The sequence below is a fragment of the Nonomuraea sp. NPDC049309 genome (assembly GCF_043196965.1).
Classification (GTDB): Bacteria; Actinomycetota; Actinomycetes; order Streptosporangiales; family Streptosporangiaceae; genus Nonomuraea; species Nonomuraea fastidiosa.
In genome coordinates, this window is the sequence record NZ_JBICSH010000001.1 from 1,519,952 (window position 1) to 1,577,622 (window position 57,671).

The window sequence follows — 57,671 nt, forward strand, 5'->3', positions numbered from 1 at the left end:
AAGCTGCTGCTGCTGGCCGACGAGAGCAACGGGCGGCGGCCCAACGGGCGCTACGACAACAGCTTCGAGGCCCTCATGGCCATCAACTGCGTCGACCACCCGGAGAGCCCGTGCCCGTTCTGGCCGGTCAAGGGCAGCCGCATGCCGAAGAAGGTGCAGGCCAAGGGCGCGCCGCCGATCGTGGTGGTGGGCACGACGCGTGACCCGGCGACGCCGTACAAGGAGGCTCAGGCGCTCGCGCGGCAGCTGGAGCACGGCGTGCTGCTGACCAACGACGCCGACGGCCACACCGGCTACCGCAGGGGCTCGTCCTGCCTGGACAGCAAGATCGACGCGTACCTGCTGACGGCGAAGGCGCCCCGGCCGGCCACCTGCAAGCCGGACAAGAAGCCGGGCAAGACGCATGAGGCGGACACCGCCACGAGGGTGAGCGCCTGAGACGGCCTCAGGGCCACCCACAGGATCCCTTGCCGAGGCCTCCTGGCACTTCCGATGCCAGGAGGCCTCGGCCGTGTCTGAGGGCCGTGCAGGAGGTCGCCCGGCTCATCCTCCCGGCCGATCGCCGCCGCCACCGGCCTGGGCGCAGGCCGAGGTGTCTAGGCGCAGGCCGAGGCACCAGGCCTCTGGTGGTTGCGGGGGTCAACGTGGCTGCAAGCGTCAGAGCGGTTCCAGGCGTCGGTTCCAGGTGTCCGAGTGGTTCCAGGTGGCGGTGTCATTTCAGGCGTCGTCCGGGGTGACACCACACCTCGGTGTGGGAGTGGTGACGTTCGGGTCAACCCTGGCCGCGCCTGCGCGATGGTGCCACCGGCGTGGGAGAGATTGGGCGGACGTAGCCGGAAATTCCCTCCCGAGGAGCCCATGGAGTCGCTGCTGATCCTGCACGCGGTGGCGGCCGTCTGCGCTCCCTGGCTGGTGGCCCGCCTGGGACGGGCCTCGTTCGCCGTGCTGGCCGTGCCTCCGGCGGCCGGGCTGGTGTACACGGGGTGGCTGGCGCTGCGCGGCCTGCCGGTGCGGGAGAGCAGGTCGTGGGTGCCGGTGCTGGGCCTGGAGCTGTCGTTCCGCGCCGACCCGCTGACGGTGCTGATGATGGCGCTGGTCACCGGGGTCGGCGTGCTCGTGCTGTGCTACAGCGCCCGCTACTTCGCGGCGGGCGAGGAGGGGCTGGGCCGCTACGGCGGGGTGATGGTGGCCTTCGCCGGTTCGATGCTGGGCCTGGTCGCGACCGACGACCTGCTCCTGCTGTACGTGTTCTGGGAGCTGACGACGGTCTTCTCCTACCTGCTCATCGGCCACGACCCGGCCAGCCGGACGAGCCGGCAGGCGGCGATGAAGGCGCTGTCGGTGACGACGTTCGGCGGGCTGGCGATGCTGGCGGGGTTCGTGCTGCTGGGGCAGGCGGCGGGCACGTACCAGATCTCGCAGATCGTCGCGCGCCCGCCCGACGCGGCGCCGGTCGCGCTGGTGCTGGTGCTGGCGGGGGCGCTGTCGAAGTCGGCGATCTTCCCGTTCAGCACGTGGCTGCCGGCCGCGATGGCCGCGCCGACCCCGGTCTCGGCCTACCTGCACGCGGCGGCGATGGTGAAGGCCGGGGTGTACCTGCTGGCCAGGCTGGGGCCGGCGTTCGGGGAGCTGGCGCTGTGGCGGTCGGTGGCGGTGCCGCTGGGCGTGGTGACGATGCTGCTGGGCGGCTGGCGGGCGCTGCGGGAGACGGATCTGAAGCGGCTGCTCGCGTACGGGACGGTGAGCCAGCTCGGCCTGCTCGCGCTGCTGTTCGGCACCGGCACCGAGGGGGCGGCGGTGGCGGGCGTGGGCATGCTGCTCGCGCACGCGCTGTTCAAGGCCGCCCTGTTCCTGGTGGTGGGCATCCTCGACCGGGTGACGGGCTCGCGGGACCTGCGCAGGCTGAGCGGGCTGGCCGGGACGATGCCGTGGACGTGCTGGCCGGCGGTGCTGGCCGGGGCGTCGATGGCGGGGCTGCCGCCGCTGGCGGGGTTCGCGGGCAAGGAGGCGGCGCTGGAGTCGCTGCTGGACTCGCCGCCCGTGCTGGCGGGGGTGGTGGCGGGCTCGGCGCTGACGGCGGCGTACACGCTGCGCTTCCTGTGGGGTGCGTTCGCCTCCAAGCCGGGGCTCGACCCGACCCCTGCGCGGCCGGCGCCGCCGGTGATGGCCGTCCCCGTGGTGCTGCTGGCCGCCCTGGGCCTGGCGATGGGGCTGCTGGCCCCCTGGTACGAGGGCGCGATGTCCGGCTACACCGGCACGTACGCCGACCTTGGACACGATGCGCACCTGGCGCCGTGGAGCGGCGTCTCGACGCCGCTGCTGCTGTCGGCGGCGGCGCTGGCGGCCGGGCTGGTGCTGTTCCTGGCCCGCGGCCCCATGGCCAAGGCGGGTGCGGCGCTGCACGTGGTGGACTCCGGGCAGGTCTTCTGGACGGCGATCCGCCGCCTCGACCGGTTCGCGATCCAGTTCACCGGCCTCATCCAGCGCGGCTCGGTGCCGGATTACCTGCTGCTGACGCTGCTGGCGACGGTGGGTGTGGGCGTGTGCTCCCTCGCGTACGGCGGCCCGCCGCACCTGGACGTGCCGGTCGTGCCCTGGCAGCGGCCCGAGCAGCCGGTGATCGCGGTGCTGCTCGCGGCGGCGGCCGCGCTGGCGATGTTCGCCCGCGCCTACATTCTGGTGGCCGTCGTCATCGGCCTGACCGGGTACGGCACGGCGCTGCTGTTCCTCGTGCACGGCTCCCCCGACCTGGCGCTGACCCAGTTCCTCGCCGAGACGCTGAGCCTGGTGATCTTCGCGTTGGTGCTGCGGCGGCTGCCGGTGGAGCCGGCGGGCGGGCGGCTGCCGATGCCGTTCCGGCTGGCGGTGGGCCTCGCGGTGGGCGTGGTGGCGACGGGCGCGGGCATGCTGGCGATGGCGGCGCGCGGCACCGAGCCGGTGGGCGCGTCGATGCCCGAGGCCGCCGCGGAGGCGGGGGCGGGCAACGTGGTCAGCGCCATCATCCTCGACGTGCGCGCCTGGGACACGCTGGGCGAGAGCGCGGTGCTCATCGTGCTGACGCTGGGCGTGACCAGCCTGGTGTTCCTGCGGCGCAGGTCGTACGCCATCGAGCGGGCCACGACCGAGCACCGCCCGACGGCGGGCACGCACTGGCTGGCCTCGACGCTGCCGCGCGGCCAGCGGGCGCTGGCGTTCGAGGTGGCGGCCAGGCTGACGTTCCACACGGTGCTGGTGCTCTCGGTGTACCTGCTGTTCGTCGGGCACAGCGGGGTCGGAGGCGGGTTCGCGGGCGGCATCGTGGCCGGCCTGGCGATCACCGTGCGCTATCTGGCAGGCGGCAGGAACGAGCTGGCGGCCGCGGTGCCGGTGCACGCGGGCGTGCTGATGGGCGTGGGGCTGACGCTGTCGGCGGGCACGGCGCTGATCGGGCTGCTGTTCGGCGATGCGGCGATGGACATGCTGGCGACGGACGTGAGCGTGCCGCTGGTGGGCCACCTGCACCTGTCCACGGGCCTGCTGTTCGACCTCGGCGTGTACGTCTCGGTCATCGGCATGGTGCAGGACCTGCTGCGCGCGCTGGGCGCGGAGCTGGACCGGCAGATCGACGCCGGGGAGACCCCGTGAACAGCGTCTCCCTGGTGCCGTTCGCCGCCTGCTGCGTGATGATCACGGCGGGCGTGACGCTGCTGCTCGAACGGAGCCTGGTCCGGGTGCTGGCCGGCGTCATCGTGCTGGGCAACGGCGTCAACCTGCTCATCGTCACCTCGGGCGGGGACGCGGGCGGCCCGCCGTTCACCGGCACGACGGGCATGGCGGACCCGCTGCCGCAGGCGATGGTGCTCACCGCGATCGTCATCACGCTGGGCGTGACCGGGTTCCTGCTGGCCATGGTGCACCGCTCGTGGCAGCTCACCGGCAGCGACGAGGTGCAGGACGACACCGAGGACCGGCGGGTGCGGCTGCGCGCGCGGCGCGGCGAGCTGGGCGATGCCGTGCGGGCCAAGCGGGACGCGTACCGGCGGCTGATCGTCGAGCAGCGGGCGGAGCTTGCGAACCTGGAGGCGGAGCGGGCCGAGCGGGAGCGGCTTGAGGAGGCCGACCTGGAGCGGCGCATCGCCCGCGTGCACAGCGAGCTGGAGCAGTGGATACGGATGCTGCGCGCGCAGGGCCTGTCGGAGGAGGAGCTGCAGCGCCGCTTCGAGGACGTGGGGCTGCGCGAGGACACCGGCACGATCAGCAACGCCGAGCGCATCGAGCAGCTGCGCGAGGAGTTCGAGCGCAGGAGGCAGCGGCAGGAGGCGAGGGAGCGCGAGCTGCGCAAGCAGCTCAAGGCCCGCCAGCGGGAGGCGCGCAAGCAGATGCGCGCGGCCATCAGGCGGGAGCGCGCCAGGCAGGCCCTGGCGGAGGACCCGGAGCTGGAGGGCGACGACTGAGCCATGGGCGGTGAGCGGTGATCGGCGGCCTGAACGGCCTCGCCTGCGCGCCCGTGCCGCCGCCGAGGGGCGGTGGGCGGTGAGCGGCGGGCTGAGCAGCCTCGTCTGCGTGCCCGTGCTGCTGCCGCTGCTGGCCGCCGGGGTGAAGCTGGCGATCGGCGGGCGGCTGCGCCGGCTGCAGTCGCTGATCAGTGTGATCACGTTGGGCGTGTCGCTGGGCGTGTCGGTGGTGCTGCTGGTCGCGGCCGACACGCATGGGCCGCTGGTGACGGAGCTGGGCGGCTGGCCGGCCCCGGTCGGCATCACGCTGGTCGCCGACCGCCTGTCCACGCTGGTGCTGGTGGTGTCGTCGGCGGTGACGCTCTGCGTGATGGTGTACTCGGTCGCCAACGCCTACGCCGAGCAGGAGCACGACGCCCCGATGGCGATCTTCCATCCGGCGTTCCTGGTGATGGTGGCGGGGGTGGCCGACGCGTTTCTCAGCGGCGACCTGTTCAACCTGTTCGTGGCGTTCGAGCTGCTGCTGAGCGGCTCGTACGTGCTGCTGACCTTCGGCGGCACCGAGTTCCGGATCAGGGCGGGCGCGACGTACACGCTGATGGCGCTGGCCTCGTCGATGCTGTTCCTGATCGCGCTCGCCGTCACGTACGGCGCCACGGGCACGCTGTCGCTCGCGCAGCTCGCCGAGCGCTTCGCCGCGCTGCCCGGGCAGGTGCAGCTGCTGGTGGAGCTGACGCTGCTGCTGGCCTTCGCGATCAAGGCGGCGATCTTCCCGATGTCGGCGTGGCTGCCCGACTCCTACCCGACGGCGCCCGCCCCCGCCACGGCCGTGTTCGCCGGGCTGCTGACGAAGGTCGGCGTGTACTCGATCATCCGGCTGGAGGCGCTGCTGTTCCCGGTGGGGCCGGTCTCGACGCTGCTGATGTGGGTGGCGCTGGCGACGATGGTGGCCGGGGTGCTGGGCGCGGTGGCGCAGACCGACATGAAGCGGATGCTCTCCTTCACGCTGGTCAGCCACATCGGCTACATGGTGTTCGGGGTGGCGCTGTCGACGGCGGCGGGCATGGCGGGCGCGGTGTTCTACGTGGTGCACCACATCACCGTGCAGACGAGCCTGTTCCTGGTGGCGGGGCTGGTGGAGCGGCGCACCGGCACGACGTCGGTGACCAGGCTCGGCGGGCTCATGCGGGCGACGCCGCTGATCGCGGTGCTGTTCTTCGTGCCGGCCATGAACCTGTCGGGCATCCCGCCGCTGTCGGGGTTCCTGGGCAAGCTGATGCTGGTGCAGGCCGGTCTGGAGGCGGGCGGCTGGCTGCCGGCGACGCTGGTGACGACCGGTCTGGCGACGAGCCTGCTCACCCTGTACGCGGTGGCGAAGGCCTGGGGCAAGGCGTTCTGGCGCACGCCGCGCGCCGCGGCGGTGGGCCAGGTGCTGGAGAGCGAGGAGCAGACCGGCGAGGACCCGACCGTGACCACGACCTCGCTGCCCGCGGCGCTGCCGCTGTCGGTGGCGGCGCTGGTCGTGCTGGGGCTGTCGTTCACGGTGCTGGCGGGGCCGCTGACGGCGCTGGCCGAGCGGGCGGCGCACGAGCTGCTGGCGCGGGAGCCGTACGTGTCGGCGGTGCTGGAGCGTCCCCGATGAGAGGCGGCAAGGGGAGGTGGCGATGAGACGGGAGGCGCTGCGGCCGCGGCTGTTCGGCCGGCGGGTGTCGCTGCCGCTGGTGGCCTGGCTGGCGCTGGCGTGGACGGCGCTGTGGGGCGAGGTGGGCGTGGGCACCGTGCTGGGCGGGCTGGCGACCGGGCTGGTGGTGACGTGGCTGCTGCCGATGCCGCCCATCGAGCGTGGCGTCCGGCTGCGGCCGGTCCCGCTGGTGCGGTTCCTCGCGTATTTCGCCTTCGACCTGGTGATCTCGACGGGGCGGGTGGTGTTCTACGTGCTGCGTCCCGGGGATCCGCCGGCCCGGTTCGTGCGGGTGCCGCTGCGCACGACGTCCGAGCCGATCACAGTGCTGGTCATGGTGGCGATCTCGACGGTGCCGGGCAGCCTGGTCGTGGAGCGCTATCCCGGCGAGCTGCTGCTGCACGTGCTGGGCCGTCCCGGAGACATCACGGAGGCCGTGCGCCGGGACGTGGCCGGTCTCGAGGAGCGCATCGTGGCCGCCTTCGGCACTGCGCGCGATGCGGAGGAGCTGGTGTGAACGCGGTGTACCTGGTGACGCTCGCCCTCCTGGGCTGCGGCGCGGCGGCGGCGCTGTACCGGGTGGGGCGCGGGCCGTCGATGCTGGACCGGGCGATGGCCCTGGATGTGTTCACGTCACTGTCGATGTGCGCGGCCGGCGCGTACGCGGTGGCCAGGGACGACTACTCGGACCTGCCGATCCTGATGGTGCTGTCGCTGCTGGGGTTCGTCGGGTCGGTGTCGCTGGCCCGCTTCTTCTCCGGCAAGGAGGAGAGACGGGAAGGAGAGGAGCCGCGATGAGCGTCCTCGACATGATCGCGGCCGGCTGCCTGCTGGCGGGCGCGCTGCTCGCGCTGTCGGCCGGCATCGGGCTGGTGCGCTTCCGCGGCACGCTGGAGCGCATGCACGCCGGTACGAAGCCGCAGGTGCTCGGCGTGCTGCTGGTGCTGCTCGCGCTGTGGCTGCACCGGCCGTCGCTCGCGTACGTGGGGCCGCTGCTGCTCGTGGCGCTCTCCCAGGTGATCACCGTGTCGGTCGCCGCGTACATGGTGGCGCGGGCGGCCAACGCCCGTCAGTCCTCCCGCGACGACACGGGGCTGCCGCCAGGGCACTGAGCGTGCGGCGCCGGTGTCTCCTTGCGCTCCCAGGCGGCGTCACTCCGTGTTCCGCAGCACCTTCGCGGGCGTGATCGGCAGGTCGCGCACGCGGTGGCCGGTGGCGTGGAAGACGGCGTTGCCGATGGCGGCCGCGGTGCCGACGATGCCGATCTCGCCGATGCCCTTGGCGCCCATCGGGTTGAGCGCGTCGTCCTGCTCGTCCAGCCAGTACGCCTCCACGTCGCGGACGTCGGCGCAGACCGGGATGTGGTACTGCGCGAGGTCGCGGTGCAGGAACCCGCCGAACTCCTCGTCGGTCAGTGTCTCCTCCATCAGCGCCATGCCGATCCCCATCGTCATGCCGCCGATGAACTGCGACCTGGCCAGCTTGGCGTCCACGATGTGCCCGCAGGCGAAGACGCCGAGCAGCCGCGAGACCCGCACCTCGCCGGTCACCGCGCTCACCCGCACCTCGGCGAACTGGGCGCCGAAGGCGTGCCTGGCCAGCTCGGCCTCCTTCCTGACCTCGTCGGTGGTGTCGGCGCGGCCCTCCTTGCCGTCCTTGACCAGCTCCTCGCAGGCGCGTACGACGGCCGAGCCCCACGAGGCGGTGCCCATGGAACCGCCGGCGACCGGGCCGTCCGGCAGGTCGCTGTCGCCCAGCTCGACGTGCACGCGTTCCGGCGCGACGTTCAACGCGGTGGCGGCGATCCTGGTCAGCGCGGTGCGCGCGCCGGTGCCGATGTCGGCGGCGCCCACCTGGACGAGGATGTCGCCGTCGTCGAGCACCTTCGCCAGCGCCTTGGACGGCGCCCGCCGCGCCGGGTAGGTGGAGGCAGCCACGCCGGTGCCGATCAGCCACTCCCCCTCGCGCCTGACGCCGGGCCTCGGGTCGCGGTGCTCCCAGCCGAAGCGGCGGGCGCCCTCGCGCAGGCAGCCCACGAGATGGCGGGAGCTGAACGGCAGGCCGCTGTCCGGCTCGGTCTCGGGCTCGTTGCGGATCCGCAGCTCGACGGGGTCGAGGCCGGCGGCGCAGGCCAGCTCGTCCATGGCGGACTCCAGCGCGTACATGCCGGGGCACTCGCCGGGCGCGCGCATCCACGAGGGGGTGGCGACGTCCAGCCGGACCACCCGGTGCGCGGTGCGCAGCGCGGGGGTGGCGTACATGACCCTGGCGGGGACGGCGGTCTGCTCGGCGAACTCCACCAGCGTCGATGTCTGCACGTACGCCACGTGCTCCAGCGCCGTGAGGCGGCCGCCCGCGTCCGCGCCGAGCCGCAGCCGCTGGATGGTGGGCGTGCGGTGGCCGGTGACGTCGAACATCTGCTGCCGGGTCAGCACGATCTTCACCGGGCGGCCCACCGCCCTGGCGGCCAGCGCGGCCAGGATGGCCTGCGGCCTGGTCGTGCCCTTCGAGCCGAACCCGCCGCCGACGTGCCTGGACACCACCCTGACCTGCTCGCGCGGCAGGCCGAGGGTGCGGGCGATCATGTTCCGGCTGGTGGAGCTGCCCTGCGCGGTGTCGTACACCATGAGGCGGCCATCGGCGTCCCAATAGGCCAGCGCCGCGTGCGGTTCCATCGGGTTGTTGTGCAGGACGGGCGTCTCGTAGACGACGTCCACGGTGGTCGCGGCGGCGGCCAGCCCGGCTTCGACGTCGCCCTTCTCGGTGTCGGCCGGATAGCCGGGGTTGACCACCTCGGGCCGGTAGAGTCCGGGGTGGTCCATGCGCAGGGTGACGTCGTGGTCTCCGGGGTCGTAGTCCACGCGGACGGCGCCGGCGGCGGCGCGGGCGCGCTCGTAGGTGTCGGCGACGACGGCGGCGACGATCTGGCCGCGGTAGGCCACCTCGCGGCTCTGGAACAGGGCCAGCTCGGGGTCGGCGTCCTCGGCCAGCGGCGGCGGGTCCTCGCACGACAGCACAGCGAGCACGCCGGGCAGCTCCAGGGCCGGTCCGGCGTCCACCCGCTTGACGCGACCCCTGGCGATGCGCGACTGCACGGCGCAGGCGTAGGTGACGCCCTCGACCGGGTACTCCGCCGCGTACGTGGCCAGTCCCGTGACCTTGACGCGGCCCTCGATGCGGTTCACGGCGCGAGCTCCTCCAGCGTGGCGACGATGAGGTTGCGGGCCAGCGGCACCTTGTAGGCGTTGCGCGGCAGCGGCCTGGCCTGCTCCAGCTCGGCCTCGGCGGCCTGGAGGAACGCCTCCCCCGTCGCCGGGCCGCCGATCAGCGCCTGCTCGGCGCGTTCGGCCCGCCACGGCACGTGGGCCACCCCGCCGAGCGCGATGCGGCAGCCGGCCACCGTGCCGTCGCGCACGTCGAGCGCGGCGGCGATGGACACCAGCGCGAACGCGAACGACGAACGCTCGCGCACCTTGCGGTACATCTGGGCGCCCGGAGGCGGCGCTGGCAGCTCGACCGCGGTGATGAGGTCGCCCGGCTCCAGCACGGTGTCCCGCTCCGGCCGGTCGCCGGGCAGCCGGTGCAGCCCAGGGATGGGCACGATGCGGTCGCCTCCGGGGCCGGTGACGTGCACCTCGGCCTCCAGCGCGGCCAGCGCGACCGCCATGTCGGAGGGGTGGGTGGCCACGCACGCGTCCGACGTGCCGAGCACGGCCAGGCCTGCGTGGTCGCCGGCGATGGCCGGGCAGCCGGAGCCCGGCCTGCGCTTGTTGCACGGCCTGGAGACGTCCTGGAAGTACGGGCAGCGGGTGCGCTGCAGCAGGTTGCCCGCCACGGTGGCGACGTTGCGCACCTGCCCGGACGCGCCGGACAGCAGCGCCCTGGCCAGCATGGGGTAGCGGGTGCGGATCAGCGGATGCACGGCCAGGTCGGTGTTGCGCACGGTGGCGCCGACGCGGACGCGGTCGCGTACCTGCTCGATCTCATCCAGCGGCAGGTGGCTGACGTCCACCAGGCGCTCGGGCTCGGCCACGCCCAGCCGCATGAGGTCCACCAGGTTCGTGCCGCCGCCCAGGTACATGGTGCCGGGGGTGAACTCGCGTACGGCCTCGGCCGCGGTGGCGGCGCGGGCGTACTCGAAGGGTTTCACGACGTCACCTCGCGGATGGCGCTGACGATGTTGACGTACGCGCCGCACCGGCACAGGTTGCCGCTCATCCGCTCCCTGATCTCCTCGGGCGTGAGCTCGGGGTCGGTGGCGAGGTCCTCGGTGACGGCGCTCGGGCCAGGCTCGCCCAGCATCCCCGCCGCCGAGCAGAGCTGTCCCGGGGTGCAGTAGCCGCACTGGAACGCGTCGTGCTCGATGAACGCCGCCTGCAGCGGGTGCAGCTCGTCGCCGTTCGCCAGGCCCTCGACGGTGGTGATCTCCCTGCCGTCCACCGCCACGGCGAGCGCCAGGCAGGCGTTGGCCCGCCGCCCGTCGATGAGCACCGTGCAGGCGCCGCACTGGCCGTGGTCGCAGCCCTTCTTCGCGCCGATGAGCCCGAGGCGTTCGCGGAGCAGGTCCAGCAGCGACGTTCGCGGGTCTGCGTCCACCGTGCGCGGTACGCCGTTGACCTGCAGGGTGATGTTCATTTCGCACGACTACCCGAGCGCTGTGAGCGGCAACCCCTGAGAGCGGTAAAGCGCGGCCGCCTTACATCCCTGTAAGTCCGGTTTTGCCGGGGTTGTGGCGGGTAGCCGGGCGGGCATGGGGCTGGCCTTGGACGAGCAGGCGGACCGGCAGGCGGCGATACTCACCGTGAACGCGGGCTCGTCGAGCCTGCGGCTCGACCTCGTCCAGGGCGGCTGCGTGATCGACGGCCACCACGCCGACCTCGCCGCGAGCCCGGACGGCTCGCCCGCGTCCGGCGGGGGCGCGGACGGGGAGGCGGGCGCCGCGACCTCGGCTTCCAAGGCGCTGGCCGACTTCCTGGGCGGGCACTTCGACCGCGACATCAGGGCCGTGGCACACCGGCTGGTGCACGGCGGCGACGTGCTGCGCGCCCCCGCCGTCGCCGACGACGAGACCGTGGCCGCGTTGCGCGGGCTGACCGGCCTGGCCCCGCTGCACCTGCCGCCCGCGCTCGACCTGCTGGACGCCGCCCGCGAGCAGCTTCCCGCCGTGCCGCACGTGCTCTGCCCCGACACCGCCTTCCACGCCGGCCTGCCCGACGAGGCCGCCGTGTACGCGCTGCCGCCCGAGTGGCGCGAGCGCCACGGCCTGCGCCGCTACGGCTTCCACGGCCTGTCCTACGCCTGGGCCGCCGACCGGGTGGCCGAGCTGCTCGGGCGGCCGGTGACCGAGCTCGAGCTGGTGCTTGCGCACCTGGGCGGCGGCGCGTCGGTGTGCGCGCTGTCCGGCGGGCGCAGCGTGTTCACCTCGATGGGCTTCACGCCGCTCGACGGCCTGCCGATGAGCAGGAGGTCCGGCAGCGTGGACCCCGGCATGCTGGTGTGGCTGCTGGAGCAGGGCCACCTGACGGTCGCCGAGCTGGGCGAGGGCCTGCAGCGCCGCTCCGGTCTGCTCGGCCTGTCGGGCGGGCGCTCCGGCGACACGCGCGAGCTGGTGGCGGCCGGACGCGACGGCGACGCGGCGGCCGAGCTGGCGCTGCGGGTGTTCGCCCGCCGGGTGGCCGAGGAGGTCGCCGCCGCGGCCACCTCGCTGCCGCGCGTGGACGCGCTGGTCTTCACCGGGGAGATCGGCTGGGACCAGCCGGAGGTGCGCGAGGCGGTCTGCCGCCGGCTCGGCCCGCTCGGCATCGAGGCGCCGCAGCTGCGGGAGCGGTCCGACGACGGGCCGGTCAGCGCGTACGGGGCCGGCATCCCCGTCCTGGTCGTACAGGTGCGCGAGGAGCTGCAGCTGGCCCGCGAGTGCCTGCTGCTCCTGGACGGCCCTGAGGCGGACCCCACGCTGTGACCGGCCGCCTCCGCCGCCCCGCGGGAATGCCCTGGGCGCTCCATCCGCGACCGAACCGCGCACTGCGCCGTGCCGCGCGGTTGTCGGTGACGTTTGGTTGGATCGGCTGTGTGGAGGCCTCCGTCGAGCAGCTCGTCTACGTCCGCGACGACGAGTACACCGTCGCGCGCATGAGCGCCGACGGCGAGCCCGACTTCATCGCCACCGGCCGGGCGCTCGCCGGGGTGCAGCCGGGCGAGACGCTGCGGCTGTTCGGCGAGTGGGGCAGGCACGCCCGTCACGGGCGGCGCTTCGCGGTCAGCGGGTGCGAGCGGGTGACGCCGTCGTCGGTCCGCGCCATCCGCGCCTACCTGGGGTCGGGGCTGATCAGGGGCATCGGGCCGAAGCTCGCGTACGCGATCGTCGACCACTTCGGCGAGGAGACGCTCAAGGTCATCGACGGCGAGCCCGAGCGGCTCACCGAGGTCGTCAACATCGGGCCGCAGCGGCAGGGCCAGATCGTCCAGGCGTGGCAGGAGCAGAAGGCCATCGCCGCGCTCATGGTCACCCTGCAGGGCCTCGGGGTCAGCCCGCTGCTCGCCGCCAAGATCCACCAGGTGTTCGGCAAAGACGCGGAAGAGGTCCTGGCCACCGACCCCTACCAGCTCATCGGCCGGGTCAGGGGCATCGCGTTCCGCATCGCCGACCGCATCGCGCTGCGCGCGGGTGTGCCCGAGCGCAGCCCGCAGCGGATCAAGGCGGCGCTGCTCGACCGGCTGGAGGCCGCGGGCAGCCGTGACGGCCACTGCTTCGTGCCGGTGGCGGCCCTGGTCAGGGAGACGGCCCAGCTCATCGAGCAGGATCAGGAGCTCGTACGCCCGATGGTCGACGCGCTCGCGGCCGAGCGGCGGCTGGTCGTCGAGACGCACCCGCACCGGCCCGACGTCCACGTCGCCTATCTCCAACACGTCCACAGCCGCGAGGTGGCGCTGGCCGCGCAGCTCGCCGCGCTCATGCGGGCCCGCTCCACGCTGCCGCTGCGCTCGTTCCACGAGGATCCGTCGCTCCACGACGACCAGCGCGCGGCCGTCACCATGGCGCTGACCAGCACCGTCTCGATCATCACCGGCGGCCCGGGGTGCGGCAAGAGCCACACGGTCAAGGCCATCGCCGCCGTCGTCCGGGCATCGGGCGGCACGGTCACGCTCACCGCGCCCACCGGCAAGGCCGCCAAGCGGCTGTCGGAGCTGACCGGCATGCCCGCGATGACCGTCCACCGCATGCTCGCCCAGCAGCCCGACCCCGATCCCGAGACGCTGTTCGACGAGCGGCCGTCGCAGGCCGACCTCATCGTGGTCGACGAGGCGTCCATGCTCGACCTCCACCTCGCCACCCGGCTCACCGCCGCGGTGCGGCCCGGCAGCCACCTGCTCTTCGTCGGCGACGCCGACCAGCTGCCCAGCATCGGCGCCGGCGACGTCCTGGCCGACCTGCTGCGGGTCGAGGCGATCCCCCGCGTCGAGCTGACCCACGTCTTCCGCCAGGCCGGCGGCAGCGGCATCATCGAGGCCGCCCACCGCATCCGCGCGGGCCGGCTGCCCGCGACGCCGGGCGGCGGCGGGTTCTGGTTCGAGGAGCTCGGCGACCCCGCGCAGGTGGCACGGCGGGTGGCGCACCTCGCAATGGTGGCGATCCCCCGCAAGCAGGGCGTCGATCCCGGCCAGGTGCAGGTGCTGTGCCCGATGCGCAAGGGCGAGACGGGCGCCACCGCGCTCGCCCGGCTCATCCAGGACCACCTCAATCCCGCCGCCGGCGACAAGCCCGAGCACTGGTCGGGCTCCACGGTGTTCCGGGTGGGCGACCGGGTCATGCCGATCCGCAACAACTACGACAAGGGCGTCTTCAACGGCGAGACCGGCACGGTGACGGCGGTGGTGCGGGAGGAGCGCACCGTCGAGATCCGCACCGACGACGGAGAGCGGGTGACGTACGGGTTCGACGAGCTCGACGACCTCACCCACGCCTACGCCATCAGCGTCCACCGCTCGCAGGGCAGCGAATACCCGTTCGTGGTCGCGCCCATCGTGGCCGAGTCCGGCGGCATCATGCTGCGCCGCAAACTGCTCTACACGCTGGTCACCCGGGCCAAGGCATGGGTGGTGCTGGTGGGGCAGCGCGAGGCGCTGGAGCTGGCCGTCCACCGCGTCGGGCGGCGCCGCGACACGGGCCTGGCCAGGCGTCTCGCGCTGGCGCTCGGCGGCTGAGCGGCCACCCGGCAGGAGCGCCCGCCGGGCCTGTTACGGTAGTGCGCGGTACGCCGGAAGTCTGGTTCGGCATGGACTGCCGGCCGGACGGTCGGGGGAGGCGTTCACGAATGCGTGATCGTAGCCGTGCTCGTCGTGTCGGGGCGCGTGCATGAATCGTGTGCTCGCCTGGCTGACGTCCCGATTCGAGCAGCCGGCCCAGGTCGTGGTCTTCGGGTTCGGCCTCGCCATCGCGGTCGGCACGGCGCTGCTGTCGCTGCCCGCCGCCACCGCGTCCGGCGAGCCCGCCGGGCTGGTCGAGGCGCTGTTCACGGCCACCTCCGCGGTGTGCGTGACCGGGCTCACGGTGGTCGACACCGCCTCCCACTGGTCGGTCTTCGGCGAGCTGGTGATCGCGGGGCTGTTCCAGGCGGGCGGGCTCGGCATCATGACCATCGCCACCGTGTTCACGCTGCTGATCTCGGGGCGGTTAGGCCTGCGGGCCAAGATCGTGGCACAGGCCGAGAGCAAGGCGCTCAGCGCCAGCGACATCCGCCGGGTGGTCCGCAAGGTGGTGCTGTTCACGCTGCTGTGCGAGTCCATCGCCGCCGCCGTCCTGACCGGCCGTTTCCTCATCGCGTACGGCGAGCCGTTCGGCCGGGCGCTCTACCTGGGCGGCTTCCACGCGGTGTCGGCATTCAACAACGCCGGGTTCGTCCTGTGGCCCGACAACCTCGCGCGGTTCGTGACCGACCCGTGGATCTGCCTGACCATCGCCGCCGCCTGCATCGTCGGCGGGCTCGGCTTCCCCGTGGTGTTCGAGCTGGCCCGCACCTGGCGGCACCCGCACCGGTGGAGCGTGCTGACCAGGATCACCCTCGGCGTCACCGTCACCCTGCTGGTGTTCGGCACCCTCGTCTTCCTCATGACCGAGTGGCGCAACCCGCACACGCTCGGCGTCCTCGACGACGCCGACAAGCCGCTCGCCGCGTTCTTCACCGCCGTCATGCCGCGCTCGGCCGGGTTCAACACCCTCGACGTCTCCGCCATGTACCCGTCGAGCTGGCTGCTGACCGACCTGCTCATGTTCATCGGCGGCGGCAGCAGCGGCACCGCGGGCGGGATCAAGGTGACCACGGTCGGCCTGCTCGCCTTCGTCGTCTGGGCCGAGCTGCGCGGCGAGAACCGGGTGAACGTCGGCCACCGCCGCCTGCCCGACACCACCCAGCGGCAGGCCGTCACCGTCACCGCGCTGGGGGTGGCGCTGGTGGGCGCGGCCACGTACGTGCTGCTCGCCCTTACCCCCCACAGCCTCGACCAGGTCATGCTGGAAGTGGTGTCGGCGTTCAGCACCGCAGGGCTGTCCACCGGCATCACCGCGGAGGTCGGCACGGCCGGGCAGGTGCTGCTCGTCATGCTCATGTTCGTGGGCCGCATCGGCCCGCTCACACTGGGCTCCGCGCTGGCCCTGAACAAGCGCGCCCGGCATTACGAACTACCCGAGGAGCGAGTCATCGTTGGCTGAGTACAGAGGCGACCCGGTCGTCGTCATCGGCCTGGGCAGGTTCGGCACGTCGCTGGCGCTGGAGCTCACCCGGCGCGGCACCGAGGTCCTGGCCATCGACAACCGGCCCAAGATCACACAGAGCCTGGCCGGTCGCATCACCCAGATCGCGACCGCCGACGCCACCGACATGGAGGCGCTGCGCCAGCTCGGCGTGCCCGACTTCTACCAGGCCGTGGTGGCGGTCGGCAGCGACATCGAGGCCAGCATCCTCACCACGTCGCTCCTGGTCGAGCTGGAGATCAACGACATCTGGGCCAAGGCCGTCAGCACCCAGCACGGCCGCATCCTGAGCCGCATCGGCGCCCACCACGTCGTCTTCCCGGAACACGACATGGGCGAGCGCGTCGCGCACCTGGTGAGCGGCCGCATGCTCGACTACATGCAGGTCGACGAGAACTTCGCGCTGGCCAAGACCAGCCCGCCCAAGGAGTACGTCGGCATCCCGCTCGGCCAGTCCAACCTGCGCCGCAAGTACGGCGTGACGATCGTGGCGGTCAAGCCGCCGGGCGAGGAGTTCACGTACGCGACGGCCGACACGGAGCTGTCGTACGGCGACATCGTGCTGGTCTCAGGACGCACGGAACAGGTGGAACGCTTCGCCGAACTGCCCTGAGCCCGCGCGGACCTGACCTCTCCCGGCGAGCCTGCCCCTACCGGGCCTGGTTCTCCCGGGCCTGCCCCTCCCGGGCCTGCCCCTCCCGGGCCTGCCCCTCCCGGGCCTGCCCCTCCCGGGCCTGCCCCTCCCGGGCCTGCCCCTCCCGACCGGCCTGCCCCTCCCGGCGGGCTTGGCTCCGGACAGGCCCGGCTCCGGGCGGCCCTGACCGCGAGACACCCTGGTCCTGCGCGGACGCGGCCGCGAGCCGTCCCCACCAGGGCCGCCCCAGGCCGGAACGTTCCCGCCCCCTGGGGTCCTCCTGAGCCTGGTCTTCCCGCCCTCGGCCGCCTTGAGCGTGGATTTCCCCCTCGGAACGGCCTGATCCAGGCTTTCCTGACCCTTCAGCTTTCCAACAGCGGACACGGGCGGCTGCGCCGCCTACGCTGGCAAGCGGGGGGTTTTCCGAATGCGCGCACACGATCTCGCCGTCGAGTTTCCGACGGTCACGCTCGACACCCCGGCGCTGGAGGCCGCCCGGCTGCTCGCCGACCGCGACCTGCCGGGGCTCATCGTCGTCGGCCCGGACGGCCTGCCCTGCACCATCCTGCCCGGCACGCAGGTGCTGCGGCTCGCGGTGCCCGCCTACTGCCAGGACGACCCGGCGCTGGCCAGGGTCGTGGACGAGGCGCACGCCGACCGGTTCCTGCACCGGCTCGACGACAGGACCGTCCGCCAGTGCCTGCCGGAGGAGCCGCGCGAGCTGCCGGTGACCGAGCCCAAGGCGACCGTGCTGGAGCTCGCGGCGCTGATGGCACGCATGCACAGCCCGCTGGTCGCGGTGGTGGACGACGGGCGGCTCATCGGCGCCGTCACCCTGCAATCTCTGCTCGACCACGCCCTCCGCCCCTGAGGCCGACCGCGCCGGGCTGTCCGGCCCGGGGTTCGGGCGCGGCCGGCGCGGCACGTCATCGGCCCTGATCATGGCCGCGCGTTCGAGCCCATCAGGTGCTCATTTCGGGCGGATCGGTGGCGCGAAACCGGCTTACCAGGGAAAACGGACGGAGGCGCGTAGGCTGGGGTCATGGTGAAGGCCGTGGCCAGAGAGCCCGTACCCGCCCGGCGCGCGGACGCCGAGCGCGACATCGCCGCGATCCTGGAGGCGGGGACGCGGTTGCTCAGCGCCGATCCCGCCGCCGGCGTGGCCGAGATCGCGCGGGAGGCGGGGGTGGGCAGCGTGACCCTGTACGCCCACTTCCCCACCCGCGAGGCGCTGGTGGACGCGGTGCTCGACCACACGGTGGACCTCGCGGACGCCGCGATCGAGGACGACAGCGTCGACAGCGCCCCGCCGCCCGAGGCCATGGAGGAGCTGCTGCGTTCGTCGTGGGAGGCGCTCGACCGGCATCGCCGCGTGTTCCTCGCCGCCGACCGCACGCTGCCCACCGAGCGCATCAGGGAGCATCACGAGCGCCCGCTGCGCCGGGTGCAGCAGCTGATCGCGCGGGGCCGGCGGGCGGGCGACTTCCGTACGGACCTGCCGTTGCAGTGGCTGGTGACGGCGTTCTTCGCGATCGTGCACAGCGTCGCGCAGGAGCGGGAGGCGGGCCGGCTGTCTCCCGATGAGGTGGAGAAGGTCCTGGTGACCACCATGCTGTCCCTGCTGCGCCCGCCCTCGAAGAAACGCGGCTGAAAGCCTCCCGCCCACCTGAGCCGGAAGCCGCCTGCACCCACCTCCGCCCCACCTGGACCAACGACTTCTGCCCCCTCTCCAGCGCATCTGCCCGAAGGGCTCCCGCATCCGCCTCCGGCGCACCTGGGCTGGTAGCCGCCTGCATACCTGAACCCCCATCCCCTTCAGCGCGCCTGGGCTGAAAGCCCGTCTGCGCTCGGCTCCGGTGAGTCGGCGTCGAAGCCCCCGCCGGGCGTGACGGGGTGGAGAACCTGCTGCGCCTGCCCTTCTGGCCCGTCTCAGGCGACCCGCCGGGAGGGAAGGACGAGGCGCCGGAGGTGCTGCCCGGCTCCGACGCGGCCGGTCTGCGGGGCCGGTCTGCGGGGCCGGTCTGTGGGGCCGGTCTGCGGGGCCGTCAGCAGGGACTCGCTGCCGGGCCGCCGGCCGTTGGAGCGGAGGATGGGAGAGCATGCCGCGTCCGCTTCGGGCGAAACCAGGGCCGTGCGCGGCTTACCCGCTTTGATGAGTGGGCGAGTGCCCACCTAGGGTGGGCGCATGCCCACTACTACATCCACGCCTGGGCCGCCGTCCGGCCAGGAGACCCACAAGCTCCGCCAGGTCGCCGAGTCCTTCGGCACGGAGGCCGACCGCTACGACCGGGCCCGGCCCGGCTACCCCGACTCCCTGATCGCCCGCATCGCCGCCGCCTCCCCCGGCCCCGACGTCCTCGACGTCGGCTGCGGCACCGGCATCGCCACCCGGCAGTTCCAGGCGGCCGGCTGCCGGGTGCTCGGCGTCGACGTGGACGAGCGCATGGCCGCACTCGCCAGGGAGCGCGGCCTCGAAGTCGAGGTGTCCCCGTTCGAGACGTGGGACGCCCGCGGACGCCGCTTCGACGCGGTGGTCTCCGCGCAGACCTGGCACTGGATCGACCCGGTCGAGGGCGCCGCCAAGGCGGCCGAGGTGCTGCGGCCCGGCGGCCGGCTGGCGCTGCTCTGGAACGTCATGCAGCCCTCTCCCCCGGTGGCCGACGCGTTCGCCGAGGTCTACCGGCGGGTGCTGCCGCAGATGCCGGCCGTGGGCGCGGCGGGGCCCGCCCTCCAGGCGTACGACGCCATGGCGGCCAAGGCGCGCGAAGGCATCGAGGCGTGCGGCGCGTTCGGCGAGCCCGAGCGGTGGCAGGCCGGCTGGGAGCGCACGTACACGCGGGAGGAGTGGCTGGACACGGTGCCCACCTTCGGCGGCCAGAGCCTTCTGCCCGCCGAGCAGCGCGAGGAGCTGCTGCGGCAGATGGGCGCGGCGGTGGACGCGCTGGGCGGGGAGTTCGTGATGCCGTACGTGACGATCGTGCTCACCGCCGCCCTGCGCGCCGCCTGAACGCGCTCCCTCAGGTCACGGCGCCTCGCCCGCCGCCCGGCCGGAGCCGGGAGGCGGCGGGGACGCGGACGATGCGGAAGCCGGCGTCCTCCAGGACGGCGGGCAGGGCGGTGACGGCGGCGCGGTCCTTGTCGCGGCCCTCCTCCGTCAGGTCGTTCCAGTCCACCAGGTCCGGGTGCCGCTTGGCGGCGTCGTCGCGCTCGGGGCCGTACGTCCAGCCGCGCTTTTCGAAGTACTCCACCCAGCGCCGGTGCTCGGCCCCGGCCAGCCGCTCGATCTCGTCATCGGTGAAGGCGAACTCGGCGGGCGCGTCGGTGCTGGGCGCGAGCACGGCCCCGATCATGCGGAGCTTCGCGCCGATGTGGGCGGCCTGGTCGCGGTTCTGGCCCTTCTTGGCCTCGGTCAGCGCCTCGTACGGCACCATGGACGCGTTCCGCTCGGGCGTCTCGCCGCGCGCCGCGCAGCCCATCACGTAGCGCTCGTGGATCGCCCGCGCGAGGCGCTCGATCACGTCCTCGTCGATCAATTCGGGCCTTCCCGCTTCTTCGGTGACGGCGAAGAACCGCAGCGTGCCGGCGACGTCTTCGAGCAGCCCGGCGGTTCCGAACGCTTCCGCGAACATCCTACGCTGGCCCACCCGGACGATCATGGGCGCGCCGGTCCACAGCGGCGCCACGGTGAGGGCGGCGGTCAGGGCCGCGCGCTCATCGCCGTAGCAGACGTACACGCGCTGGGGGCGTTCCTTCATGCCCTCCAGGAGCGGCCGCAGCCCGTCGGGGCCGGCGTCGTGCACGGTCACGTCGCACCAATCGGCGATGAAGGGGTACGTGCGGCGCAGCGCCGCCACCTCCTCGGCCGCCCCGGGCGCGACCACGCAGACCGGGACCCGGCCGGCGGCGCGCAGCCGGCACTGGCGGGCCAGCTCGACGAGCAGGGCGGCGCCGAAGTGGCGCAGGCCGAGCAGCAGGACCGGGCCGTCGCCGGTGACGGGCTCGCGCAGCAGCAGCACGCGCGCGGCCAGCTCCTCGAGGTTGAAGAAGTCGAGCCGGTGCTCGCGGGGTCCCGCCGAGTTCAGCCGGCGGGCGCGCAGCGCCGAGCACAGGCCGGGGTCGGAGACGTACGCGTACGCCGGCACGGGCGTGCCGCGGCCGAGGCCGTGCGCGGCGGCGGCGATGGCGACGTTGACGGTGGGGTCGTCCTCGCAGGCGTAGACGGCGCGGGCGCGGTGCGCGCCGGCCGCGCGCAGCACGTGGGGGTCCCTGGCGTCGCCCGCCACGTGGAACACGCCGCGCACCCGGGGCGGGTCGCCGGCCGGGCCGCCGATGACGACGACCGTGCGGCCGGCCTCGCGCAGCCGCTGCGCGAGCGCCTGGCCGAGCGGGCCGGTGCCGCAGACGACCGCGTGCCCGGACGCCTCGCGGGCGCGCAGCCTGCGGTATTCGGCGCCGAGCAGCAGGCGTACGGTCTCGGCGAGTGCGTAGATCGTGACCGCGGGCGCGGTGAACCTCGCGACCTCCAGAGGCCACGGCAGCGGGCCCGGTGCGTCGAGCGGCTGGGGGTCCAGGACGAAGAGCTGCAGGTCGTAGTAGACGAGGTCGAGGAGGGTGGGCGCGGGGTCGGCGCCCGCGAGGTGGAGGCGCAGGCCCGCGTAGCCGAGCGCCAGCGACACCAGCGCGAGCAGCCCGAACCCGGCCATCACCGACGACCTGATGGAGCCCGCCTCTCCCATCCCGCCCCGCTTCCCGCAGCCTGCGACGCCCTGGACCGACCGCTCCTTCATAGCAGCCGGTGACGCCGCCGTTACGGGGTATCGCGTCACCGGGGTCAACCGGCGTGCGAGCCACAGGGTCGGCCCGGCACTGGAGCGCAGGTCCGGCCGTTGCCGGAACGCGGGTCGGGCCGAGGCCGGAACGCGGGTCGGGCCGAGGCCGGAACGCGGGTCGGGCCGAGGCCGGCGCACGGTCCGGTCGTCACCCGACGCGTCCGTTCAGCCGGCGCCGAAGCAGACGAACGTGGCGGCCGGCTCGGCCGAGGTGGCGGCGGCCAGAGCGGCGGCGGGCCGCACGCCGGCCAGGGTCTCGTCGAGCCAGTCGGTGTTCTCGCGGACGGCGAGCAGGTGCCCGGGGACGAGCGGCACGTCCGCGCGGCAGACGGTGGGGCCGGGGCGGGGCTCGCCGGGGTCGAGCCCGGCCGACCACGGGCCGAGCACTCTGGCTCCGTGCCGGTCGAGCAGCTCGCGGGGAAGGCCGATGGGCGGCCAGGGCGGGCCGTAGGTATCGGCGCGTCCCCGGGTGACGGGCTCCGGGACGTAGTCGATGGTCATGACGCCGTCTCCGTTTCTCCCTCTGTGGCGTACGAGGGCGGAACGGTCACGATCCCCCGCGCAGGGGAGGGCGGCCGGCGGTGCGGGCGGAGGTGCTTAACTGGGACCCGTAAAAACGTTTCACCCCCTGTATCGCGGAAGGTCACCCTTGGACTACGAACGCCAGCCGTACAGAAGGTGCGGCCGCAGCGGCCTGCTCCTCCCCGCCGTGTCGCTGGGCCTGTGGCACAACTTCGGCGAGGGCAAGCCGATCGAGACCCAGCGCGCGATCCTGCACAAGGCGCTCGACCTCGGCATCACCCACTTCGACATCGCCGACCGCTACGGCCCGCCCATCGGCGCGGCCGAGTCCGTGTTCGGCCGGATCTTCCCCCGGTCGCTGCGCGACGAGGTCGTGGTCACCACCAAGGGCAGCAACCCGATGTGGGACGGCCCGTACGGGAAGGGCAACTCCCGCAAGCACCTGCTGGCCACGCTCGACCGCTCGCTCGCCCGGCTCGGCCTCGACTACGTGGACATCTTCTACCTGCACCGCGACGACGAGGAGACCCCGCTGGAGGAGCAGGTGGCCACGCTGGACCACATGGTCCGCACCGGCCGCACGCTCTACGTCGGCGTGTCCAACTTCTCCCCCGAGCGCACCGCCCAGGCCGCCAGGCTGCTGCGCGAGCTCGGCACCCCGCTGCTGGTGCACCAGCCGCCGTACTCGCTGCTCAACCGCGGCATCGAGGACGCGCTGCTCGGCGTGCTCGAAGAGGAGGGCGTGGGCTGCGTGGTGTACTCGCCGCTCGCCCAGGGCCTGCTCACCGACCGCTACCTGAACGGCATCCCGGCCGACTCGCGGGCGGCCGAGGGCCGCTTCCTGACCGCCGACCGGGTGACGCCCGAGGTGCTGGCGTTCGTCCGTTCGCTGTCCACGCTGGCCGAGTCGCGCGGCCAGACGGTGGCGCAGCTCTCGCTCGCCTGGGCGCTGCGCGACCCGCGCATCACCTCGGTGCTGGTCGGTGCCTCCAGCCCCGAGCAGCTCGAGGCGAACGTGGCCGCGGTGGACCGGCTCGACTTCACCGAGGAGGAGCTGGCGGCCATCGACCAGGCCGCCAAGGAGGCCGGCGTCTCCTCCTGACCCGCGATCGCCGGAGGCCCGGGCCGGGTACGGTCCGGGCCTCGGCTCGTGCAAGGCCGGGCCGCCTGAACGTTCAGGCGGCCCGGCCTTGCGCGTTCAGGTGGCTCGGCCTTGCACGTTCAGGTGGCTCGGCCCCGGCTCCCCGCGGCGGCCCGCCCCGGGCTCATGGCCCTGCGCCTCCCGCCGAACGGCGCGTTCGACGTGCTCATGGGGTGCGCGCCGCCTCGATCGCGGTGGCGTACCTGGCGGGGCGGAGCGAGCGGGCCGTCACGAGTGCCGAGGACCGCGTGTTGACGAGGCCTTCGTGAACGCTTACCGTTCCGGCAGTCGGTGAAATTATCGACAAACTTCCGAAACTTTCGGGAAACGTCCGTGGCACCCCCTGCTCCGGTATCGGAGGTCCGTCCGGTGAAGCCCTTGATCCTCGCATTAGCGCTCCTGCTCGCCGTACCCGCCGGCCCCGAGCCCCCGCACCCCAAGCCTCCCAAGCCCCACCCCGTCAAAGACCTGCGCGAGCTCGCCCACCAGAACGGCATCAACATCGGCACCGCGGTCGACATCGCCGCCCTGCGCGACGAACCCGACTACCGCAAGCGGCTCAACCGCGAATTCACCCAGGTCACCGCCGAGAACGCGATGAAGTGGGAGTCCGTCGAGCCGGAGCGGGGCGTCTACACCTGGGACGACGCCGACGCCCTCGTCGAGAACGCCAGCCGCAACCACCAGCAGATCCGCGGCCACACCCTGCTCTGGCACAACCAGCTCCCCGCCTGGCTGACCAGCGGCGTCGAGGACGGCACCATCGACGCCGCCGAGCTGCGCGAGATCCTGCGCGAGCACATCACCACCCAGGTGCGCCGCTACAAGGGCAAGATCCGCGCCTGGGACGTGGTGAACGAGGTCGTGGAGGAGGACGGCTCGCTGCGGCAGAGCATCTGGCTCGAGCACCTCGGCCCCGGCTACATCGCCGACGCCTTCCGCTGGGCCCACCGCGCCGACCCGCACGCCAAGCTGTTCATCAACGACTACAACCTCGAATGGAACGCCCCCAAGATCGAGACCACGCTGTCCATCGTCAAGGACCTGAAGGCGCAGGGCGTCCCCATCCACGGCATCGGCTTCCAGGGCCACCTCGGCATCCAGTACGACTACCCCGCCGACTGGGCGAACGTCATGCGGCGCTTCGCCGACCTCGGCCTCGAGGTCGCCATCACCGAGCTGGACGTCCGCATGGTGCTGCCGGTCACCCCGGAGAAGCTCGCCACCCAGGCCGAGTACTACCGGCGCGCGCTCACCGACTGCCTCAGCGTCCGCGCCTGCCACGAGATGACCGTCTGGGGCTTCACCGACCGGCACTCGTGGGTGCCCGGCTGGTTCGAGGGCGAGGGGGCGGCGACGCTCCTCGACGAGAACCTCGCACCGAAGCCCGCGTACAAGGCGCTGCTGTCGGTGAAGCGCCCCAAGTGACCTCACCCGCCCTCGGTCCCGCTCGTCCTCCTAGCGGAGACCGACGGTCCCGGTCGTCCCGCCCCCGGCTCCCGTCTCGGGGGGACGGCCACCGCGGCAGGCGGTCGCCGGGGCGGGACGTTCCCCGTCAGGCGGTCGCCGGGGCGGGGTCGAGGCGCTGGAGCAGGCCGTACACGAAACGGGCCCGGTAGGTCCGCCCGCCGGACGGGAAATCGACCGTCCAGTGGTGCGGCGCCGGGCCCTCCATCTGCACCGCGCCGGGAAAGCTCGCGCCGACGTCGGCCACCACGCACGTCCATGGCGTCAGGTCGGGCAGGGCGAGCGATGCGGCGGGGCCCGAGGGGCGTACGAACCACTGGTTCCACAGCTCGTCGCCGGGACCGAGCAGCGCCTCGTAGGCGAGGCCCGGCCACGACGGGAGCGTCCAGCGCAGGACGGTGCAGGTGAGGCTGCCCGCCGGTCTGCTCCCCCGGTACGGTGGGGGCCCGAGCGCCGTCCGCAGCGCCGCGGCCCCCTTGGGCGCCCTGGGCGCGTGGGCCAGCCGCGTCCAGTGTGCGTGCGCCTCCCGCACCTCGGCCCGCGACGCGCCCATCTCGCGCAGCGCCTCCTCCACTCGTTCCGGGTTGAGGTCGCGCATGCGATGCATCAGGACGAGCTCGAACTCGCGCACACCGAACGTCACTCCCCCACCCTGCCAGCCCTCGGCGCCGTTCCAGAAACTCGCGGAAGGTACGGGGCTGCGCGGGGCCGGCTCCAGGCGACTACGGCGGAACCCGCCCCCAGCCGTGATCGGAACCCGCCCCCGGCCGTGTCCGGAGCCCGCCCCCGGCCGTGTCCGGAGCCCGCCCCCGGCCGTGTCCGGAGCCCGGCCCGTGACTCGGACCGGGCCAGAGGAGGGCTCGCCGCCGGGTATGAGGAGGACCTTGACGAACCTGCAGGCCTCGGCGGGCTCGGCCGCATCGGCCGACCCGGCGGGGCCGACCGCTTCAGCGGGCCTGAGCGAGGCAGCGCCGGCCGAACCCCACAGGACCGACCGCCTCAGCACAGGACCGACCGCCTCAGCAGGCCTGACCGAGGCGGGGTCGGCCGAGCCGGTGGAGCTGGTCGCGCTCAGCCGGCTCGGTCGGCTGTGCCGGGCGCGGCCGGAGGATGTGCGCCGGTCGTGTCGGCCGAAGGGCCGGTCGCCGACCGTGCCGTGGCGCCGGCCCTGGAGCGGGCCGGCGCGCCGGACGCCGAGCGGGCCGCCGTGCCGGGCCGGGAAGGGTGGGCCGCCGTGCCGGACGCCGTCTGAGCCGTCGCGCCGGACGCCGTCTGAGCCGCTGCGCCGGACGTCGTCTGAGCCGCTGCGCCGGACGCGGAGTGGGTCATCGCATCGATGGTGGAGGGAATGTCGTCGCCGACGTGGTCGGCTCCCGATGCGACCACGTCGGCCAGGGTGATCTCGCTGAGCAGCGCGTTCTCGTGGCTGCGCAGCCGCTCCCAGATGGCGGCGAGCGGCGCGGCCGCGCGGGGGAAGGGCCGGGTGGCCTGTTCCTCTCCCTCGGTGACGCGGATGACGTCGGCGAGGGCGATCTCCCCCGGCGGCCGGGCCAGCCAGTAGCCTCCGTCCGGGCCGCGCTGGCTACGGAGCAGCCCGGCCCGGCGGAGCTGGAGCAGGATGTTGTCACAGAACCGGCGCGGGATCTCCTGGCTGGCGGCGATGCGTTCGGCGTGGACCGGACGGTCGGCCGTGGCCAGGGCGAGCATGGCGCCGAGTGCGTACTGCGTGCGGGCGGAGATTCTCATACGAGGTCTGGGCCCGCCTCAGGCGGACGCCGTCGTCTCCTCCTCTTCCGCGCCGCGCTTCTGCAGCTCGCTCTCCACCGCCTCGACGGACTCGTTGGCCTTGTCGCGGCGGTACTCGCGCACCGAGTACGCGATGGCGCCCGCCCAGATGATGGCGATGGCGGTGTAGGCGACGGCCTGGACGTTGCCGGGGGCGTCGATCCAGTCGCTGCGCAGCAGCGTGCGGACGTTGGTGAGGATGATGACGCCGCCGACGGCGGAGCCGAGGATGCGCGGCGGGATGTGGCGGACCAGCCAGGCCGCGATCGGCGCGGCGATGACGCCGCCGAGCAGCAGCACGGCCACCCAGGCGAAGTCGATCCGCTCGGAGCCGATGCCGACGAAGAAGCCGACGCTGGCGGCGATGGCGACGATGAACTCGCTCGTGTCGATGGAGCCGATCACCTTGCGGGGGGCCAGGCGTCCGCTGGCGAGGATGGCGGGCGTGCCCACGGGGCCCCATCCACCGCCGCCGGTGGAGTCGACGAAACCGGCGATGAGGCCGAGCGGGGCGAGGAAGCGCCTGCGCAGCGGCTTGCCCAGGTTGCCGCGCGGGAGGCCGTACGCGGTGAAGCGGATGAGGATGTAGATGCCGAGCGCCAGCAGGATGAGCGACATCACCGGAGCGGCGACCTCGGTCGAGAGGCTGGACAGGAAGGTCGCACCGGCGAACGCGCCGATGGCGCCGGGGACGCCGATCTTGGCGACGACCTTCCAGTCGACGTTGCCGAAACGCCAGTGGGAGATGCCCGAGGCCAGCGTGGTGCCGATTTCGGCGAGGTGGACGGTGGCGGACGCGGCCGCCGGGTTGGTGCCGATGGCCAGCAGCAGGGTCGTCGACGTGACGCCGTACGCCATGCCGAGGCTGCCATCGACGAGCTGGGCCGCGAAACCGACCAGCCCGAGCAGGATGAGCGCTCGCACGATCTCCCTCTCCCTACCATTCCTACTATAGAAGTAGGAATAATACTTTAAGCCGCATGCCGCCCTGTCAAGTCACGTCCAGGTAAAGCTCATCCGGCCGCGAGCGGATCCCCTCGTTTCCGCAAGGTCCGGGGGGCGATCGTCCTCCTCCGGTCATGCGGCGGCACCCGTGCGCGTGGCGCACGGGTGCCGCCGCATGACCGCGAGCACGGCGGGGAACGCGCGGCCGAGCATCCCGGCTCAGGACGCGGGGCAGCCGTTCAGGGCCGTGGTGTCACTCCTGTGTGATCAGGGCCTTGACCGTGAGGTCCTCCGGCCCGGAGGGGCCGTCGAGGTGGACGGTCACCTCCCAGGCCCCGGCCATCGAGAACAGCTCGCCCTCGGCGATGAAGCGGCCGGGCTCGCGTTCGGTGGCCGTCAGCTCCGGCATGGCGTGTCCCATGTCGGGCATCACCGCCGACACGTTCACCGTGTCGGCATCGCCCCGGTCCACCACGACCTCCACCGTGCCGGGCCCCGGGGTGGGGTCGCCGATGAGCACCGTGGCGGCGTAGCGGGCGCCGGTGCTGGTCACGCGGACCGGCTCGGCCGACGCGCTCCTGCCCACCACGAAGATCGTCACCGCCACGGCCACCAGCCCGGCGGCGATCAGCACCCGTCTCATCGGCCGCTCCCCGTCACGTCGCTCATCGCCTGCCCCGTCTCGTCTCTCTCTTCGCCTGCCGCCGCTCCCGCCGGAGCGCGTGCGGCCGTTCCCGCCTCATCGCGCGCAGCGTCTCCCGCAGCGTCTCCCGCTGTGTCTCCCGCTGCGTCCCCGGCTGTGTCCCCCGCTGCGTCCCCCGCTGCGTCTCCCCTGGTGTCCCGCCCGGCGTCCTGGCCGGTGGCCGCGCCCGGCGGTGCCGCCGTGGCCCCGGGCGCATCGCCCGTCACGTTCACCGTGAACGGGGCCGTGACGATGCGGTCGCGGGTGGCGTACTGGGCCCAGGCGAGGTAGCGGCCCGGCTCGGGGAAGCTGAACGTGAAGCGCAGGCGGGAGCCGGGCGTGCCCATCTCGTGGATGTGGCCGAGGAACGAGCCGTCCTCGTTGCGCACCAGGAGGTGGCCGGTCATGCCGAGCCACGGCCGCACGCCGGCGGGCGCGGCCAGCTCGATCGTCACCGGGCGCCCCGCCACGGGGACGGCGGGCCGCAGCACCGGGACGGCCGCAGCGCCGGTCTCCGGCCGTTCCTCTTCGCTCGCCTCAGCGTCGCCCTTGCCGACCTCGAAGGACGACGAGGCGAGCTGGCCGCCCGAGTCCTCCCGTTCCAGCTCGGCATAGGCCAGGTAGCGCCCGGAGCGGCCGGCGCGCATGCGCACCTCCAGGCGTCCTGGGGCGGTACGGAGCGGGTGGACGTGGCGGAAGTACCGCCCGTCCTCGGAGGTGACGACCACGTGGGCGAGCGCCTCGTGGTGCACGACGAGGTCGTCGACGGGCCGCCCGGTCGAGCCGTCCAGGAGGTCGATGCGGAGCCTGTACTCCTCCCCCGCGCCGGGCCGCTCCGGCACGGTGGAGACCCGGGCCTGCACGTACGGCCGCCCGGCGGCGTTCGTGGCGGTCGGCGCCGCGCCGTCCGGCGGGGCGGGCGGCAGCTGCGGCTCGAACACGACCACCATGGCCGCCACGGTCACCCCGGCCGCGGCGACGGCGGCGAGGCCCATCGCCGGCCCTGGACGGCTCAGCGCCCCGGTGAGCAGGCCCCCGACCAGCAGCAGCCCGGCGACGAACAGGCCGCCGTAGATGAGGAAGTCGCCAGGAGACCCGCGATCGACGAGCACCCGGAAGGGCACCACCGCGACCTCGCCCCCGGTGCTCAGCTTGAGCTCGTGCGGCCCGGTGCGCTCGACCCGCAGCTCGGTGTACGCGGGGTCGGCGGCGGCGCGGGCGGTGCCGGTGACCGTACGGCCGTCCTCGACCGACCGGACCTCGAGGGCGAAGACCGGTCCGGCGACCGGCTCGTACGCGATCACCCCGATCCGCAGCGGCCCCGGCACCCGGGACGTACCTTTGATCACCACCGTGACCTCGGCACCGGCGATGGTCTGCGCGAACCGCAGGTCCGCGCCCGCCGTGACGTTGTGCGCCGCGGCGGGCGCGGCCATCGCCAGCACCAGGACGGCGGCCAGCCACAGGGCTCGGATCATGCCCGCTCTGGGCGGGCGTCGGGCAGGAACAGCGCTCCGAGCGTCAGCCCGACGAGGCCGGCGACGATGGGCGCGCCGGTCCACAGCTCGGGCACGGCCGGCAGGCCGCCGCCGGTCGCGGAGGCGACCAGGATGTAGATCGTCCAGGTGGCCAGCGCCGACAGCCCGGCGAAGGCCCAGTAGGCCCCGCGCCGCGCGGCCGACGGGCGCAGCCTTGCGATCAGCAGATCGCTGACCAGGCCGCCCGCCACGATGGACAGCAGGACGGGCAGGTTCTCGAACTCGGTCTGCGCACCGGGCATGAGAACCGCGAAGGCGTACATGATGGTGACCGTCCCGAAGGGCAGCCGCCAGCGGCGGGCGAGCAGCAGCACCGGGGCGAGCAGGATGACGTTGCTCACGACCATGGCGGCGGCCAGGTCGCCGGCGCCGGAGTTCTGGACGGCGGAGAACGCCTCCACGATCCTCTCGGGACGGTACTGCAGCGCGTCGGCGTAGGAGAGGAACAGCGACACCAGCGTGGTGGCGAAGGCCAGCCCGATGACGGCGGGCAGCAGCCGCCCGAGCGTCGGGCTCTCGCCGATGTCGGGGGCGTTCCAGAGGGAACGCACAGGAGTGGTGATGATGAGGAGCATCGTCGAGACCAGCCCGAGATGTGATGGGCTGAAGAGAATGTCAATGTTCGTCTCGATGCCCAGAATCGTGTGCCACATCATGTCGGCGAATCCGAACGCCGCGAACGCGGGTATGGCGATCAGCCCGGCGAGATATCCCGCCGGCACCGCGGCGAGCCCTTGCCGCCCCGCGCGCACGTTGCGCCAGACCTGCCAGATGATCCAGCCGGCCACGACCGCGAACCCCGAGTAGAACACCGCGTGCCACGGCGTGAAGAAGGTCTCCAGCTCGGAGAGGTTGGTGTGCGCCCACGCGTCGATCATCAATCCGACGCCGAACCAGATGCCGAGCAGGGCCGTGACCAGGTCTGTTCTCGGGGACACCCAGGTGCGAGGCTCTCCGGAATCCACCAGTAATCGCCGAATGCCGGCGTCGGCCATAGCCACTTCTTGACTCCTTTCCGTCAGTGGAGAATCTAGCTCTCTTTCGTGAATTGGCGCGCGACCGAAGATTTCGCCGGGGTTATTCACGCTCGGTGCTGTGATGAACACGTAACAGACGGAAATTGCTGTGATAAATGCCCATCTGTCGTGGTTCACACCGGAGCGTTGGCTTGAGAACCGCCCGCGGCCTGCGCGATGCTGGTACGTCAGCAGCGATAGGTGGTCGATTCGGGGGTGGGATGAGCTCTTTGCGGGTCCTGCGCTGGCTGCCCTTCGTCGTGATGGCGGGTGTCGCGCTGCTGGACATCCTGGCCGGCCGGTCCCTCGTCTTCCTTCCGCTGCTCACGCTCGGTCCGGCCTTCGCGTCGGTGTCGGGCGGCGTGCGCCGCACCGCCTTCGTCGGCGCGGTCGCGCTGGGCATCTGCGTGCCCATGGCGCTCTACAACGAGATGCTGTTCACCTGGGAGAACTACCTGACCGTCGTCGGCATCGCCGGCGTGACGGGCGCGAGCATGCTCGCCGCCAGGCTGCGGCTGCAGCGCGAGCGCGAGCTGGCCAGCGTCCGGCAGGTGGCGGAGGCGGCGCAGCGGGTGCTGCTGCGTCCGGTGCCGCGGCGGGCGGGTGATCTGCGGGTGGGCCTTTCCTACACGTCGGCGGCCGCCGAGGCCCGCATCGGCGGCGACCTGTACGAGGTCGTCACCACTCCGCAGGGCGTGCGCCTGCTGATCGGCGACGTGCAGGGCAAGGGCCTGGCGGCGGTCGAGACGGCGGCCTGGGTGCTCGGGGCCTTCCGCGAGGCGGCCTACGACGAGGCCGACCTGGTGGACATCGGCGAGCGATTGGAGGCGAGCCTGACCCGCCACCTGACCAGTGAACAGTTCGTCACGGCGATCATCGCGGAGATCTACGACACGGAGGTGTCGCTGGTGAGCTTCGGCCACCCGCCGCCGCTGCTGCTCCGCTCCGACGGCGGCGTGCAGGTCGCCGAGCCGCCGGATCAGGGGCTGCCGCTGGGGCTCGGCGTGTTCGACGCGGCGCGGGCCAAGCCGCACCGGGTGCCGTTCCACCGGGGCGACCGCATCCTGTTCTTCACCGATGGCGTGATCGAGGCGAGGAACGCCGAGGGCGAGTTCTACCCCCTGGAGGAGCGGACGGCGCTGCTGCGGCGCGAGGACCCGCAGGTGGCGCTGGACGCGCTGCGGGCCGACCTGGTCGAGCACGTGGGCGGCCCGCTGCTGGACGACGCGGCCATGCTCCTGCTCCACCGCCCGGGACACTGACCTTCCGGTCAGGAGCCGCCGGGCACCAGCGGGACCGTGGTGGACTCCCGCACCACCAGATGGCAGGGGTGGGGGTGGCGGCCGGGCGACGGCTTGCCGTTGATGGCGGCGAGCAGCATCTCGGCGGCGGTGCGGCCGAGCCCGTCGAGGTTCATGTCGACGCTGGTCAGCGGCGGCTGGCTGGCCTCGGCCATGACCTCCCAGTTGTCGAATCCGACGAGCGCCACGTCCTCGGGCACCCGCCGCCCGACGGCGCGCAGCGCGTCGGCGACGCCGCGGGCGATCTGGTCGCTGCCGCAGAACACCGCGTCGAACTCGGCGCCGGACGCGAGCAGCATCCCGGCCGCCTGGCGCCCCCACATCTCGCTCCAGGCGCCGTAGAGCGGCGCCCCGGCGAGCGCGAGCCCGGCCTCGGCGAGCCGCTCCTCCGCGGCGGCCGCGCGGACGCGGGCGGAGTGGTGGTGCTCGGGCCCGGTGACGTGGGCGATGCGGGTGCGGCCGATCGCCATCAGGTGCTCGACCGCCTTGCGCGCCCCGCCCTCCTCGTCGGGCACGACCGAGCAGTCGGCCGGGTCGGTGGAGCCGATGAACGCGTAGACGACCGGGACCGGGAGGTCACGGCCGATGGGCGCGCGGGCCTCGGTGCGGCGGCCGGTGACGATGATGCCGTCGACGCGCCGGCTGAGCAGGGTCTTGACGTGGTACTGCTCGCGGATCGGGTCGCCGCGACCGTCGCACAGGAACACCGACATCTGCCCGGCCCCGAGCGCGTCCTCCGCGCCCATGAGGACGGGGATGCTGAAGCGCCCGATGGTGTCGGTGGTGATCATGCCGACGGTGTACGTGCGCCCGGAGTGCAGGCTGCGGGCTCCCGCGTTGACCTCGAAGTTCAGCTGCCTGGCCGCGTCCCTGACCCGCGCGCGGGTCTCCTCGCGCAGCGAGCCCCGGCCGTTGAGCGCCTTGGAGGCCGTGCCCACCGACACCCCGGCCAGCGCCGCGACGTCGGAGATCGTGGGGTGACGCGCCGATTTCCCCATCGCTTTCCCCTCCGCTTGCCCGAAACCTCGCACCCGCCATCCTACTGGCGGTGAGGCCGGGCCGATCGGTGCAGGCAACCGATTGCCAGCGCTTTCCCGTACACGACCTCACCCGCCGAGCCGATGGTGCGGTGACATGACCTCGTCCCGGCGAGTGAAGGGACTTTCGTCCCTACCCGTACGGCCGCCGCGCCGGGCACGCTGGCCAGGTGACGTACCAGGAAGACGGGCTGAGAGGCGCCCGGGATCTGCGCGAGCTGCCCGTGGCCGAGGCGATGCGGCTGCTGGCGGAGGCGCCGTTCGGCCGGATCGTCTTCACCCGGCACGCCCTGCCCGCGGTCAGGCCGGTGAACCACGCGGTGGTGGACGGCGCGATCGTGATCAGGACCACCCCCGGCATGATCATCGGCGGGCGCATGGAGCAGACGGTGGTGGCGTACGAGGCCGACGAGCTGGACGAGCGGGAGCGGATCGGCTGGAGCGTCATCGTCACCGGGGTGGCCGCGCCGGTGACCGACCCCGGTGAGGCGGCCCGGCTGAAGGGCCTGGTGCACCCGTGGGTGACGGGCGAGATGGACCAGGTGATCCGCATCCGGCCGGAGATCGTCACCGGCTTCGTCCTGGCGCCCGCGCAGGTGGCGTGCGGGCCGTCCTGATCAGCGAGGCGCACGTCATGCTCCCCCGGCCGGAGATCAGGGCGCCGTTCCGCTCCAGCCTGGCCGCCCGATGAGGGACGCCTTCCCCGCGTCAGCCCGGCCGCTCGATGGGGACCCGCCACACCAGCCGGGTGCCGCCCTCCGCGGGCGTCTGCAGCTCGGCGGTCCCGCCCAGGCAGGCGGCGCGCTCCTCGATGTTGCGCAGGCCGCTGCGGCGCCCGCCGCCGCCCACGCCGACCCCGTTGTCGGTGACCGTCAGCGTGAGCACCCCGCCGCCGGCCTCGGCGGACACCTCGGCGCGCGTGGCGTGCGAGTGGCGTACGACATTGGACAGGGACTCGCGCAGCACGGCGAGCAGGTGCTCGGCGACGGGCTCCGGCACCAGCGTGTCGAGCTGTCCCTCCATGCGCAGCCCCGGCATGAACCCCAGGTGGGCCGCCGCGCCCTCGACCTGGCCGACGATCTGCGCGCGCAGACCCGGAGCGGCCTCCTCGTGCGGCCCCTGGAGGGCGAAGATGGTCGAGCGGATCTGCCTGATCGTCTCGTCCAGCTCGTCGATGGCGTGCTGCAGCCGCTTCGACGCCTCGGGGTGGTCCACCAGCCGGGCGGTGCTCATCAGCGTCATCGCGGTCGCGAACAGCCGCTGGATGACCACGTCGTGCAGGTCCCTGGCGATGCGGTCGCGCTCCTCCAGCAGGTTCAGCCGCTCGGCGTCCCGCCGGACCTCGGCCAGCTCCAGCGCGATCGCGGCCTGGCCCGCGTACGACTCCAGCATGCGCTGGTCGGCGTCGGTGAACGGCAGCCTGCCGCTCCGCTTGACCAGCGCGAGCACGCCGCGCACGCCCGGGGCGGCGCCGATGGGGATCATCAGCCCCGGCCCGTGGCCGAGCCTGCGCGCCACGGCGGCCGTGTCGGGCGCGTCCCGCAGGTCGCGCTCGGTGCGCGGCGCGCCGCGCGTGAACACCTCGCCCAGCGCCGTGTCGGTGATCCCGAACGCGGTGCCGAGCAGCTCGTCCGCCTGCTCGCCCTCGGCCATCTCCACGGTCAGCGCCCGGCCCTCCTGGTCGGGCAGCAGCACCACGACGACGTCGGCGTCGCACATCTCGAGGGCGCGGGCGGCCATGGTGTTCAGCACCAGGCGGGTGTCCGCGCCGGACAGCAGGCTCGTGGTCACCTCGGTGGACGCCTGCAGCCAGGTCTCGCGGCGGCGCGACTCCTCGTACAGGCGGGCGTTCTCGATGGCGACGCCGGCGGCGCTGGCCAGCGCGACCACCACGGCCTCGTCGTCCTCGTCGAACTCGCCGCCGCCGCGCTTCTCGGTGAGGTAGAGGTTGCCGAACACCTCGTCGCGCACGCGCACCGGCACACCGAGGAAGCTGCCCATGGGCGGGTGGCCGGGCGGGAAGCCGTACGACTCGGGGTGGTCGGAGATGCGGGCCAGCCGCAGCGGCCTGGCCTCCTTGATGAGCAGGCCGAGGATGCCCAGGCCGTGCGGCCAGTGCTCGATGCGGGCGATCTCCTCCTCGGTCAGCCCGATCGGGATGAACTGGACGAGCGTGTGGTCCGCGCCCAGCACGCCCAGCGCGCCGTAGGAGGCGTCGACCAGCTTCGTCGCGGTCGTCACGATGCGGCGCAGCACGGTCTCGAGGTCGAGGTCGCTGCCCACGGACACGACGGCCTCGAGCAGCGCGTGCACCCTGTCGCGGGTGGACAGCACCGCGTTGAGCCTGGTCTGCAGCTCCGCCAGCAGCTCGTCGAGGCGCATCTGGGGGAGCAGCGGAAGATGCTCGCTCTCCGGCATACGGCCAGTCTCGCACCGGGGGTCGCCGGGGTCGAAACGCGCCCCGCGCACACCGCGACCCTCTGTAGAGTGATCGGGCAATCACACCAGGTGACGAAGGGGTGCCCCATGCTCGATCACGCCATCGCCGGAGCGGCGCAGCACGAGGCGGACGGCCTCGGCCCGCTCGGCGTCGCCGGGATCACGATCGTGTGGGCCGACAACAACGGCATCCCCCGCTCCCGTACGGTGCCGGCCGCCGCGTTCGACGCCGTGGCCGAGCGCGGGGTCGGGATCACGCCGCTGTTCGCGGTGTTCGACTCCCACGACACCATCTGCTTCGATCACGCCCCCTTGGGCGGGCCGTCCGGCGACATCCGGCTGGTGCCGGTCGCCGACCGCATGGTGCGGCTGGCCGGGCAGCCGGGGTTCGCCTGGGTGCCGGGCCGCCAGGTGGCGGCCGACGGGTCGCCGTGGCCGTACTGCCCGCGCGGGGTGCTGGAGCGTCAGGTCGAACGGGCGGCGGCGCTGGGGCTGGAGTTCCGGGCCGGCTACGAGATGGAGTTCCATCTGAGCCGGGCCGGTGACGATGACGGCGGCGGCGAGGTCCGCCCCATCTACGACGGCCCCTCCTACGGTCCCGCCAAGATGCTGTCCGTCGACGGCTTCGCCGAGCAGCTGCTGCGCGACCTCCACCACAACGGCGTGCCCGTGGTCCAGTTCCACGGCGAGTACGGCCCGGGGCAGTTCGAGTTCTCGCTCGCCCCCGCCGACCCGGTCACGGCGGCCGACCGGCAGCTGCTGGCCCGCCAGACCGTCCACGCGGCGGCCAGGACCCACGGGCTGCGGGCGAGCTTCGCTCCCCTGGTCACGCTCGGCCAGGTGGGCAACGGCTGGCACCTGCACACCTCGGTGTCGCGGGCCGGACGCAACCTGCTGTCGGGCGGCGACGGGCCCGCCGGGATGACCGCCGAGGGGGTGGCGTACCTCGCGGGGCTGCTGCGCGACCTGCCCGCCGTGGTGGCGGTGACCGCGCCCAGCCTGTCGTCGCTGCAACGGCTGCGGCCCGGCTACTGGTGCGGCGCGTACGCGTGCTGGGGCGTCGAGAACCGCGAGGCGGCCCTGCGCCTGGTCCCCGCCACACCGCTGCTCGGCCCCTCCCACGCCAACGTCGAGCTCAAGCCGTCCGACGCGGCCGCCAACCCCTACCTGGCGCTGGCCGCGGTGATCGCCGCCGGGCTCGGCGGCATCGAGGACGGCCTCGTGCCGCCCGCCCCCGTCCAGGACGACCCCGGCGGCTGGAGCGAGGCGCGCCGCGCCGAACACGGCGTGCACCGCCTGCCCTCCACGGTGGAGCAGCAGCTCGATGCGCTGCTGGGCAGCACCCGCATCCGCGCGGCGCTGGGCGAGGACCTGACCGACGCCTTCTGCGTGGTCCGCCGGTCGGACGCGGCCAGAGCGGAGGGCATGGACGCCGCCGAGATCGTCAGCGCGTACCGCTGGCTCTACTGACCGGCACTGACCGGCACTGACCGGCACTGACCGGCGCGCGTCAGCGGATGGGCAGGCCGGTGACGGCGCGGCCGATGATGAGGCGCTGGATCTCCGACGTGCCTTCGAAGATGGTGTAGATCTTGGCGTCGCGGTGGAAGCGTTCCACCGGGTGTTCGCGGGTGTAGCCGGCGCCGCCCAGGATCTGGATGGCCTGTTCCGTCACCCAGACCGCCGTCTCGCCCGCCACCAGCTTCGACATCGAGCCCTCCGCCTGTTCGAAGCGGCGGCCGTTGCGGGCCATCCAGGCGGCGCGCCAGGTGAGCAGGCGGGCCATGTCGACGCGGGTGGCCATCTCGGCCAGCAGGAAGGCGATCGCCTGGTTCTCGCCGATCTTGCGGCCGAACTGGGTGCGTTCGCGGGCGTAGTCCCTGGCGTACTCGAAGGCGGCGCGGGCGATGCCGACCGCCATGGCGGCGACCGAGGGGCGGGTGGTCTCGAAGGTGCGCAGCGCGGCCTGTTCACCTGCGCGCTCGCCGTTGCGTACGCGGGCCAGCCGCGCCTCCAGCTTCTCCTCACCGCCGAGCAGGCACGAGGCGGGCACCCGGACGTCCTCCAGGACGACCTCGGCGGTGTGGGAGGCGCGGATGCCGTGCTTGCGGAACTTCTGCCCCATGGACAGCCCCGGCGTGCCGGGCGGAATGATGAACGACGCCTGGCCGCGGGTGCCGAGCAAGGGATCGACGGAGGCGACGACGATGTGGACGTTCGCGATGCCGCCGTTGGTGGCCCAGGTCTTGACGCCGTTGAGCACCCAGTCGCCGCCGTCGCGGACGGCGCGGGTGCGGATGGCGCCGACGTCGGAGCCGGCATCGGGTTCGGAGGCGCAGAATGCGCCGAGCTTGACGTCGTTCGCGGTGCCGAACATCTGCGGCAGCCACTCCCCCATCTGTTCGGGGGTGCCGTTGGCGGCGAGTGCGGCGGCGGCCAGGCCGGTGCCGGTGATCGACAGGCCGATGCCGGCGTCGCCCCAGAAGATCTCCTCGAAGGCCACGGGCAGCGCCAGCCCGCTCTCCTCGAACCACTGGGTGGCGAAGAAGTCGAGGGAGTACAGGCCGGCCTTGGCGGCCTCCTGGATGACCGGCCATGGGGTCTCTTCGCGCTCGTCCCATTCGGCGCCCGCGGGGCGGATCACGTCGCGGGCGAAGGCGTGGACCCAGTCGCGTACCTCTTTGACGTCGTCGCTGAGCTCCGGGCAGAAACCAGCCGCCATGTCGCCGCACCCCTCGGACCGTGTCGCCGTTTACGGTGGCAACACCTTACCGGTGAGTAAGCCCGGAGGTCCCGAGCGTGCGGTTCAGGGGTTGATGGTGATCATCGGGGGGCGTTCGCCGATGCCGATCTCGCGGATGAGCACGTCGTGCCCCTCCAGCCCCCGCCTGAACTGGCACAGCCGCGTCGCCGGAGGGGCGACCGAGCTGATGCGGCCCTGGCGCTCCAGGCGGGACCAGGCGGCGAGCATGATCTGGGCGGACATCATGCCCAGCGCCTCGGTGCACTGCGGCGCGTGCTCGCGCGAGCCCAGGTCCACCTGCGCGAGCCCGTCGAGCCCGCCCAGCTCCAGCAGGTCGATGAGCAGGCCGAGCTCCACGGCGTATCCGGTGAGGAACGGGACGCGTTCGAGCGCGGAGCGGCGGCCCGCGTACTCGCCGGCGAGCGGCTGGATGAACCCGGCGAGCTGGGGCCAGTACAGGTTGATGAGCGGGCGCGCGACGAGCTCGGTGACGCGCCCGCCCGCGTTGGGCGTGCCGTGCAGCGGGCGGTCGTAGCACCCCTTGGCGTACATGACGGTCGGGTCGGAGAGCAGCGGCCCGAGGACGCCGAGGATCAGCGAGGCGCGGAAGTTGCGGATGTCGGCGTCGACGAAGGCGATCACGTCACCGGACGTGACCGCGAGCGACTTCCACAGCGCCTCTCCCTTGCCGTCCATGGGTTTGAGTCCCGGCAGGATCTCGTCCTGGGCGTGCACCCTCGCTCCCGCCCGTGCGGCCACCCGGGCGGTGTCGTCGGTCGACCGCGAGTCGATGACCACGAGCTCGTCCACGAGCGGAGCCAGCTCCCGCCGGATCACGCCGACGATCTCTCCCACGGTCTCGCGCTCGTCGCGGGCCGGGAGCACCACGCTGACGGTCGTATCGCCCTTGGCGGCCACCAGATCCTGGACCGGCCAGTCCCCGGCGGACGAAGTGCGGCGTCGCAACCATCCATGCACTTCAGGAAGCATGCGACCCCTCCCCCGTATCCCGATATGTCAGCGTATGTGAGATGCCCATTAAGCCCGAGAAGCGATCGTCTTCGCAGGTCAAGGGGTCTTGAGGGAGTTCGGGCGGTAAGTAACGCCGTCGCAAAGGCGCAACCGGAGAGCGGGCAAGGTTCGCGTGCTCAAGGAATAAGCGCTTCGTGGTGAGGTGGCCGGTTCCTGTGTGCAGGCGGGGTGCGGTTGCGGTCGTCAAGCGGGTGGCTCGGGGGCGGTCCCCGCCCGGACGGCCCAGCGGCTCGCGGCGGGCGCGTCATCGGCCTGGCCCTCGTCCGTTCCGCGCCCGGACGGCCCGCCGGTGCGGGCGGATCCGTCCGGGTTCGGCAATGAGACGGACAGGAAGCCCCTATGAGGCCGCCGGACGGCGCAGCACGCGCACCTGGCCGGGCCTGAGCACGGCGTCGGGCGCGAGCGACGGCCCGGCCAGCGGCTCGCCGGCCAGCGCCGACACGTCCACCTGCCGGTCCCCGCGGTTGACGAGGAACCAGTAGTCGTGCGTCCCGTCGGTGCGTACGGCCAGCTCGACCTGCCCGCGCAGCTCGGGGGGCAGCTCGGAGATGACGCCCGCGGTCTCCAGCAGCAGCGGCAGCAGCACGGCCAGCCCGCCGGGGCCGAGCCGGGTGGAGACGTACGCGGCCGAACCCGCGCCCGAGCGGCGGCGGGTGATCGCCGGGCGCCCGGCCTGCTCGCCCGTCTTGTACGCCGCGAGCACCTCGGTCTCCGGCCCCGCGAGGTCGATGCGGTCGGTCCACAGGGTGCCGGTGACGCCGAGGTCGAGGTCGACGCTGTCGCCGTCGAGGAGTGGCCCGAACTCCTGGATGCGGATGCCGAGCAGGTCGCGCAGCGCGCCCGGGTAGCCGCCGAGCCAGACGCGGTCGTCCTGGTCCACGATGCCGGAGAAGTAGGTGGCGACGAGGTGGCCGCCGCCCGTCACGTACTCCTCCAGGCGGCGGGCCAGCGCGGCGGGCACGACGTGCAGGATGGGCGCGATCACCAGGTCGTATCCGGACAGCTCGGCGGCCACCGGCACGACGTCGGCGCGCACGCCCGCGGCGAGGAACGCCGAGTACCAGTCCAGCGCCTCCTGCCGGTAGCGCAGCAGGGAGGTGGGGTGGGAGTCCAGCTCGGCGGCCCACCACGACTCCCAGTCGAACAGGATCGCGGCGCGCGCGGGCCTGCGCCTGCTGCCGGCGACGGGCGCGAGCGCGGCCAGCGTGGCGCCGAGATCGGTGACGGCCCTGAAGACGTCGCTGTCCTCGCCCGCGTGCGGCACCATCGCCGAGTGGTACTTCTCGGCGCCGCCCGCCGACTGCCGCCACTGGAAGAAGCAGACGGCGTCGGCGCCGTAGCCGACGTGGGTGAGCGAGTCGCGGGCCATGCCGCCGGGCCGCTTGGCGAGGTTGACCGGCTGCCAGTTGACGGCGCTGGTGGAGTGCTCCATGAGGAACCAGGGCTCGCCTCCTGCCAGCATGCCGGTGAGGTTGGCCGAGAACGACAGCTCGTCCTGGGCCTGCGGGCCGGTCAGCAGGTAGTGGTCGTTGGCGACGAAGTCGACCTCGCAGGCCCAGTCGGCGTAGTTCATGCCCTTGGTCTCGCCCATCACCATGAAGTTGGTGGTGACCGGGACGTCCGGGGTGAGCCGGCGCAGTACCTCGCGCTCGGCGCGCAGGTGCTCCTTGAGCGCGTCGGAGGAGAAGCGCTTGAAGTCGAGCTGCTGCGTCGGGTTGGGGAAGGACGCGGCCAGGCGCGGCGGCAGGATCTCCGACCAGTCGCCGTAGCGCTGGGACCAGAACGCGGTGGCCCAGGCGCGGTTCAGCTCGTCGAGAGTGCCGTAGCGGGCGCGCAGCCAGTCGCGGAACGCGGCGGCGGCGTCGTCGGAGTAGTCGTAGACGTTGTGGCAGCCGAGCTCGTTGGAGACGTGCCAGGCGGCCAGCGCCGGGTGCTCGGCGTACCGGGTGGCGAGGGCCTCGACCAGGCGCAGCGCGTACCGGCGGAAGACCGGCGAGGTGGGGCGCCAGTGCTGGCGGGCGCCCGGCCAGAGCGTGCGGCCCTGCTGGTCCACCGGCAGGATCTCCGGGTGCTTGGCCGTCAGCCACGGCGGCGGCGAGGCCGTCGCCGTGGCGAGGTCGGCGGCGATCCCGTTGGCGTGCAGCAGGTCCATCACCTCGTCGAGCCAGGCGAAGTCCCACCTGTCCTCGGCGGGCTGAAGGTGCGCCCACGAGAAGATGGCCAGGGAGACGATGTTGACCCCGGCCGCGCGCATGGCGCGCATGTCGGCGTCCCACACCTCACGGGGCCACTGCTCCGGGTTGTAGTCCGCGCCGAACGCCAGCCTGGCCCGTTCCGGCTCTGACGGCCAGCGCACCCACCGGCGGCCGTGGTCGACCTGCAACGTCTGCTCCTGTCTCGTGCTGTTCCTGGCGGAGGATGTCGATCGGTTACTGGACGGTGAAGCCCTGCTCCTGGCCGTACTTGACGGAGGCGTCCTGCCACGCCTTCAGGCCGTCCTGGAGCGTGGTGCCGGAGGTGTACGCCTTGCCGACGGTGTCGTTGAAGATGCTGTTGGCGTACACCTGGAACGGCAGGTACGACCAGCCGGGCGCGACCTGCTCGGCCGACTCGGCGAGCACCTGGTTGACCTTCTGGCCGCCGAAGTAGGGGAACTCCTTGTCCCTGAACTGCGGGTCCCGCAGGTGCGCGGTGGTGGCGGGGAACGCGCCGCCGTCGATCCTGGTCTGCACGCCCTCGTCCACGGTGGCGTACTTGACGAAGGCGTAGGCGAGGGTCTTGTTCGCGGACGCCTCGGGCACCGCCAGGGAGCTGCCGCCGTTCTCGGCGGTGACCGTGCCGCCCTCCTCCCACTGCGGCATCGGCGCGACCCGCCACTTGCCGGAGGCGGCCTTGACGCCCGACTCGAAGTTGGCCGGCATCCAGGCGCCGGTCACCAGCGTGGCGATGGTGCCGTCGCCCAGGCCCTTGTACCACTCGTCGGTCCAGCCGACGACGGGCGAGAGCAGCTTGCCGTCGATGAGCTTCTGCCAGGTGGCGGTGAACTTCTGCGTGCCGGGGTCGGAGAAGTCGATGCTCACGCTGGTGCCGTCCACCTTGTACGGCTTGCCGCCCGCCTGCCAGATCATGCTGGTGGTGAAGCCGGCGTCACCGCTGTCGCTGGCGATGTACGCCTTGGGGTCGGCCTTGTGCAGCTTCTCGGCGGCGGCCACGTACTCGTCCCAGGTCTTCGGCACCTCGATGTCGTGCTTGTCGAAGACCTCCTTGTTGTAGAACAGCGCCATCGGGCCGGAGTCCATGGGCAGCCCGTAGACGGCGGGGCCGCCGGCGTGCACGGAGTTCCACGGGCCCGGGGTGAAGGTGCCGTCGAGCTTCCCTGCGCCGTACGCGCTGAGGTCGGTCACCGCCTTCGACAGCGCGAACTGCGGCAGCGCGTAGTACTCGATCTGCGCCACGTCGGGCACGCCGGAGCCGGCCTTGATCGCGTTCTGCAGCGCGGTGTACTCGTCGTTGTTGGTGCCGGCGTTGACCAGGTCGACCTTGACCTTGGGGTACTTCTCCTGGAAGTCGGCGACGACCTGCTTGAGCGTCGGCTCCCACGCCCAGACGGTGATGTTGCCGCCCGCGTTCAGCGCGTTCTGCAGGTCGGCGTCGGAGACGGTCTGGGAGGCGGCGGCCGTGGCGGTGGCGTCCGAGCCGTCGCCGCCGCCGGACGAGCCGCAGGCGGTGGCGGCGAGTGACACGGTCAGTGCCGCGCCCAGCAGGAGGGCGTGACGACGGTTGATCGTCATGGGCGTTGCCTTTCTGGATGTCTGCTCTGGTGTACGCGTTCATGTCGCCGGCGCTCCGGCGGCGCCGGGGTCAGCCCTTGACGCTCCCCGTGGCGAGGCCCGACTGCCAGTACCGCTGCAGCAGCAGGAACGCCGCGATCAGCGGGACGATGGTGAGCAGTGATCCGGTGATCACCAGGTTGAAGACGGCCTCGCCGCCCGCCGTGCCCGCCTGCTGGTTCCAGGCGTTCAGGCCGAGGGTGAGCGGGTACCAGTCGGGGTCCTTGAGCATGATCAGCGGCAGGAAGTAGTTGTTCCAGGTCGCGACCACGTTGAAGAGCAGGACCGTGACGATGCCGGGGCCGAGCAGCGGCAGGCTGATCCGGAAGAACGTGCGGAACTCGCCCGCGCCGTCCACGCGCGCCGACTCCAGGATCTCCTTGGGCACCGCGTCGGCGGCGTACGTCCAGATGAGGTAGAGGCCGAACGGCGAGACCAGCGACGGGATGATGATCGCCCACGGGGTGTTGGTGAGCCCCATGTCGGAGAAGAGCAGGAAGGTCGGTACGGCCAGCGCCGTGCCGGGCACCGCCACCGCGCCGATCACGACCGCGAAGACGGCCTTCTTGCCGGGGAAGTCGAACTTGGCCAGGCCGTAGCCGGCCAGCGTGGCGAGCAGGGTCGCGCCGCCCGCGCCGGCGACCACGTACAGGAGCGTGTTGAGCAGCCAGCGCGCGTAGACGCCGCCGTCGTAGGCGAAGGTCTGGGCGATGTTGTCGAACAGCGCGAAGTCGCCGGAGAACCACAGCCCGAACGACGACAGCAGGCTCTCCTGCGTCTTGGTGGCGTTGATCAGCAGCCAGGCCAGCGGGAGCAGCGTGTAGACCAGCATGAGCGCGGTCAGCGCGGTGAGCGTGCGGCTGCGGCGGCGGTGACGCGGGCGCTGGTGACGGATCACCAGCGGGCCGCGTCCTGCGCGGGCTCCGGGGTGTGCGGTTGCGGCCATGGCTCAGACCGCCTTTCGCATGCCGCGGAGCTGGACGATGTACGCGATGATCATCGTGATGACGCCCATGATGATGGCGACGGCGGCGGAGTAGTTGAACTGCTGGCCGGCGAAGGACAGCGAGTAGGCGTACAGGTTGGGCGTGAAGTAGGTGGTGATCGAGTTCGGCGCCAGCGCCTTGAGGATGCTGGGCTCGTTGAAGAGCTGGAAGCTGCCGATGATCGAGAAGATCGTGGCGATCACCAGGGCGCCGCGCAGGGCCGGCAGCTTGATCGACCAGATGATGCGGAACTGGCCGGCGCCGTCGATCTCGGCGGCCTCGTACAGCGAGGGGCTCACCACGCGCAGCGCCGAGTACAGGATCAGCATGTTGTAGCCGACGAACTCCCAGGTCACGATGTTGCCGATGGAGGCGAGGATGAGGTCCGGCGAGAGCGGGTCGGGCAGCGACCAGCCGAACGCCTCGTTGAGGTTGCCGATGAGGCCGAACCTGGTGCCGTACATGAAGCCCCACATCAGCGTCGCCACGACGGCGGGCACCGCGTACGGCAGGAACACCGAGATGCGGAAGAACGCCGCGCCGTAGAGCCGGCCGCTGTCGATCGCGAGGGCCACCAGCAGCGCGAGGAACAGCATGATCGGCACCTGCACGACCAGGAACAGCGCGACCCTGGCGAACGCCGACCAGAACTGCGGGTCCTGCAGCGCCTTGAGGTAGTTGTCCAGGCCGACGAACGCGGTGCCGCCGATCAGCTGGGTGCGGTAGAGGCTGAGGTAGATCGAGTAGCCGATCGGCGCCAGGAAGACGAGCGCGAACACCGCCATGAACGGCGCCACGAACCGCCAGCCGGTCCAGGACCGCCCGCCGGTCCCGCGCCTTCTGGTGCCCCGGCCGCGCTGGGCCGCCGCGGGCGGGCGCCCGCGCGCCTGCCCGCCGGGGGCGTAGCCTTCCGTGACCACCGGTCACTCCTCTCGCTGCCATGTTGACGTAAACATCAATCGCGGACGCCTGTCACGCGACGTGATGATCCGGGGATGCTGGGCTGATGTTTACGTTAACTTCCGCTGCGGTATGGTGGCACCCGCCTGACCTGGGGTCAAGGGGCGGCCCCCCACATTGACATCGGCCGGACCTCCGCGAAGGATTTCCTGGCTGAACGGCTCGGACGCCGTCCGGGGCGGGCGCGTACCGGACGGACACGAGCAGAAAGCCACCGAGCCAGAGCGGGCAGGCAGGAGCGGCACGGGCATGGATCTGGACGACCCCGAGCGGCAGGCGCCGACCGGCGGCGCGCGGCCGGTCGGTAGTGCGCCTCCGGTCGAGGGTGCGCCTCCGGTCGAGGGTGCGCGGTCAGAGGGGGACGCGCACCCGCCGCGGCCGGAGGACGCGCGCCGGGCTTCGGACGCGCGACCCGCCGGAGACGGGCGCCCGGCCGCGGAGACGCGACGCGCCGATGGACGACCGGCCGCGGAGACGCACCCTGCGGGAGATGGACGGCCGGTCACGGAGGCGCGACCCGCCGGAGACGGGCGCCCGGCTACGGAGGCGCGGCCGGGCGAGCGGGCCGCAGGGGGTGCGCGGCGCGGGCCGGGTGTTCCCGGCGGGCGGCGCAGGCAGCGCGTGTCGATGGCCGACGTGGCCAGGCTGGCCGGCGTGTCGTCCCAGACCGTCTCGCGGGTCGCCAACGGCCACCCCGGCGTCATCGGCTCCACCCGCGAACAGGTGCTTGCCGCCATGCGCGAGCTGGGCTACCGGCCCAACAGCGCCGCCCGCGCCCTGCGGTACGGGCAGTTCAACACGATCGGCGTGATCCTGTTCAACCTGTCCACGATCGGTAACAGCCGTACCGTCGAGGCCATCGCCACTCACGCCGCCGCCGAGGGCTACGCGATCACGCTCATCCCCATCGACGTGCCGACCCAGGACAACGTGCTGGGCGCGTTCACCAGGATGGGCGAGCTGGCCGTGGACGCGGTCATCGTGATCCTCGAGGTGCACCTGCTCGACACCGGCACGGTGACGCTGCCGCCCGGGGTGCACGCGGTGGTCGTCGACTCCGACGCGGGTGACCGCTACAGCGTGGTGGACACCGACCAGGCCGAGGGCGCCAGGTCGGCCGTACGCCACCTGCTCGGCCTCGGGCACCGTACGGTCTGGCACGTCACCGGGCCGGAGTCGTCCTTCGCCGCGCAGCGCCGCGCCCAGGCGTGGCGGCTCGCGCTGGAGGAGGCGGGCCGGCCGGTGCCGCCGCCGCTGCACGGCGACTGGTCGGCCGGGTCCGGATACACCGCCGGTCTCCGGCTGGCCGAGGAGCCTGGCTGCACGGCGGTGTTCTGCGCCAACGACCAGATGGCGCTCGGCGTGCTGCGGGCGCTGCATGAGCGGGGACGCTCGGTGCCCGATGAGGTCAGCGTGGTCGGGTTCGACGACATCCCCGACTCGGCGTGCTTCGTGCCGCCGCTGACGACCGTGCACCAGGACTTCGCCGAGGTCGGGCGGCGGTGCGTGCAGCTCGTGCTGCGGCAGATCCGCGAGGGGGGCGGCGCGCCGTCCGGCACCGACCTGGTGCCGACGCGGCTGGTCGTCCGCGCCAGCACGGGCCCGCCGCCCACCTGACAGGTAAACTCCGATGCGATCGCATCGATCAGGGGGTGAGCGTACGTGGCGGAGCGGCGCACCAGGGGACCTGGGGCGCACCACGAGGAGCGGCGCGCCGAGATCGCCGACGCCGTGCTCGCCATCGTCGCCGAGCGGGGCCTCGGGGCCGTCTCGCTGACCGAGGTGGCCGCGCAGGCGGGCATCTCGCCCGGCCGGGTGCAGCACTACTTCCCCGCCAAGCGGCAGCTGCTCGAGGCGGCGTTCGAGCGGGGCAACGCGCTGTCGGCCGCCCGCATCAGGGAGAAGGCCGGATCCGATCTGGAGGCCGCCGATCCGCGGCTGGTGCTCACGACCGTGCTGACCGAGCTGGTGCCGTACGACGCGGTCAGCGAGGCGCACATGCGGGTGCGGCAGTCGTTCCACGCCTTCGCCTTCGCCGAGGAGGCCATCGCGGCGCGGATGCGGGTGCTGTACGCCGATTTCCACCGCCAGATGGCCGGCCTGATCCGCAGGGACCAGCAGGCCGGCCGCATCGACCCCGGGCTCGACCCGCACGGAACGGCGCTCTCCCTGGTGGCGCTTGCCGAGGGGCTGGCGGCGTACGTGCTGACCGGCGTCACCCCTGGCCCGGTCGCCCGCGACCGCGTCCTCGCCGCCGTCGCCGACCTGTATCGCCGGGAGGGCCGCGCGGCCGGGTGAGGGGCGGCCCGGCCGCCGGTTGCGCCTGCCGGTGGATCAGCAGTAGCGGGCGGGCGCGATGCGGTCCATCACGCCGCCGAACCTGCCCTTGTAGTTGGAGCTGTAGTCGCCCCGCGAGGCCAGGCGCTTGGCGCGCCACTTCCACTCGGAGTCGGCCGTGTCGACGAAGCACGCGCCGCTCGTGGCGACGAACGAGCCGACGTTGTCGGCGTGCGCACGGCCGATGAACCTGTTGCCGTCGGCCTCCCACCAGGTGAAGACGGCACCGGTGTAGTTGGCGCCCGTCCACAGGCACACGTGGGCGTGGCAGGCCGGCACGGCAGCCTCGGCGGTCGCGGCGGGCACCGCCAGGAGGCCGGCGGCGAGGGCGGGCGCGGCGATCATGCTGAGAAGCTTCATGGTGCTCCTTTCCTGTCTGCTGGAACACCACGGGACGTTATACGCAGTGTCATTGATTGAACACGATTGGTAAGGTGGATCTCACTGCCCGGCCCCTATTTCGAAAGGACCGTCGCCCCTCTGACCTCGTGGGGCGAGCTGACGCCCGCGACGGAAAGGGAGAACACACAGGTCAGCGAGGCTTCGGGCGAGGCGGCCCGGCAGACGGCCCGCGCACGGCACAGCGCGGCCGAACCGCAGAGGCGCACTCGCACGCCAGGAAGCACGGCAGGAACGCAGCGCAACGGCATGGGCGCCGCCACACGGCGTGAGCGCGGCCGCACGACACAGGCGCGGCTGGCCGCACTTGCAGGGGCGCGGCCGCGCTTCGGCCGGCGGTGGGGCGTGGCCGGGGTGCGGGGCGGGGCGGATCGTTCGGGTGGCGAGGAGTCAGGCCGGCTGGACGGAGAGGCGGTTGCTGAAGCGGGCGAGCATCCGGGTCTGCACGGTCTCGGGGACCAGCCGGGCGAGGATCGGCGGGGTGCGCCAGTTCGCCGGGTTGCGCCTGGCGAGCCGGGAGACGAGGGAGATGTGCGGGTAGCGGGCCCGCTCGTACGCGCGCAGCCGCGTCGCCGGGTCGCCCTCGCCGGCCAGCGCCTGTCCGAGCACCCAGGCGTCCTCCAGGGTCTGGTTGGCGCCCTGGCCGAGGGTGGGCGGCATGGTGTGCGCGGCGTCGCCGGCCAGCGTCACCCGCCCCGCGCCCCACACCTCGGGCACCTTGTTCCAGTGGTGGCCGAAGAACTCCAGGTCCTCCTCGCGGGCGGCGGCGAGCACGTCGGAGACCGGGGAGCGCCAGCGCCCGAACCGCCGCCGCAGCTCGGCGAGCGGCGCTGCGGGCCGGGGGTCGCGGGGCGACCAGCGGACGTCGAACCACCACTGCAGCAGCCCGTCGCCCGCGGGCATCAGGCCGCAGGCGCCCTCCCGCCCGCTGATCATGAGGTGCCTGGTGGTGCCGGTGATCTCGATGTCGATGCGGCTGAGGCCCTGCCAGGTGCCGAACGTGGCGGGCCGTACGGTCCCCTCGCCCCACAGCGTCCTGCGCACGACGGAGTGATGCCCGTCCGCGCCCACGAGCACGTCGCCGGTGGCCGTGGAGCCGTCGGCGAAGACGGCCGTGACGCTGTCATCGTCCTGGCGCACGTCGCGGCAGGCCATGCCGTAGCGGACGACGCCGGCGGGCAGCCCGGCGGCCAGCCGGTCGAGCAGGTGGCGGCGCGGGACGGCCCTGGTCGGGAAGCCGTAGCGGGCGGCGGCGTGCGCGAGGTCCATGGTGGTGCGCAGCCTGCCGCGCGGGGTCAGCGCGTCGATCCTGTCGATGCGGGCGCCGACGTCGGCGAGCGAGATGCCGAGGTCGTTCAGTATCGCGTTGCCGTTGCTCCAGACCAGCAGCGCCTTGCCGCCGGTGCGGCGTTCGGGCGCCTGCTCGTACACGCGGACGCGGTGGCCCGCGGCCAGTAAAACGCGGGCGATGGCCAGGCCGCCGATCCCCGCGCCGATGACGATGACGTCCATCCCATTTTCTCCATATCGATGTATCTTCGCTTCGAAGATACATCGCCGGCAAGTAGGGTGTCCCGGTGGGTTCCGCGCAACCAGAAGCCGTCTTCCGCGAGTTCGTGATCGCGATCCTGGTGCACAACGACGCGCTCGCCGACCGTCTCGGCCTGCAACCCGCCGACGTGGCCGCCATCATGCTGCTCGAGACGCGCGGGCCGCTCGCCGCCGGCACGATCGCCGAGGAGCTGGGGCTGCCGTCCGCCTCGACCACCCGCCTCATCGACCGTCTGGAGAAGGGCGGGTACGCCCGGCGCGTCCGCGGTGAGCGCGACCGCCGCATGGTGACCGTGGAGCTCGTGCCCGAGGGCCTGGCGGTGTACGAGGCCGCGTGCGAATCCACCAGGAAACACCTCGAAGCGCTCGCGCAGCAGCACGGGATCGAGCGGATGCCGATGATGATGGAGGTCTTCGCCATGGTCGGCGCCGCGTACCGCACCGCGCTCCGCGACCTCCGCGCCGAAACCGCCTGACCGCCCGGCGGAAGAGCCCGCGCGCGCCGCACGAGCGGCCGTCCGGCACGCACCCGGCGAACCGGCCGCCGGCCCCCGCGTAAGCAGCCGCACGTCGCCGGGTGAACGGCCGGAGGGCGGCGTGCGAACGTCCGCGGTTCCTTCGGAGTACGTGCGCCCGCAGGCCCTCCGTACGGCGGCGAAAGAGCCTCGCAGCACGAGGAAGAGGCCCGACATCTCCGGCATGAGGGGCAGAGTTAGAGTTGCCCTCCGGGAGCACTCCCGGCGCTCCCCCGCCGGGCTGCGGCGCACCACGGGAGGACATGACGGACGTGCTGCCTCGGAACGACCGCGCGACGGCCGGCGGGACCGCTCCCCGGCGGGTCGCCCTGATCGTGGCCGTCTCCTGGTTCATGCAGAACCTCGACACCACGATCATCAACACTTCGCTCCCCCAGATGGCCCGGACGTTCGGCGTGGACGCGGTCAGCGTCAACATCGGCATCACCGCGTACGTCGTCGCCGGCGCCGCCTTCATCCCGCTGGGCGGCTGGCTGTCGGACCGGTACGGGGCCAAGCGCGTGTTCGCGACCGCCATCGTGGTGTTCGGCCTGGCCTCGGTGGCCTGCGCGGCCTGCACCTCCTTATGGCAGTTCGCCGTGGCCCGCGTGATCCAGGGCGCGGGCGGCTCGCTGATGATGCCGGTCGGGCGCATCATCGTGCTGAAGAACGCCGGCAAGCGGGATCTCATGCGCGCGACCGCGCTGATCACCTGGCCCGGGCTGGTCGCGCCGGTCATCGCCCCGGTGCTCGGCGGGGCGCTCACCACCTGGCACGGCTGGCAGTGGATCTTCCTGCTGAACGCGCCGCTCGCCCTCGCAGGGACCGCCCTCGTCCTGGCGTTCGTGCCGAACGTGCGCGACAGCGAGCCCAAGCCGCTCGACCGCGTCGGCACCGTCCTCATCGTCACGTCGCTCACCTTGACCGTCTACGGCCTGTCCGAGCTGGCACAGCCGCCCACGGCGGCTCTCGACCTCGCCCTGCCGGCGGTCGGGCTGCTGGTAGGGGCGGCCGCCGTGTGGTGGTTCCTGCGGGCCGAGCATCCGCTGGTGGGCCTGGGGCCGCTGCGGGTGCCCACGTTCGCGGCGGCCGGCCTGCACGCGGGCGCCCTCATCCGCCTCGCGATCAGCGGGACGCCGTTCCTGCTGCCGCTCATGCTGCAGGAGGCGTGGGGACAGACGCCGCTGGAGGCCGGGCGGCTCGTGCTGGTGTACTTCCTCGGCAACCTCGTCGTGAAGGTGATCACGACGCCGCTGATGCGGTGGCTCGGCTTCCGTACGGTGCTGGTCTGCAACGGGATCGGGGTGGCGCTGTCGATCGCGGCGCTCGGCCTGCTGGACGCGGGCACCGCCTTCGCCGTGGCGGCCGTGGTGGCGTTCGTCGCGGGGGCCACCCGGTCGATCGAGTTCACCGGCACCAACACGCTGTCGTTCGCCGACGTCGGCTCCGCCGACCGCGCCTCGGCCTCGACGCTGTTCAGCATGATGCAGCAGCTCTCCGTGGCGCTGGGCGTGGCGGTCGCGGCGATCGCGCTGCAGCTCGCGCACGGCGGGTCCGGCACACCGCTCACGCAGGGCGACTTCGCCGTCGCGTTCTGGGTGACCGGCGCGATCGCGCTGACCGGCGCGCTGCTGATGCTGCGCCTGCGCCCCGACGCCGGCAACGAGGTCACCGGCCACCGCCGGCGCCAGAAAACCCCCACCGACGCCTGACCTCACCCTCCGGCCCGCCGCCCACGCCGCCCACGCAGCCCCGGCTCGGGTGCGCATCACGGCGAGCGGCGCCCACGACGGCCCGTCCGCCTGCCCCGCCCGCGCAACCGCGCCGCCCGAGCGAGCCGCCCTACCACCCGCGCCCTCCCCTCCCCAGAAGGACTTCGGCCCGTGAGATCGCTCACGTGATGTGCGGCCGGGGCGGCGGATCTTGGAAATCACGCTGCGCGTATGTCATATGACGGTAAGTTACTCTCTCGTGACGGTCTGCCGCAGTACCCCCCGACCCTGGGAAACCCTGGTGGGCAGCGGCGTGCTGCCCGCCGCGCTGCTGGCCGGCGACGGCGTCGTCGAGGGCATGCTCCGCCGTACGGGCGGCATGTTCGGCCTGTGGGCCCCCGGCCTGGGCAGGGCCGTGGTGGTGTCCGATCCGGCGCTGGTGAGAGCGGTCATGCGGGCGCCCGACGGCGTGATGGCGGCGAGCCCGGCCGGGCGGATGCGCGAGCCGGTGATCGGGCCGCGCGGGCTGGCGCGGCTGGAGGGCGACGAGCATCGCGAGATCCGCTCGATCATGGCGCCGGTGGTCCGCGACCGGGTGCACGAGCGGCTGCGCGAGGCCACGGAGCGGCTGGCGCTGCGGGCGGCCGCCACGTGCCCGCGCGGCAGGCCGTTCGCGCTGCGTCCGCTGCTGCACAGGGCGCTGCTCGAGGCCGTGCTGGAGCTGGTCGCAGGCCTGTCGCCCGAGCGGCAGCGGGCCTGGCGGACGCCGCTGCGCGAGCTGCTGCGCCGGGCCGACTCGTACGAGGTCACGGTGCGCTACGCGCTGCGCCACGCGGGGGCGCTGGACTGGTGGCCGGGCTATCACCGGGCGAAGGAGGCGTGCGACCGGCTGATCCACGCCGAGATCCGGCGGCGGCGCAAGGCGGGCGGCGAGGGCGACGACCTGCTGGGCGCGCTGCTGCGGGCCCGTGACGACGACGATGCGCCGCTGCCCGACGCGGTGGTGCGCGACCAGGTGATGAGCATGATCGCGGGGGCGCGCACGACCACGGCGAACGGCCTGGCCTGGGTGTTCGAGCGGGTGGTGCGCCATCCGGAGGTGCTGCGCCGGGTGACCGGCGAGAGCGAGAAGGGCGAGGGCGACGCGTACGCGAGCGCGGTGACGTACGAGGCGCTGCGGGTGCGCCCGCCGGTGACGTTCTTCGGCCGTACGGTCCGGCGCCCGTTCGAGCTGGGCGGCAGGATGCTGGCTCCGGGCACCACGGTCATCGTGCATCTGCGGACGCTGCACCACGACCCCGCGCTCTATCCCGACCCGGCCGCGTTCCGTCCGGAGCGCTGGCTGGACGGCAGGCCGGCCGGCTACGGGTGGATGCCGTTCGGCGGCGGCGCGCACACCTGCCTGGGCGACCGCCTGGCGATGGTGCAGATGCGCACGTTCCTGCAGGTCTTCGCCCGCGAGCTGGCGCTGTCGCCGGCCTGGCCGGGTGACGAGCGGGTGAGGTGGAAGGCGTTCTGCAACGTGCCGGCGGCGGGCTGCCGGGTGATCGCCCACCCGCGATGACCACCTTTGCCGCGCCTTTTCCCAACGCTCTACCCGATAACGGGCACGAATCCGAGCCTGGGGTGAGACGGGGGACCGAACATGTGTGGCATCGCCGGCTGGGTGGACTTCGAGCGCGACCTGCGGCAGGAGCGGCAGACCGCGCAGGAGATGACCGGCACGATGGCCCGCCGGGGGCCTGACGACGAGGGGCTGTGGCTGGCCCCGCACGCCGCGATCGGCCACCGCAGGCTGGCCATCATCGACCTGGCGGGCGGGCGGCAGCCGATGGTGGCCGAGGAGGACGGCCGCGAGCTCGCCGTGCTGACCTACAGCGGCGAGATCTACAACTTCGAGGAGCTGCGCGCCGAGCTGTCGAGCCGCGGCCACGCGTTCCGCACCCGCAGCGACACCGAGGTCCTGCTGCGCTCCTACCTCGAGTGGGGCGAGGACCTGGCCGAGCATCTCAACGGCATGTACGCGTTCGGGATCTGGGACACCCGCGCCGAGCGGCTGCTGCTGGTGCGCGACCGCATGGGCATCAAGCCCCTCTACTACTACCCCACCGAGCACGGCGTGCTGTTCGGCTCGGAGCCCAAGGCGGTGCTGGCCAATCCGCTGGCGGGCCGCGTGCTGGATCTCGACGGGCTGCGCGAGCTGCTGGCGTTCGTCAAGACGCCGGAGCACGGCGTGCTGTCCGGCCTGTACGAGGTCCGCCCCGGCCAGATCGTCTCGGTGGACAGGGAGGGCCTGGCCAAGCGCCGCTACTGGCGGCTCGAGTCCTATGAGCACCCCGACGACGTGGCCACGACCGTCAAGAAGGTGCGCGAGCTGCTCGACGACATCGTGGCCAGGCAGCTCATCAGCGACGTGCCGCTGTGCGCGCTGCTGTCGGGCGGCCTCGACTCCAGCATGATCACCTCGCTGGCCGCCAGGCTGCTGCGCGAGCAGGGCCTCGGCACCGTGCGCTCGTTCTCGGTGGACTTCGCCGGGTACACCGAGAACTTCAAGCCCGACCTCACCCGTTCCACGCCCGACACGCCGTACGTGCACGAGCTGGCCGCCTTCGCCGGGGCCGAGCACAGCGACATCGTGCTCGACTCGGCCGCGCTGATGGACCGGGAGGTGCGCGCGGCCGTGCTGCGGGCGCGCGACCTGCCGATGGGCATCGGCGACATGGACACCTCGCTCTACCTGCTGTTCAAGGCCATCAGGGAGCACTCGACCGTGGCACTGTCGGGCGAGTCGGCCGATGAGGTGTTCGGCGGCTACCGGTGGTTCCACGACCGGGAGACGGTGGCGGCCGAGACGTTCCCGTGGCTGGCCAGCCCGGCCTTGTCCGCGCACGCGGGCGCGGAGCGGCTGTTCCACGACGATCTGCAGCGGCAGCTCGACCTGTCCGGCTACCGGGACGAGCGCTACCGCGAGGCGCTGGCCGAGGTGCCGCACCTGCCGGGCGAGAGCGGGCACGAGCGGCGCATGCGGGAGATCGGCTACCTGCATCTGACCCGATTCGTGCAGGTCCTGCTGGACAGGAAGGACCGGATGAGCATGGCGAACGGCCTGGAGGTGCGGGTGCCGTTCTGCGACCACCGCCTGGTCGAGTACGTCTTCAACGCGCCGTGGGCGGTGAAGACCTTCGACGGGCGGGAGAAGAGCCTGCTCAGGGCGGCGTCGGCGGACCTGCTGCCGGAGAGCATCCTGCAGCGGGTCAAGAGCCCGTACCCGGCGACCCAGGACCCCGGCTACGACGAGGGGCTGCGCGAGCGCGCCCGTGAGCTGCTCGACATCTCCGACTCCCCGGCGGCGCGGCTGGTCGACTGGGACAAGGCCCGCGCGACCGTCGAGGAGCCCGCCTCGCCCGAGACGCGAGCGGCGCTTGAGCGGTTCGTCCAGCTCCACCACTGGCTGCGCCGCTACCGCGTGGACCTGGCGCTCTGACCGAGCCGCCCGGAGGGCCGCTCAATGAGCCGCTCGAAGGGCCGCTCAATGAGCCGTTCAGAGAGCCGCTCTCCGGGCCGTTCGAAGAGCCGCTCAGAGATGCCGCCCGGAGAGCACCGCCGCCTCGCCTTCCTGGAGCAGCCGGCGAGTTTCTTCCACGACGGCGACCGGCCGCCGCGCGCCGCCGAGGTGAGCGACCCCTACCGCCGCGCATGCTCGTCATCGCGCGGGCGACCAGCCGCGCCGAGCGGGCATGGCTGCACGAGATGCTCGACGGCGACCCGGCGTGAGCCTTCAGGGGCCACCGCGTCACGCTCTGCTACTCTCTGTAGCGCATTGCTGGCATTGCGTCACATCGGGGGGTTCGGGGTGAAGATCGCGTGCGTCGGCGGCGGTCCCGCCGGTCTCTACTTCGCGTTGCTGCTGAAGCGCACCGATCCGGCATGCGAGGTCACCGTCTACGAGCGCTATCCCGAGGGTTCGACGTACGGGTGGGGCGTGACGTACTGGGACGAGCTGTACGCCAGCCTGCGCGCCATCGACCCGGAGTCCGCCCGCGCCATCCACGACGCCTCGGTGCGCTGGAAGACCTGGGTCGCCCGCGTCGGCGACCGGCCGCCCGCCCGGATCAGCCACTGGGACGGCGGCTTCGGCATCGGCCGCAGCGTGCTGCTGCGCATCCTCGCCGACCGGGCGCGCTCGCTCGGCGTGGAGATCGAGTACGGCCGTGAGATCAGCGGCGAGGAGGAGCTGGCCGGCTGCGACCTCATCGTGGCCTGCGACGGCGTCAACAGCAGGCTGCGCAAGCGGCACGCCGGGCACTTCGGCACCGCCGTCACGCTCGGCCGCAACACCTACCTGTGGCTCGGCACGACCAAGGCGTTCGGCCCGTTCACCTTCTCCTTCGCCGAGACCCCGCACGGCTGGATCTGGTGCTACGGCTACGGATACGACCCCGGCCACAGCACCTGCGTCATCGAATGCTCACCTGAGACGTGGGAGGGGCTGGGCCTGCACGAGGCGACCGACGCCGACGGCCTCGCCATGCTGGAGAAGCTGTTCGCCGACATCCTCGACGGCCATCCGCTGATCGGCCGTGACGACACCGGTGAGAGCGCCCGCTGGCTCAACTTCCGTACGGTGACCAACGAGCGCTGGTACCACGGCAACGTCGTGCTGATGGGCGACGCCGCACACACCACCCACTACTCGATCGGCGCGGGCACCGCGCTCGCGCTCGGCGACGCCGCCTACCTCGTCCACGCGCTCACCACCGAGCGGGACCTGCCGTCGGCGCTGGCGAGCTACGAGCGGGGCCGGCAGCGCACGATCCGGCGCGCGCAGAAGGCGGCGCGCTACAGCGCCCGCTGGTACGAGAACCTGCCGCGCTACGTCAGCCTGCCGCCCGACCAGCTGCTCGCACTGCTCGGCCGGCGGCACTCGCGGGTGCTGCCGCACGTGCCGCCGCGCCTGTACTACCGCTTCGACCGGGCGGTGGAGCACGCGTCGTCGTGGTGGGCGCGGATCACCGGGCGCGGCTGAGGACGGTTTCGGGCATCGGCCGAGCGCCCTGCGCGGGCGGAGGCCGCCGCTCCAGGCCCGCTCAGGCGTCGGCCGCGTGCCGTTCCAGGAACGTGTAGACGTCGGCCTCGTCCACACCCGGGAACGACCCGGGCGGCAGCGCGGCGAGCACGTGGCTGTTGGCGCGGGCCGACGGCCAGGCGTAGCCCTCCCAGCGCTCCGCCAGCTCGGCGGGCGGGCGGCGGCAGCAGTCGCCGCTGGGGCAGTGGGAGAGGGTGCGGTTGGTCGTCTCGCGCCCGCGGAACCAGCGCGACTCCTTGTACGGCACCCCCAGCGTGATCGCGAAGTCCCGCTCGCGCGACGGATCGACGTGGGCCACGCAGAAGTAGGTGCCGGTGGGCGTGTCGGAGTACTGGTAGTAGACGGAGAACCGGTCCGGCGAGGCGAACACCTGGCGCCCCGACCACTGCAGGCACATCCGCTGACCCTCGATGGCGCCCTGCTCGTCGGCCGGGAAGACGATGCCGTCGTTCTCGTACGCCTTGTAGATGATGCCGCCCGCGTCGTTGCGCACGAAGTGGCAGACCAGGCCGAGGTGGTGCGTGGCGAGGTTGGTGAAGCGGTGGGCGGCCATCTCGTACGAGACGGCGAAGACGTCGCGCAGGTCCTCCACCGACAGCGCGCGGTCGGCCTTGGCCTCCTGGAGGTAGAGCGCGGCGGCCTTCTCGGGCACGAGGATGGCGGCGGCGAAGTAGTTGGCCTCGGTGCGCTGGCGCAGGAAGTCGGCGAAGTCGCGGGGCTTGTCGTGGCCGAGCGCGAGGTGGCCGAGCGTCTGCAGCAGGATCGTGCGCGGGGTGTGCATGCCGAGCTGCTCGTGCTTGACGTAGATGCGGCGGTGGCGCAGGTCGGTGATGGAGCGCACCGAGCGCGGCAGGTCCTGCGCGGTGTGCACGGTGTAGCCGAAGTGCGTGACCAGGCTCTGGATCATGCTCTGCGAGAGCGCGCCGGTACGGTAGCCGACCGCCTCCAGGGCCTCGGCCGCGGCCTTCTCGATCTCCGGGAAGTAGTTGCCCACCTCCCGCTGGCGGCGGCGCAGCTCGGCGTTGGCGGCCCTGGCCTCCTCCGGTGTGGCGGTGCCCCTGGCCTGGCGGGCGCGCAGCTCGCCGTACAGGCCGAGGATGTGTTCGAGCACGTCGTTGGGCACGCGGGCGGAGACCTTGAGCCTGGGCAGGCCGAGCCCCGCGTAGATGGGGTCGCGCTGCGCCTCCTCCAGCGCGATCTCCAGCTGGGCGCGGCGGCTGGGCGGCTGCCGGCGCAGCAGCTCTTCGACGGGCACGCCCAGGGCGTTCGCCAGCGACTTGAGCAGCGAGAGCTTGGGCTCGCGCTTGCCGTTCTCCAGCAGG

General features: G+C 72.8%; 48 protein-coding genes (2 of these 48 running past the window's edge). 26 read left to right on the plus strand and 22 right to left on the minus strand.

The features are described from left to right. The 7 genes from ACGFIM_RS06970 to ACGFIM_RS07000 all read left to right on the plus strand — a co-directional run. Positions 1–438: the 3' end of an alpha/beta hydrolase gene (locus ACGFIM_RS06970; protein WP_393195876.1), read on the plus strand. Its footprint begins 855 nt before the window's first position; only the last 438 of its 1,293 coding nucleotides appear in the window; its start codon lies off the left edge, out of view; its stop codon occupies positions 436–438. Positions 439–858: 420 nt separating this feature from the next. Next, the gene (locus tag ACGFIM_RS06975) at positions 859–3,624 is read left to right on the plus strand and encodes a Na+/H+ antiporter subunit A (RefSeq protein ID WP_393195879.1); all 2,766 of its coding nucleotides are present in this window, start codon (positions 859–861) and stop codon (positions 3,622–3,624) included. Beyond that, complete coding sequence (locus ACGFIM_RS06980) at positions 3,621–4,433, plus strand: Na(+)/H(+) antiporter subunit C (protein ID WP_393195882.1); 813 nt, start codon at positions 3,621–3,623, stop codon at positions 4,431–4,433. The genes ACGFIM_RS06975 and ACGFIM_RS06980 overlap by 4 nt, the downstream gene beginning before the upstream one ends. Before the next feature lie 79 nt (positions 4,434–4,512). Then, complete coding sequence (locus tag ACGFIM_RS06985; RefSeq protein ID WP_393195885.1) at positions 4,513–6,075, plus strand: Na+/H+ antiporter subunit D; 1,563 nt, start codon at positions 4,513–4,515, stop codon at positions 6,073–6,075. Positions 6,076–6,097: 22 nt separating this feature from the next. Then, positions 6,098–6,631: a Na+/H+ antiporter subunit E gene (locus ACGFIM_RS06990; protein ID WP_393195888.1), complete on the plus strand. Its 534-nt coding sequence runs from the start codon at positions 6,098–6,100 to the stop codon at positions 6,629–6,631. Further along, positions 6,628–6,912, plus strand: a complete 285-nt coding sequence (locus tag ACGFIM_RS06995; protein ID WP_393195891.1) for a monovalent cation/H+ antiporter complex subunit F — start codon at positions 6,628–6,630, stop codon at positions 6,910–6,912. The genes ACGFIM_RS06990 and ACGFIM_RS06995 overlap by 4 nt, the downstream gene beginning before the upstream one ends. Continuing rightward, entirely contained in the window at positions 6,909–7,226 is a 318-nt protein-coding gene (locus ACGFIM_RS07000) for a cation:proton antiporter (RefSeq protein ID WP_393195894.1), read from the plus strand. The genes ACGFIM_RS06995 and ACGFIM_RS07000 overlap by 4 nt, the downstream gene beginning before the upstream one ends. Before the next feature lie 39 nt (positions 7,227–7,265). Here the strand turns inward: ACGFIM_RS07000 and ACGFIM_RS07005 are convergent, their stop codons facing one another. Genes ACGFIM_RS07005 through ACGFIM_RS07015 form a run of 3 tightly spaced genes read right to left on the minus strand, consistent with a single transcriptional unit; the run spans position 7,266 to position 10,749 of the window. Then, the gene (locus tag ACGFIM_RS07005) at positions 7,266–9,299 is read right to left on the minus strand and encodes a xanthine dehydrogenase family protein molybdopterin-binding subunit (protein ID WP_393195897.1); all 2,034 of its coding nucleotides are present in this window, start codon (positions 9,297–9,299) and stop codon (positions 7,266–7,268) included. Then, entirely contained in the window at positions 9,296–10,264 is a 969-nt protein-coding gene (locus ACGFIM_RS07010; RefSeq protein ID WP_393195899.1) for an FAD binding domain-containing protein, read from the minus strand. Before ACGFIM_RS07010 ends, ACGFIM_RS07005 begins: the two co-directional genes overlap by 4 nt. Next, the gene (locus ACGFIM_RS07015) at positions 10,261–10,749 is read right to left on the minus strand and encodes a (2Fe-2S)-binding protein (RefSeq protein ID WP_393195902.1); all 489 of its coding nucleotides are present in this window, start codon (positions 10,747–10,749) and stop codon (positions 10,261–10,263) included. Before ACGFIM_RS07015 ends, ACGFIM_RS07010 begins: the two co-directional genes overlap by 4 nt. Before the next feature lie 115 nt (positions 10,750–10,864). On the opposite strand from ACGFIM_RS07015, the gene ACGFIM_RS07020 reads away from it, so the two are divergent. The 7 genes from ACGFIM_RS07020 (at position 10,865) to ACGFIM_RS07050 (ending at position 19,503) form a co-directional block, all read left to right on the plus strand. Continuing rightward, positions 10,865–12,073 (plus strand): acetate/propionate family kinase, encoded by a 1,209-nt coding sequence (locus tag ACGFIM_RS07020; RefSeq protein ID WP_393195905.1) that lies wholly within the window; start codon positions 10,865–10,867, stop codon positions 12,071–12,073. 110 nt (positions 12,074–12,183) lie between these two features. Beyond that, positions 12,184–14,316: an ATP-dependent RecD-like DNA helicase gene (locus ACGFIM_RS07025; RefSeq protein ID WP_393195908.1), complete on the plus strand. Its 2,133-nt coding sequence runs from the start codon at positions 12,184–12,186 to the stop codon at positions 14,314–14,316. A gap of 151 nt (positions 14,317–14,467) precedes the next feature. Next, entirely contained in the window at positions 14,468–15,820 is a 1,353-nt protein-coding gene (locus ACGFIM_RS07030) for a TrkH family potassium uptake protein (protein WP_393195911.1), read from the plus strand. Beyond that, on the plus strand, positions 15,813–16,475 hold the full coding sequence (locus ACGFIM_RS07035; protein WP_393195914.1) for a potassium channel family protein: 663 nt from the start codon (positions 15,813–15,815) through the stop codon (positions 16,473–16,475). Before ACGFIM_RS07030 ends, ACGFIM_RS07035 begins: the two co-directional genes overlap by 8 nt. A gap of 448 nt (positions 16,476–16,923) precedes the next feature. Next, entirely contained in the window at positions 16,924–17,367 is a 444-nt protein-coding gene (locus tag ACGFIM_RS07040; protein ID WP_393195917.1) for a CBS domain-containing protein, read from the plus strand. A 171-nt stretch (positions 17,368–17,538) separates the two neighbouring features. Then, positions 17,539–18,147 carry a TetR/AcrR family transcriptional regulator gene (locus ACGFIM_RS07045; RefSeq protein ID WP_393195920.1) on the plus strand — a complete coding sequence of 203 codons (609 nt, stop codon included), beginning with the start codon at positions 17,539–17,541 and terminating at the stop codon, positions 18,145–18,147. 534 nt (positions 18,148–18,681) lie between these two features. Further along, positions 18,682–19,503 (plus strand): class I SAM-dependent methyltransferase, encoded by an 822-nt coding sequence (locus ACGFIM_RS07050; protein WP_393195923.1) that lies wholly within the window; start codon positions 18,682–18,684, stop codon positions 19,501–19,503. A 10-nt stretch (positions 19,504–19,513) separates the two neighbouring features. Here the strand turns inward: ACGFIM_RS07050 and ACGFIM_RS07055 are convergent, their stop codons facing one another. Next, complete coding sequence (locus tag ACGFIM_RS07055) at positions 19,514–21,232, minus strand: RyR domain-containing protein (RefSeq protein ID WP_393195926.1); 1,719 nt, start codon at positions 21,230–21,232, stop codon at positions 19,514–19,516. 258 nt (positions 21,233–21,490) lie between these two features. Continuing rightward, positions 21,491–21,826, minus strand: a complete 336-nt coding sequence (locus ACGFIM_RS07060) for a hypothetical protein (protein WP_393195928.1) — start codon at positions 21,824–21,826, stop codon at positions 21,491–21,493. 148 nt (positions 21,827–21,974) lie between these two features. On the opposite strand from ACGFIM_RS07060, the gene ACGFIM_RS07065 reads away from it, so the two are divergent. Continuing rightward, complete coding sequence (locus tag ACGFIM_RS07065; protein WP_393195931.1) at positions 21,975–22,949, plus strand: aldo/keto reductase; 975 nt, start codon at positions 21,975–21,977, stop codon at positions 22,947–22,949. Between the two features lie 408 nt (positions 22,950–23,357). Next, on the plus strand, positions 23,358–24,416 hold the full coding sequence (locus ACGFIM_RS07070; protein WP_393195934.1) for an endo-1,4-beta-xylanase: 1,059 nt from the start codon (positions 23,358–23,360) through the stop codon (positions 24,414–24,416). Between the two features lie 127 nt (positions 24,417–24,543). Here ACGFIM_RS07070 and ACGFIM_RS07075 read toward each other — a convergent pair whose 3' ends face one another. The 6 genes from ACGFIM_RS07075 to ACGFIM_RS07100 form a co-directional block, all read right to left on the minus strand. After that, complete coding sequence (locus tag ACGFIM_RS07075; RefSeq protein ID WP_393195937.1) at positions 24,544–25,098, minus strand: hypothetical protein; 555 nt, start codon at positions 25,096–25,098, stop codon at positions 24,544–24,546. 428 nt (positions 25,099–25,526) lie between these two features. Then, positions 25,527–26,201 carry an Rrf2 family transcriptional regulator gene (locus tag ACGFIM_RS07080; RefSeq protein WP_393195940.1) on the minus strand — a complete coding sequence of 225 codons (675 nt, stop codon included), beginning with the start codon at positions 26,199–26,201 and terminating at the stop codon, positions 25,527–25,529. 18 nt (positions 26,202–26,219) lie between these two features. Beyond that, positions 26,220–27,164: a sulfite exporter TauE/SafE family protein gene (locus ACGFIM_RS07085; RefSeq protein ID WP_393195943.1), complete on the minus strand. Its 945-nt coding sequence runs from the start codon at positions 27,162–27,164 to the stop codon at positions 26,220–26,222. A 274-nt stretch (positions 27,165–27,438) separates the two neighbouring features. After that, positions 27,439–27,828 carry a FixH family protein gene (locus ACGFIM_RS07090; RefSeq protein WP_393195946.1) on the minus strand — a complete coding sequence of 130 codons (390 nt, stop codon included), beginning with the start codon at positions 27,826–27,828 and terminating at the stop codon, positions 27,439–27,441. Next, the gene (locus ACGFIM_RS07095; RefSeq protein ID WP_393195949.1) at positions 27,825–29,345 is read right to left on the minus strand and encodes a hypothetical protein; all 1,521 of its coding nucleotides are present in this window, start codon (positions 29,343–29,345) and stop codon (positions 27,825–27,827) included. Before ACGFIM_RS07095 ends, ACGFIM_RS07090 begins: the two co-directional genes overlap by 4 nt. Beyond that, positions 29,342–30,343 carry a hypothetical protein gene (locus tag ACGFIM_RS07100; protein WP_393195952.1) on the minus strand — a complete coding sequence of 334 codons (1,002 nt, stop codon included), beginning with the start codon at positions 30,341–30,343 and terminating at the stop codon, positions 29,342–29,344. The genes ACGFIM_RS07095 and ACGFIM_RS07100 overlap by 4 nt, the downstream gene beginning before the upstream one ends. 299 nt (positions 30,344–30,642) lie before the next feature. Between ACGFIM_RS07100 and ACGFIM_RS07105 the strand changes: the two genes are divergently transcribed. Next, a complete protein-coding gene (locus ACGFIM_RS07105; protein WP_393195955.1) occupies positions 30,643–31,683 on the plus strand; it encodes a PP2C family protein-serine/threonine phosphatase in 1,041 nt (346 codons plus the stop codon). A gap of 8 nt (positions 31,684–31,691) precedes the next feature. Here the strand turns inward: ACGFIM_RS07105 and ACGFIM_RS07110 are convergent, their stop codons facing one another. Continuing rightward, entirely contained in the window at positions 31,692–32,720 is a 1,029-nt protein-coding gene (locus ACGFIM_RS07110; protein WP_393195958.1) for a LacI family DNA-binding transcriptional regulator, read from the minus strand. A 209-nt stretch (positions 32,721–32,929) separates the two neighbouring features. On the opposite strand from ACGFIM_RS07110, the gene ACGFIM_RS07115 reads away from it, so the two are divergent. Further along, positions 32,930–33,376 carry a pyridoxamine 5'-phosphate oxidase family protein gene (locus ACGFIM_RS07115; protein WP_393195961.1) on the plus strand — a complete coding sequence of 149 codons (447 nt, stop codon included), beginning with the start codon at positions 32,930–32,932 and terminating at the stop codon, positions 33,374–33,376. Positions 33,377–33,467: 91 nt separating this feature from the next. Here ACGFIM_RS07115 and ACGFIM_RS07120 read toward each other — a convergent pair whose 3' ends face one another. Continuing rightward, a complete protein-coding gene (locus tag ACGFIM_RS07120; RefSeq protein WP_393195964.1) occupies positions 33,468–35,177 on the minus strand; it encodes a GAF domain-containing protein in 1,710 nt (569 codons plus the stop codon). A 108-nt stretch (positions 35,178–35,285) separates the two neighbouring features. On the opposite strand from ACGFIM_RS07120, the gene ACGFIM_RS07125 reads away from it, so the two are divergent. Continuing rightward, positions 35,286–36,668, plus strand: coding sequence for a glutamine synthetase family protein (locus ACGFIM_RS07125; protein ID WP_393195967.1), 1,383 nt, complete (start codon positions 35,286–35,288; stop codon positions 36,666–36,668). 40 nt (positions 36,669–36,708) lie between these two features. Here the strand turns inward: ACGFIM_RS07125 and ACGFIM_RS07130 are convergent, their stop codons facing one another. The 6 genes from ACGFIM_RS07130 to ACGFIM_RS07155 form a co-directional block, all read right to left on the minus strand. Continuing rightward, positions 36,709–37,920, minus strand: a complete 1,212-nt coding sequence (locus tag ACGFIM_RS07130; protein WP_393195970.1) for an acyl-CoA dehydrogenase family protein — start codon at positions 37,918–37,920, stop codon at positions 36,709–36,711. 84 nt (positions 37,921–38,004) lie between these two features. Continuing rightward, complete coding sequence (locus tag ACGFIM_RS07135; protein WP_393195973.1) at positions 38,005–38,931, minus strand: glucosyl-3-phosphoglycerate synthase; 927 nt, start codon at positions 38,929–38,931, stop codon at positions 38,005–38,007. A 379-nt stretch (positions 38,932–39,310) separates the two neighbouring features. Then, positions 39,311–41,356: a beta-galactosidase gene (locus ACGFIM_RS07140; RefSeq protein WP_393195976.1), complete on the minus strand. Its 2,046-nt coding sequence runs from the start codon at positions 41,354–41,356 to the stop codon at positions 39,311–39,313. A gap of 46 nt (positions 41,357–41,402) precedes the next feature. Next, positions 41,403–42,764, minus strand: coding sequence for an ABC transporter substrate-binding protein (locus ACGFIM_RS07145; protein WP_393195979.1), 1,362 nt, complete (start codon positions 42,762–42,764; stop codon positions 41,403–41,405). 70 nt (positions 42,765–42,834) lie between these two features. Continuing rightward, positions 42,835–43,749, minus strand: coding sequence for a carbohydrate ABC transporter permease (locus tag ACGFIM_RS07150; protein WP_393195982.1), 915 nt, complete (start codon positions 43,747–43,749; stop codon positions 42,835–42,837). A 3-nt stretch (positions 43,750–43,752) separates the two neighbouring features. Beyond that, positions 43,753–44,709 carry a carbohydrate ABC transporter permease gene (locus ACGFIM_RS07155; protein ID WP_393195985.1) on the minus strand — a complete coding sequence of 319 codons (957 nt, stop codon included), beginning with the start codon at positions 44,707–44,709 and terminating at the stop codon, positions 43,753–43,755. 667 nt (positions 44,710–45,376) lie between these two features. Here ACGFIM_RS07155 and ACGFIM_RS07160 point away from each other — a divergent pair. Then, positions 45,377–46,366, plus strand: coding sequence for a LacI family DNA-binding transcriptional regulator (locus ACGFIM_RS07160; RefSeq protein ID WP_393199648.1), 990 nt, complete (start codon positions 45,377–45,379; stop codon positions 46,364–46,366). A gap of 45 nt (positions 46,367–46,411) precedes the next feature. Then, positions 46,412–47,047 (plus strand): TetR/AcrR family transcriptional regulator, encoded by a 636-nt coding sequence (locus ACGFIM_RS07165; protein WP_393195988.1) that lies wholly within the window; start codon positions 46,412–46,414, stop codon positions 47,045–47,047. Positions 47,048–47,083: 36 nt separating this feature from the next. Here ACGFIM_RS07165 and ACGFIM_RS07170 read toward each other — a convergent pair whose 3' ends face one another. Both ACGFIM_RS07170 and ACGFIM_RS07175 read right to left on the minus strand, forming a co-directional pair. Further along, a complete protein-coding gene (locus ACGFIM_RS07170) occupies positions 47,084–47,446 on the minus strand; it encodes a peptidase inhibitor family I36 protein (RefSeq protein ID WP_393195991.1) in 363 nt (120 codons plus the stop codon). A gap of 429 nt (positions 47,447–47,875) precedes the next feature. Then, on the minus strand, positions 47,876–48,997 hold the full coding sequence (locus ACGFIM_RS07175) for an FAD-dependent oxidoreductase (protein WP_393195993.1): 1,122 nt from the start codon (positions 48,995–48,997) through the stop codon (positions 47,876–47,878). A gap of 65 nt (positions 48,998–49,062) precedes the next feature. Between ACGFIM_RS07175 and ACGFIM_RS07180 the strand changes: the two genes are divergently transcribed. From ACGFIM_RS07180 to ACGFIM_RS07200, 5 genes are all read left to right on the plus strand, one after another. Next, entirely contained in the window at positions 49,063–49,512 is a 450-nt protein-coding gene (locus tag ACGFIM_RS07180) for a MarR family transcriptional regulator (protein ID WP_393195996.1), read from the plus strand. 302 nt (positions 49,513–49,814) lie between these two features. Beyond that, positions 49,815–51,263: an MFS transporter gene (locus tag ACGFIM_RS07185; RefSeq protein WP_393195999.1), complete on the plus strand. Its 1,449-nt coding sequence runs from the start codon at positions 49,815–49,817 to the stop codon at positions 51,261–51,263. 301 nt (positions 51,264–51,564) lie between these two features. Next, positions 51,565–52,827: a cytochrome P450 gene (locus tag ACGFIM_RS07190; RefSeq protein ID WP_393196001.1), complete on the plus strand. Its 1,263-nt coding sequence runs from the start codon at positions 51,565–51,567 to the stop codon at positions 52,825–52,827. A gap of 81 nt (positions 52,828–52,908) precedes the next feature. Next, positions 52,909–54,747, plus strand: coding sequence for an asparagine synthase (glutamine-hydrolyzing) (gene asnB / locus ACGFIM_RS07195; protein WP_393196004.1), 1,839 nt, complete (start codon positions 52,909–52,911; stop codon positions 54,745–54,747). 336 nt (positions 54,748–55,083) lie between these two features. Beyond that, a complete protein-coding gene (locus tag ACGFIM_RS07200) occupies positions 55,084–56,289 on the plus strand; it encodes an FAD-dependent monooxygenase (protein ID WP_393196007.1) in 1,206 nt (401 codons plus the stop codon). A 61-nt stretch (positions 56,290–56,350) separates the two neighbouring features. Here the strand turns inward: ACGFIM_RS07200 and ACGFIM_RS07205 are convergent, their stop codons facing one another. Continuing rightward, on the minus strand, positions 56,351–57,671 hold the 3' portion of the coding sequence (locus tag ACGFIM_RS07205) for a helix-turn-helix domain-containing protein (RefSeq protein WP_393196010.1). It continues 152 nt past the right edge of the window; only the last 1,321 of its 1,473 coding nucleotides appear in the window; its start codon lies beyond the right edge, outside the window — the gene reads right to left on this strand; it ends in the stop codon at positions 56,351–56,353.

Coding starts and splice junctions, on each gene's coding strand:
- ACGFIM_RS06975 (WP_393195879.1), top strand. CDS start 859: ATGGAGTCGCTGCTGATCCTGCACGCGGTGGCGGCCGTCTGCGCTCCC.
- ACGFIM_RS06990 (WP_393195888.1), top strand. CDS start 6,098: ATGAGACGGGAGGCGCTGCGGCCGCGGCTGTTCGGCCGGCGGGTGTCG.
- ACGFIM_RS07000 (WP_393195894.1), top strand. CDS start 6,909: ATGAGCGTCCTCGACATGATCGCGGCCGGCTGCCTGCTGGCGGGCGCG.
- ACGFIM_RS07015 (WP_393195902.1), bottom strand. CDS start 10,749: ATGAACATCACCCTGCAGGTCAACGGCGTACCGCGCACGGTGGACGCA.
- ACGFIM_RS07020 (WP_393195905.1), top strand. CDS start 10,865: ATGGGGCTGGCCTTGGACGAGCAGGCGGACCGGCAGGCGGCGATACTC.
- ACGFIM_RS07030 (WP_393195911.1), top strand. CDS start 14,468: ATGAATCGTGTGCTCGCCTGGCTGACGTCCCGATTCGAGCAGCCGGCC.
- ACGFIM_RS07040 (WP_393195917.1), top strand. CDS start 16,924: ATGCGCGCACACGATCTCGCCGTCGAGTTTCCGACGGTCACGCTCGAC.
- ACGFIM_RS07045 (WP_393195920.1), top strand. CDS start 17,539: ATGGTGAAGGCCGTGGCCAGAGAGCCCGTACCCGCCCGGCGCGCGGAC.
- ACGFIM_RS07050 (WP_393195923.1), top strand. CDS start 18,682: ATGCCCACTACTACATCCACGCCTGGGCCGCCGTCCGGCCAGGAGACC.
- ACGFIM_RS07055 (WP_393195926.1), bottom strand. CDS start 21,232: ATGGGAGAGGCGGGCTCCATCAGGTCGTCGGTGATGGCCGGGTTCGGG.
- ACGFIM_RS07060 (WP_393195928.1), bottom strand. CDS start 21,826: ATGACCATCGACTACGTCCCGGAGCCCGTCACCCGGGGACGCGCCGAT.
- ACGFIM_RS07080 (WP_393195940.1), bottom strand. CDS start 26,201: ATGAGAATCTCCGCCCGCACGCAGTACGCACTCGGCGCCATGCTCGCC.
- ACGFIM_RS07090 (WP_393195946.1), bottom strand. CDS start 27,828: ATGAGACGGGTGCTGATCGCCGCCGGGCTGGTGGCCGTGGCGGTGACG.
- ACGFIM_RS07095 (WP_393195949.1), bottom strand. CDS start 29,345: ATGATCCGAGCCCTGTGGCTGGCCGCCGTCCTGGTGCTGGCGATGGCC.
- ACGFIM_RS07105 (WP_393195955.1), top strand. CDS start 30,643: ATGAGCTCTTTGCGGGTCCTGCGCTGGCTGCCCTTCGTCGTGATGGCG.
- ACGFIM_RS07110 (WP_393195958.1), bottom strand. CDS start 32,720: ATGGGGAAATCGGCGCGTCACCCCACGATCTCCGACGTCGCGGCGCTG.
- ACGFIM_RS07120 (WP_393195964.1), bottom strand. CDS start 35,177: ATGCCGGAGAGCGAGCATCTTCCGCTGCTCCCCCAGATGCGCCTCGAC.
- ACGFIM_RS07125 (WP_393195967.1), top strand. CDS start 35,286: ATGCTCGATCACGCCATCGCCGGAGCGGCGCAGCACGAGGCGGACGGC.
- ACGFIM_RS07130 (WP_393195970.1), bottom strand. CDS start 37,920: ATGGCGGCTGGTTTCTGCCCGGAGCTCAGCGACGACGTCAAAGAGGTA.
- ACGFIM_RS07135 (WP_393195973.1), bottom strand. CDS start 38,931: ATGCTTCCTGAAGTGCATGGATGGTTGCGACGCCGCACTTCGTCCGCC.
- ACGFIM_RS07145 (WP_393195979.1), bottom strand. CDS start 42,764: ATGACGATCAACCGTCGTCACGCCCTCCTGCTGGGCGCGGCACTGACC.
- ACGFIM_RS07150 (WP_393195982.1), bottom strand. CDS start 43,749: ATGGCCGCAACCGCACACCCCGGAGCCCGCGCAGGACGCGGCCCGCTG.
- ACGFIM_RS07160 (WP_393199648.1), top strand. CDS start 45,377: ATGGCCGACGTGGCCAGGCTGGCCGGCGTGTCGTCCCAGACCGTCTCG.
- ACGFIM_RS07170 (WP_393195991.1), bottom strand. CDS start 47,446: ATGAAGCTTCTCAGCATGATCGCCGCGCCCGCCCTCGCCGCCGGCCTC.
- ACGFIM_RS07175 (WP_393195993.1), bottom strand. CDS start 48,997: ATGGACGTCATCGTCATCGGCGCGGGGATCGGCGGCCTGGCCATCGCC.
- ACGFIM_RS07185 (WP_393195999.1), top strand. CDS start 49,815: ATGACGGACGTGCTGCCTCGGAACGACCGCGCGACGGCCGGCGGGACC.
- asnB (WP_393196004.1), top strand. CDS start 52,909: ATGTGTGGCATCGCCGGCTGGGTGGACTTCGAGCGCGACCTGCGGCAG.